At 63.7% G+C, this 57,671-nt stretch carries 44 protein-coding genes and 1 pseudogene (1 of these 45 running past the window's edge); 18 read left to right on the top strand and 27 right to left on the bottom strand.

The features are described from left to right. Positions 1–74: 74 nt before the first annotated feature. Entirely contained in the window at positions 75–893 is an 819-nt protein-coding gene (locus IRI77_RS13030; RefSeq protein ID WP_194452484.1) for a DUF4097 family beta strand repeat-containing protein, read from the bottom strand. Positions 894–960: 67 nt separating this feature from the next. Beyond that, positions 961–1,578, bottom strand: a complete 618-nt coding sequence (locus tag IRI77_RS13035; protein ID WP_194452485.1) for a 3-keto-disaccharide hydrolase — start codon at positions 1,576–1,578, stop codon at positions 961–963. A gap of 67 nt (positions 1,579–1,645) precedes the next feature. Between IRI77_RS13035 and IRI77_RS13040 the strand changes: the two genes are divergently transcribed. Next, on the top strand, positions 1,646–2,032 hold the full coding sequence (locus IRI77_RS13040) for a Fur family transcriptional regulator (protein ID WP_228486719.1): 387 nt from the start codon (positions 1,646–1,648) through the stop codon (positions 2,030–2,032). Here IRI77_RS13040 and lspA read toward each other — a convergent pair. Further along, positions 2,029–2,532 carry a signal peptidase II gene (lspA, locus tag IRI77_RS13045; RefSeq protein WP_194452486.1) on the bottom strand — a complete coding sequence of 168 codons (504 nt, stop codon included), beginning with the start codon at positions 2,530–2,532 and terminating at the stop codon, positions 2,029–2,031. The genes IRI77_RS13040 and lspA overlap by 4 nt on opposite strands. Before the next feature lie 155 nt (positions 2,533–2,687). Here lspA and IRI77_RS13050 point away from each other — a divergent pair, with 155 nt between their 5' ends. Then, on the top strand, positions 2,688–3,671 hold the full coding sequence (locus IRI77_RS13050; RefSeq protein ID WP_194452487.1) for a tetratricopeptide repeat protein: 984 nt from the start codon (positions 2,688–2,690) through the stop codon (positions 3,669–3,671). Here IRI77_RS13050 and IRI77_RS13055 read toward each other — a convergent pair. From IRI77_RS13055 to IRI77_RS13070, 4 genes are read right to left on the bottom strand one after another with little or no spacing between them, the layout of a single operon-like run. Beyond that, entirely contained in the window at positions 3,655–4,461 is an 807-nt protein-coding gene (locus tag IRI77_RS13055) for a ceramidase domain-containing protein (RefSeq protein ID WP_194452488.1), read from the bottom strand. The two genes, IRI77_RS13050 and IRI77_RS13055, sit on opposite strands and share 17 nt — an antisense overlap. Before the next feature lie 10 nt (positions 4,462–4,471). After that, the gene (locus IRI77_RS13060; RefSeq protein WP_194452489.1) at positions 4,472–4,846 is read right to left on the bottom strand and encodes a GDYXXLXY domain-containing protein; all 375 of its coding nucleotides are present in this window, start codon (positions 4,844–4,846) and stop codon (positions 4,472–4,474) included. Continuing rightward, positions 4,843–5,964 carry a DUF2157 domain-containing protein gene (locus tag IRI77_RS13065; RefSeq protein WP_194452490.1) on the bottom strand — a complete coding sequence of 374 codons (1,122 nt, stop codon included), beginning with the start codon at positions 5,962–5,964 and terminating at the stop codon, positions 4,843–4,845. Before IRI77_RS13065 ends, IRI77_RS13060 begins: the two co-directional genes overlap by 4 nt. Positions 5,965–6,008: 44 nt before the next feature. Next, a complete protein-coding gene (locus IRI77_RS13070; protein WP_194452491.1) occupies positions 6,009–7,322 on the bottom strand; it encodes an MFS transporter in 1,314 nt (437 codons plus the stop codon). A gap of 144 nt (positions 7,323–7,466) precedes the next feature. Here IRI77_RS13070 and IRI77_RS13075 point away from each other — a divergent pair, with 144 nt between their 5' ends. Beyond that, complete coding sequence (locus tag IRI77_RS13075) at positions 7,467–8,984, top strand: sigma 54-interacting transcriptional regulator (protein ID WP_194452492.1); 1,518 nt, start codon at positions 7,467–7,469, stop codon at positions 8,982–8,984. On the opposite strand, the gene IRI77_RS13080 is transcribed toward IRI77_RS13075, so the two are convergent. After that, on the bottom strand, positions 8,964–11,558 hold the full coding sequence (locus IRI77_RS13080; protein ID WP_194452493.1) for a family 78 glycoside hydrolase catalytic domain: 2,595 nt from the start codon (positions 11,556–11,558) through the stop codon (positions 8,964–8,966). The two genes, IRI77_RS13075 and IRI77_RS13080, sit on opposite strands and share 21 nt — an antisense overlap. Positions 11,559–11,796: 238 nt before the next feature. Here IRI77_RS13080 and IRI77_RS13085 point away from each other — a divergent pair, with 238 nt between their 5' ends. The 6 genes from IRI77_RS13085 (at position 11,797) to IRI77_RS13110 (ending at position 16,216) form a co-directional block, all read left to right on the top strand. Continuing rightward, complete coding sequence (locus IRI77_RS13085) at positions 11,797–13,185, top strand: serine/threonine-protein kinase (protein WP_194452494.1); 1,389 nt, start codon at positions 11,797–11,799, stop codon at positions 13,183–13,185. A gap of 6 nt (positions 13,186–13,191) precedes the next feature. After that, positions 13,192–14,067 carry a c-type heme family protein gene (locus tag IRI77_RS13090; protein WP_194452495.1) on the top strand — a complete coding sequence of 292 codons (876 nt, stop codon included), beginning with the start codon at positions 13,192–13,194 and terminating at the stop codon, positions 14,065–14,067. A gap of 93 nt (positions 14,068–14,160) precedes the next feature. Continuing rightward, on the top strand, positions 14,161–14,754 hold the full coding sequence (locus tag IRI77_RS13095; protein ID WP_194452496.1) for an RNA polymerase sigma factor: 594 nt from the start codon (positions 14,161–14,163) through the stop codon (positions 14,752–14,754). Beyond that, positions 14,741–15,130, top strand: coding sequence for a hypothetical protein (locus IRI77_RS13100; RefSeq protein ID WP_194452497.1), 390 nt, complete (start codon positions 14,741–14,743; stop codon positions 15,128–15,130). Before IRI77_RS13095 ends, IRI77_RS13100 begins: the two co-directional genes overlap by 14 nt. A gap of 33 nt (positions 15,131–15,163) precedes the next feature. After that, positions 15,164–15,709, top strand: coding sequence for a DUF4252 domain-containing protein (locus IRI77_RS13105; protein WP_194452498.1), 546 nt, complete (start codon positions 15,164–15,166; stop codon positions 15,707–15,709). Between the two features lie 3 nt (positions 15,710–15,712). Further along, positions 15,713–16,216, top strand: a complete 504-nt coding sequence (locus IRI77_RS13110) for a hypothetical protein (protein ID WP_194452499.1) — start codon at positions 15,713–15,715, stop codon at positions 16,214–16,216. 80 nt (positions 16,217–16,296) lie between these two features. On the opposite strand, the gene IRI77_RS13115 is transcribed toward IRI77_RS13110, so the two are convergent. From IRI77_RS13115 to IRI77_RS13140, 6 genes are all read right to left on the bottom strand, one after another. After that, positions 16,297–17,829, bottom strand: coding sequence for a hypothetical protein (locus IRI77_RS13115; RefSeq protein WP_194452500.1), 1,533 nt, complete (start codon positions 17,827–17,829; stop codon positions 16,297–16,299). Further along, positions 17,826–19,268 carry an oligosaccharide flippase family protein gene (locus IRI77_RS13120; protein WP_194452501.1) on the bottom strand — a complete coding sequence of 481 codons (1,443 nt, stop codon included), beginning with the start codon at positions 19,266–19,268 and terminating at the stop codon, positions 17,826–17,828. Before IRI77_RS13120 ends, IRI77_RS13115 begins: the two co-directional genes overlap by 4 nt. Further along, on the bottom strand, positions 19,265–20,413 hold the full coding sequence (locus tag IRI77_RS13125) for a radical SAM protein (protein ID WP_194452502.1): 1,149 nt from the start codon (positions 20,411–20,413) through the stop codon (positions 19,265–19,267). Before IRI77_RS13125 ends, IRI77_RS13120 begins: the two co-directional genes overlap by 4 nt. 168 nt (positions 20,414–20,581) lie before the next feature. Next, on the bottom strand, positions 20,582–21,751 hold the full coding sequence (locus IRI77_RS13130) for a glycosyltransferase family 4 protein (RefSeq protein ID WP_194452503.1): 1,170 nt from the start codon (positions 21,749–21,751) through the stop codon (positions 20,582–20,584). Continuing rightward, complete coding sequence (locus IRI77_RS13135) at positions 21,748–23,346, bottom strand: glycosyltransferase family 39 protein (RefSeq protein ID WP_194452504.1); 1,599 nt, start codon at positions 23,344–23,346, stop codon at positions 21,748–21,750. Before IRI77_RS13135 ends, IRI77_RS13130 begins: the two co-directional genes overlap by 4 nt. Continuing rightward, positions 23,343–24,278, bottom strand: coding sequence for a glycosyltransferase (locus IRI77_RS13140; protein ID WP_323745380.1), 936 nt, complete (start codon positions 24,276–24,278; stop codon positions 23,343–23,345). Before IRI77_RS13140 ends, IRI77_RS13135 begins: the two co-directional genes overlap by 4 nt. Positions 24,279–24,492: 214 nt before the next feature. On the opposite strand from IRI77_RS13140, the gene IRI77_RS13145 reads away from it, so the two are divergent. Beyond that, positions 24,493–27,324 (top strand): peroxidase family protein, encoded by a 2,832-nt coding sequence (locus tag IRI77_RS13145; RefSeq protein WP_228486720.1) that lies wholly within the window; start codon positions 24,493–24,495, stop codon positions 27,322–27,324. Positions 27,325–27,413: 89 nt separating this feature from the next. On the opposite strand, the gene IRI77_RS13150 is transcribed toward IRI77_RS13145, so the two are convergent. Genes IRI77_RS13150 through IRI77_RS13170 form a run of 5 tightly spaced genes read right to left on the bottom strand, consistent with a single transcriptional unit; the run spans position 27,414 to position 37,765 of the window. Further along, the gene (locus IRI77_RS13150; RefSeq protein ID WP_194452506.1) at positions 27,414–30,680 is read right to left on the bottom strand and encodes a glycosyl hydrolase; all 3,267 of its coding nucleotides are present in this window, start codon (positions 30,678–30,680) and stop codon (positions 27,414–27,416) included. Between the two features lie 43 nt (positions 30,681–30,723). Then, positions 30,724–32,169 carry an L-fucose/L-arabinose isomerase family protein gene (locus IRI77_RS13155; protein ID WP_194452507.1) on the bottom strand — a complete coding sequence of 482 codons (1,446 nt, stop codon included), beginning with the start codon at positions 32,167–32,169 and terminating at the stop codon, positions 30,724–30,726. After that, positions 32,166–33,380 carry an MFS transporter gene (locus IRI77_RS13160; protein WP_194452508.1) on the bottom strand — a complete coding sequence of 405 codons (1,215 nt, stop codon included), beginning with the start codon at positions 33,378–33,380 and terminating at the stop codon, positions 32,166–32,168. The genes IRI77_RS13155 and IRI77_RS13160 overlap by 4 nt, the downstream gene beginning before the upstream one ends. Before the next feature lie 5 nt (positions 33,381–33,385). Continuing rightward, complete coding sequence (locus IRI77_RS13165) at positions 33,386–36,841, bottom strand: TonB-dependent receptor (protein ID WP_194452509.1); 3,456 nt, start codon at positions 36,839–36,841, stop codon at positions 33,386–33,388. A 45-nt stretch (positions 36,842–36,886) separates the two neighbouring features. Then, positions 36,887–37,765, bottom strand: a complete 879-nt coding sequence (locus IRI77_RS13170) for an alpha/beta hydrolase (protein ID WP_194452510.1) — start codon at positions 37,763–37,765, stop codon at positions 36,887–36,889. 71 nt (positions 37,766–37,836) lie between these two features. Here IRI77_RS13170 and IRI77_RS13175 point away from each other — a divergent pair, with 71 nt between their 5' ends. Next, positions 37,837–38,952, top strand: coding sequence for a substrate-binding domain-containing protein (locus tag IRI77_RS13175; RefSeq protein ID WP_194452511.1), 1,116 nt, complete (start codon positions 37,837–37,839; stop codon positions 38,950–38,952). A gap of 7 nt (positions 38,953–38,959) precedes the next feature. Here the strand turns inward: IRI77_RS13175 and IRI77_RS13180 are convergent, their stop codons facing one another. Then, a complete protein-coding gene (locus IRI77_RS13180) occupies positions 38,960–41,053 on the bottom strand; it encodes a S46 family peptidase (RefSeq protein WP_228486721.1) in 2,094 nt (697 codons plus the stop codon). A gap of 87 nt (positions 41,054–41,140) precedes the next feature. Between IRI77_RS13180 and IRI77_RS13185 the strand changes: the two genes are divergently transcribed. Further along, complete coding sequence (locus tag IRI77_RS13185; protein ID WP_194452512.1) at positions 41,141–41,629, top strand: hypothetical protein; 489 nt, start codon at positions 41,141–41,143, stop codon at positions 41,627–41,629. A 22-nt stretch (positions 41,630–41,651) separates the two neighbouring features. Here IRI77_RS13185 and IRI77_RS13190 read toward each other — a convergent pair whose 3' ends face one another. After that, the gene (locus IRI77_RS13190; RefSeq protein WP_194452513.1) at positions 41,652–43,640 is read right to left on the bottom strand and encodes a YjhG/YagF family D-xylonate dehydratase; all 1,989 of its coding nucleotides are present in this window, start codon (positions 43,638–43,640) and stop codon (positions 41,652–41,654) included. Between the two features lie 35 nt (positions 43,641–43,675). Between IRI77_RS13190 and IRI77_RS13195 the strand changes: the two genes are divergently transcribed. The 4 genes from IRI77_RS13195 (at position 43,676) to IRI77_RS13210 (ending at position 48,174) form a co-directional block, all read left to right on the top strand. Then, positions 43,676–45,037 (top strand): Gfo/Idh/MocA family protein, encoded by a 1,362-nt coding sequence (locus IRI77_RS13195; RefSeq protein WP_194452514.1) that lies wholly within the window; start codon positions 43,676–43,678, stop codon positions 45,035–45,037. Positions 45,038–45,144: 107 nt separating this feature from the next. Next, the gene (gene coaD / locus IRI77_RS13200) at positions 45,145–45,645 is read left to right on the top strand and encodes a pantetheine-phosphate adenylyltransferase (RefSeq protein WP_194452515.1); all 501 of its coding nucleotides are present in this window, start codon (positions 45,145–45,147) and stop codon (positions 45,643–45,645) included. A gap of 29 nt (positions 45,646–45,674) precedes the next feature. Then, complete coding sequence (locus IRI77_RS13205) at positions 45,675–46,868, top strand: pyridoxal phosphate-dependent aminotransferase (protein WP_194452516.1); 1,194 nt, start codon at positions 45,675–45,677, stop codon at positions 46,866–46,868. 70 nt (positions 46,869–46,938) lie between these two features. Further along, positions 46,939–48,174, top strand: a complete 1,236-nt coding sequence (locus IRI77_RS13210; protein WP_194452517.1) for an SH3 domain-containing protein — start codon at positions 46,939–46,941, stop codon at positions 48,172–48,174. Here IRI77_RS13210 and IRI77_RS13215 read toward each other — a convergent pair. Further along, positions 48,164–48,922, bottom strand: coding sequence for an ABC transporter ATP-binding protein (locus tag IRI77_RS13215; protein WP_194452518.1), 759 nt, complete (start codon positions 48,920–48,922; stop codon positions 48,164–48,166). The genes IRI77_RS13210 and IRI77_RS13215 overlap by 11 nt on opposite strands. Continuing rightward, entirely contained in the window at positions 48,919–49,476 is a 558-nt protein-coding gene (gene mobA, locus IRI77_RS13220; protein ID WP_194452519.1) for a molybdenum cofactor guanylyltransferase, read from the bottom strand. The genes IRI77_RS13215 and mobA overlap by 4 nt, the downstream gene beginning before the upstream one ends. Before the next feature lie 72 nt (positions 49,477–49,548). Here mobA and IRI77_RS13225 point away from each other — a divergent pair, with 72 nt between their 5' ends. Continuing rightward, a complete protein-coding gene (locus IRI77_RS13225) occupies positions 49,549–50,271 on the top strand; it encodes a lytic transglycosylase domain-containing protein (protein ID WP_228486831.1) in 723 nt (240 codons plus the stop codon). A 128-nt stretch (positions 50,272–50,399) separates the two neighbouring features. Further along, a pseudogene (locus IRI77_RS38020) lies at positions 50,400–51,740 on the top strand (N-acetylmuramoyl-L-alanine amidase); the annotation flags it as partial. Positions 51,741–51,830: 90 nt separating this feature from the next. Here the strand turns inward: IRI77_RS38020 and IRI77_RS38025 are convergent. From IRI77_RS38025 to IRI77_RS13245, 4 genes are all read right to left on the bottom strand, one after another. Then, complete coding sequence (locus IRI77_RS38025; RefSeq protein ID WP_228486832.1) at positions 51,831–52,757, bottom strand: GGDEF domain-containing response regulator; 927 nt, start codon at positions 52,755–52,757, stop codon at positions 51,831–51,833. A gap of 121 nt (positions 52,758–52,878) precedes the next feature. Then, positions 52,879–53,457 carry a peroxiredoxin family protein gene (locus tag IRI77_RS13235; protein WP_228486722.1) on the bottom strand — a complete coding sequence of 193 codons (579 nt, stop codon included), beginning with the start codon at positions 53,455–53,457 and terminating at the stop codon, positions 52,879–52,881. Positions 53,458–53,583: 126 nt separating this feature from the next. Continuing rightward, the gene (locus tag IRI77_RS13240) at positions 53,584–56,898 is read right to left on the bottom strand and encodes a S41 family peptidase (protein ID WP_194452521.1); all 3,315 of its coding nucleotides are present in this window, start codon (positions 56,896–56,898) and stop codon (positions 53,584–53,586) included. A gap of 23 nt (positions 56,899–56,921) precedes the next feature. Beyond that, positions 56,922–57,671, bottom strand: partial view of a GNAT family N-acetyltransferase gene (locus IRI77_RS13245; protein ID WP_194452522.1) — the 3' portion only. Its footprint extends 612 nt past the window's final position; the window shows 750 of its 1,362 coding nt (coding positions 613–1,362); its start codon lies off the right edge, out of view; it ends in the stop codon at positions 56,922–56,924.

Here is a 57,671-nt window from a genome sequence, read left to right on the forward strand (position 1 = left end):
TGGCTGCCGAACGGACAAAAAAATAGAGGCCGGCGTCCATGGCCGGCCTCTTTTGCTTCAATTTCGTACTTCTGTCAGGCTTTTTTCTTGATCTGAACGCCACCGTTCACTGTGGTGACGCTCACTCTTGGTCCGCCGCCGCCTACGCGCAGATCCATTTTCTTGGGGCCCCACTTGCCTTCCACGACGGCGCCGTCGAAGTTGGTGGTCATCCCGCCGTTGACGGTTTCGGCGTGGACGTTGGCCGCGAAAGCTGCCGGGACGGTCAGGACGACTCCGCCGTTCACCGTCTCTACCTCCAGCCCCTCACCTTCCCAGCGGTTGCCCGCGATGTCGACGTGCACGCCGCCGTTCACGGTCTCGCCCTTAACGGTGCCGTTCACGCCGGAGAGCGTGATGCCGCCGTTCACGGTTTGGAACCGCAGGTTGCCGCGTACGTCGGAGACATTGATCCCGCCATTGACGGAATCCAGCTTCAGGTCGATCTTGCGGGGGACGAAGGCCTCGTAGCTGACGCTCCACTTCTGGTCGCCTGTCTTGAACCCGAACGTGGTGGATTTAGGACCATCGGATTTGACGGTGGAGCCGCTGGTGAGGACATGGACCTGGTTCAGGCGGTCGCGCGACTCGGACTCGCTGTCACCCCAGGCTTCCACCTTGGCGCGGAGCAGGATCTCGTTCCTGTCCCAGGCCACGATACGGATGCCGCCGTTGGGCGCCGCGTCCACCTCCAGCCGTCCGGAATAGGCGACATTCATCTCGCGCAGGTCGCAGACGCGGTGACGACTGTCGTTCCCGCGGTCTTCACAGGTAAGTTTCTTTTCCTGTGCCGGCGCCAGGGCCGTCGCAAGAAGAAAGGCCGCCCCAAGGGCGGAGATGGTGCGAATGTTCATCGCGTAACCTCCAACCCGTTAAGACGGCCTTCTGGCGAATATGTTCGAGATAAGTGTAACGAACCGGTTATTTCTTGGCGGCGGCGGCCGGCGGGATCTCGCGGAACATCAGGTTCTTGTAGTAAACCGTGCTCTTGGGATCGTGCTGCTGCAGTGCGATGTAGCCCTTCATGAAGGTGTTCTTCTCGTCGACGAAGTCGGTGATGACCTTGTCGTTCACCTTGATGATGATGTGGTTGCCGTCGGCGATGATGTGCTGTACACCCCACTCGCCGGGCTTGGTCGGGCTCTCGAGATTCTTGTGGAAATTGTACAGGCTGCCGGTCTTGACCGGGTCGCGGTGGGTGGCGTTCACCTGGGCTTCGTAACCCTTGGGGAAGCCGGGGCCGAAAGCGGTGCGGAAGTACATGCCGCTGTTCGAGCCTTCCATGATCTTGAATTCAGCCTTGAATTCGCAGTTGGTGCATTCCTTCGTCATCCAGAAGAGGTGGCTGGCGGCATCGTGACCCTTGATGCACATTTTGCCGTCTTCCTTCACCACGGTCCAGCTGTCGGGGTGTTCGTTCGCCTTCCAACCGTCCAGAGTTTTGCCGTTGAACATTTTGATCCATTTGCCGGGCTTGTCCCCGGCGCACAGGGGGAGGGCGAGGACAAGGCCCGCCAACAGAACGGTGCGGAGTTTCATGTTCGCTATTCTATTCGAGTTTCAGGTCCGGACGCACGCCTGAAAGCCTCGCTATCATGAGGTAGGGATGGTGACACGCAACACGCGGCAAAAGGCCGCCATTCGCGAGGCTTTCGAGCACGCTGACCGTCCGCTCTCCACCGACGAAGTGCTGGCGATTGCGCAGACCGCCGTGGATGGCCTGGGCATTGCCACCGTCTACCGCAATATCAAGGCCCTGGTCGACGAGCAGTGGCTGATGGTGGTGGAACTGCCGGGCGAGGCGCCGCGCTACGAGATTTCGGGCAAAGCTCACCACCACCACTTCCGCTGCGACAAGTGCGGCCGGGTGTTCGAGTTGCACGGCTGCGTCCCGGCGATTGAGGCCCTGGCGGCGCCGGGCTTCCTGGTGCGCACGCACGAAGTGGTGCTCTACGGCCTATGCGTGGAATGCGGCCAGCCGCCGGCCGCCTAATTCTCCCGCGATTCGGCCGGCCGCCGCACCATCCACAGATTCAACAGCAGCAGGGCCGCCCCGACGGTGATGGCGCTGTCGGCGAGGTTGAAGATGGGAAAGTGGTGGCCGCTCCAAAAGAAATCCAGGAAGTCGGTCACGCTGCCGAAGATGATGCGGTCGAAGAGGTTGCCGACGGCTCCGCCCAGGACCAGCGCCAGGGCGGCGCGCAGCGTCCAGTGCTCCTTCGAGGCGGGCTTACAGGCAGTCCAGAGCAGACTGGTGACCAGAATCATGACGGCCACGGAGAACAGCACCAGCAGCGGATTGCCGCGGCTGCTGGTGGAGTCGGCAAACATGCTGAAGGCGATGCCGGTATTGCGGGTGTGAATGATCTGGAAGAGCCCGGGGATCACCGCCACGGTATCCCAGGTCTGGACCTTGGTTTCGATCAGGTGCTTGGTGGCCCGGTCGAGTGCCAGGATCAGGAGTGTCAGGCCGAACGGCCACCAGCGCTGCATAAGAATCAGACTCCCACAATCCCGGCGGCGATGTCCGGACAGTGAGGTGTGGGGTGTGCCGGAGCTGTCATTCTGCCTGATCTCATTGTGACTGAAGCCTCTATCGTACAAAATGGGTGCAACGGGCCGCCGTGGCGGCGCGTCTGGAACTGACGATGAAACGGTCTCATTGGCTGAACATTGGGGCGCTCCTCTTTGGAGCGGTGGCCGGCCTGAAGGCTGAGACGGTCCTGCTGACGCACGACTCATCCGGCAACTTCCTGAACCAGGCGCCCGCGGTGCTGCGCAAAGGCGGCTTCGCCTTGGTGTCGAGAACGGCGCTGTTCGGCGCGGCCACGGCGCACGTTCTGGACGACGCGGGCCGCCTGCATCCCGTCCTGTGGATCACCGCGGATGACGCCGACGCCGGCGTCGCCGAGGTCTTTGTCGGCGCCCAGGCGCCCAAGGGACCGGACTCGGCGACCACGATGTCGCGCCACGTCCGCATGCGCCACCACGAGGCGAACATCGAGAACACCAAGGAGGCCGGCGGCTTCGGCTTCGTTTCGCGACTGGATTGCGGCGGCCCCAAGGATCCCGACAGTGAACCGTTGTACGACGAGCACGGCTTGCTGGCCGGCTGGCATGCCACGCGGGTCGTGGATGGCCGGAATACGGCGTTCGCTGTGCCGCTCGCCCGGTTCGACGCCATCTCGCAGACGTCGCGGATGTCTGTCGCGGAGTGGAATCGAAGCCACGACGCGGCCAAGGAAGAGGCCTATCAGCGCGCCATGGGCTATCTCTGGATGGAGGACTTCGACGGAGCGCTGTTCTACTTCCAGAAGGCGGTGGACCAGGATCCGCAAAACGCCCGCGGCTGGTACCACCTTGCCTTTGCCCAGGGCAAGAACGGGCACGGCAAGGCGAAACTGGCCTGCTACAAGAAGGCGGTTGAGTTGGACCCGCAGTTTCCGCCTGCCCACTACTACCTCGGCTTCTCGCTGCTGATCGGCGGAGATCGGGACGGCGCCATCGCCGAATACCGCAAGCTCAAGGATCTCGACGAGGGCTGGGCGTCGCGGCTGAAGCTGTTCCTCGACGCCGCCCATGTGGATGTGATGGAGAAGCCGGACCCCAAGGCCGCTAAGCGGATTGCATAGCAGACTCGTCGAGGCGTCTCCGGGCGATACCGGCGAAGTACGCCAGCAACGCAAGCGCCGCGGCCAGATGCTTCCATGGATGGCCGCCGCCGGGCAGGTAGGCAGCCAAGCCGGCATCGTTTAGTTCCAGTAGTTTGGCGGCGACGTAGAGCGCGATCATCCACCAGGTTCCGCGCTGGCTGGTGTACCGCCCGGGGCACAGTATCAGCAGCAGCGGCAGCGCCAGCATGGGGAAGAACTGGACTGCGCCGTAGAAGCGCAGGTCCCCGGTCAGCCGCCAGTTCAGCACGGACACGACGCCCAGGACGATGAGCGGCAGTAACAGCAGGCCGCCCCACCGCAAGCTGAGGCGCTCGCCCAGCGTAACAGCCAGCAGGGACATGAACATCAGCGTCATCGGGAGTCGGTCCCAGAACAGCGTCGACGAGTCAGGAGCCCAGTGGTAGTAGCCGGAGCCCAACGCCACGGCCGCCGCGCCCACGACGAGGAGCCAGTGGGCCGCGCGTTCCCAGCCGGTCACGAAAGCCGGGCCGCGACGGAGAACCCAGGCTCCGACGGCGGCCACGGCCAGGAACGGAAGGTTGGAGAGCACGTTCCAGAAGTTCGGGATCCCAAACCAGGCGCGCTGGTCCGCGAACGAGTGGTAGGCGGGATCCTGATGGACCGGCGGCATCCACAGCAGGCCGCACAGGGTGACGGCCAGCAACGCCGCCAGCGCGAAGGGTCCAGCTGAATTTTGGGCGCACGGCCGCGGACGCGCCAGCGCGCGGATTCGAACATCGGATGTCATGAGAGCCTCGCTAGTTGATGTCGACAGGCACAATCTGCCCGTTCTGCTTGAAGCCAAGACGAATGGGCCGCGGCGGGCCCTTGTGGGGGATGGTCACTTCCGCCCAGATCTCCGCATTGCGTTTGTACTCGATCGACGTACTGTACTCCGGTACGAAGAACAGCACCTGTTGGTCGTTGGTCTCCACGAAATGCGGATCACCGGGCTGTGAGGTGAGCCGCAAGGCCAGGTACCGCCCCCGCAATGGCAAGGAAGGATCATAGGGTGCGGTCTTCACCCAGACGCGCGGGCAGGTGGCGCGGTCGTAGAGCAGCTTGCCGCCCATGCTCAGGACGATGCCGCACTGCAGCGCGGCCAGAATCAGGCTCTGTCGAGACCAGGTCATTGCGCACCTCCCAGGCTGATGCGGGCTACCAGATTGCGGCGGAGCTTCTCCCCATACCAACCGCCGGCCAGGAAGACGACACCCAGCACGATCAGGCTGAAGGAACGGCCCAGGCGGTCCATCACATTCGAGAAGTAAAAGGAGGTCAGCGTAATGGCGAAGCCGGCCATGCCGAGGTTGATGCGTTCGGGCCGCAGTTCGTGGATGCCCCAGGCGATGAGGCCGGCGCAGCCCAGCGCACACCACAGGTAGAGCACCGGCGAATGGTTGCTCGGCACAATCCAGCTCAAACCGGCCACCCACAGGCCCGCCACAGCGTTCATCCAGGTGTCCGTGCGGCGGTACCAATACGACAGAGCCAGCGGCAGCAGGAACGCGCCCGCCCAGCCCACGAACTCGAATTCAAAAGTGGGCAGGCTGGCATAGCGGTACGGGCGTCCCAGCACCACTATGACGACCGCCGGGATGAGGGCCAAACCGCCAATCCAGCCGAGAGCGCGGACAGAATCATCAGACGGCCCCTTAGGGTGCCGAAGGGTCAGGTAGCAGATAGCGAGGAACAGAACCGCGACCTCCGTCACCTGCGCCGCGGCCACCGCGGGGCGGGCGGCTTCGAACCACTCGCCAATCAGCCAGAACGGCACCAGCAGGGCAGCCAGAGCCATTTGCGGCCAGTCGCGCAACAGCAGCCAGCCGGCCACGGCGCCCAGCGCCCACATGAGGACGCCCGACGGCCAGTGCTCCTCCATATTGAAGATCTGGCCGGCCAGGAAGATCGCGCCGCCCAGCGACACCGTGCCCACCGCATGCAGCGTAGTGGCCAGGGCGGGCTGCCTGTCCGCGAAGAAGGCCGCGGCCAGGTGCAGTCCAGTCACGGTCGTCACCAGCATCGACATGCGGACAAAGGGCGACAGTTCGTCCCAATGGGCGCTGACAAAGAGCAGGATGCCGGTGGCCAGCATCAACCCGCCCAGCGTCAAACCAAGGATGACGGGCAGCCGGCCCTTCCCCTGCGGCGAGCGGGCCGCTTCCCATTCGCGGATCGACGCCGCTTGTTGTTCACTGAGAAGGTTCGCTGTGACCCAGCGAGCCAATGAAGGTTCGAAGTCCATTTTCATGGCGTTTGCCTGCCTTTCCAGACTTCAGAAAGCGCGGCCGGGCCTTACTCGGCCGGCGGCAGCGCGGCAGAACCCGCGGGAATGTTCGCCCGGTTGCGGAACCAGGCGAGCAGACTGTCGAGCGTGGAGGGCGCGAACTTGGCAATGCCGAGGGCGGAAAGGGTAGTCAATACGCCCAGCACACCGAGAATGGAGTTCGGCGTCCAGTGCAAGGTGTCGTGCATGACGTACAGCATCCCGGAGGCCAGAATCACGCCGAGCATGTTCAGGAAATTGTTCGTCGCCAGGACGCGGCCCTTCTGTTCGGGCGCGGCTTGCTCCTGCAGAAAGGCGTTCAGCGGCACGATGAACAGGCCGCCGGAGAAGCCCACCAGCGACAGCCCCACCAGCGTACCCGCGAACGTATGGGTGAACCCGAGAAAAATACCGCACAGGCCCATGAAGAGGGCACCGATGGGCACCAGGCCCAGTTCGATGCGGTCGTGGGACAGCCAGCCGGCGGCAATACTCCCAATGCCGATGCCCAGCGCGAGCGCGGTCACCAGCAGGCCGGTGTGCGTCTCGGAGAGGCGCAGCGACTCGCTGCCGATCAGGATCACCGCCATCTGCAACAGTGCGCCCAGGAACCAGAAGTACGAGATCCCCATTACGCTCCACCACAGGCCGGCGTCGGCGTAGAGGACCTTCGAGCCGGACCAGACTTCGGCGAACGGATTTACGTGGAACTTCTCAGTCGAGCCCGCCGCTGCTACATGCTTGATCATCAGGCTGGTGAGCGAGCCGATCACGGCGATCGCCAGCAGCACGCCGCCCAGCTTCAGCGGCTCAGCCTTCCAGTGCGCAAACAGAAACGAACCGACGCTCGAGCCGAGTACGATGGCGGCGAACGTGGAGAGTTCCAGCAACCCGTTGGCCTTGGTGAGCTGCGACGACGGCAGCATCTCGGGCAGGATGCCGTACTTCGCCGGGCTGAAGAAGTTGGCCTGCGCGGCCAGCAGGAACAGGACAACCAGCAGCAGCGGGATGCTGCCCGCCAGCAGCGCGGCGGCGCCCACGATCATGGCGAGGATCTCGAACGACTTCGTGACCTTCAGCACGTTCGACTTGCTGAAGCGGTCGGCCAGTTGGCCGGCGTAGCCCGCAAAGAGCAGAAACGGCAGAACGAAGACCGCTCCGGAGAGGGCAAGATAGCGCGCGCCCAGCGCCTGGTCGGCGGCCAGTTCCACGGCCCCGACGGAGACAATCATCTTATAGACGTTGTCGTTGAACGCGCCCAGGAACTGAGTCCACAGAAAGGAGTGGAAACTCCGGTCGCGGAGCAGCGGGAGGTAACCGGTCTGGGCTGATTCGGTCTGCATGGTCTGCATGGTAAGAGTAAGGCACGTCCAGAGCCAATCACGGGAAAGGCCAAGGTCCGTAGAAATCAATGACGTAGAGTATGGCGCTAAAACGAGACGAAAACGATCACAAACATTTTCTGCACATAGATGTACATTCTATGTATGGGTGCCTTCCATGAGTCCGACCGCCACTTCCTCCACTCCGTCGCCAACCTAGGTTACTGCAATCCCTTCTTGACGGAGCGGGTCGAGCTCGAACGCGCCGTACTCGGCCGCGAATTCCAGTCCGGCGGACCCGTCTGGAGCGCCTCGGTCTCCGATCCGGCCGCCACCCGCCCGAACGTCCCGCCGATCACCCGGAAAGTGGAAGCAGCCATCGGCCGGCTGCGGCAATGCCTGGCGGATGCCGCTGACGTCCAACCGGAAGAATTGTCCGATTACGCCGAGACCGTCCACTACCTGCTCTACCACCGCTACTACCCGCGCTTCGCCAACCCAGGCAAACAGCCTCTCTACCGCGACTTCCTGGCCGACTGGAACCGGCTTTGCCATGTACCCGGCAAGCGGTTCGAATCCGCGCTGCCGCCCGCCCACCTGTTCGCCTGCTTCCGGCAGATCCAGCGCGCCTTCCACGCGATCTACGACCGCATCATCGGGAACTCGATGCCCGCCGCCCGGCTGCGTGCCAGCATCTGGCAATCGGTCTTCACCCATGACATGCGGCGCTACCACCGGACGCTCTACCGCAAGATGGGCGAGTTTCCGACGCTGATCACCGGCCCTTCCGGCACGGGCAAGGAACTCATCGCGCGGGCCATCGCCGGCTCACGGTATGTGCCCTTCGATCCCGACCGCCTGGAGTTCCTGGAGCCGGTGGCGGAGTCGTTCCTGCCCATCAACCTGGCCGCGCTCTCACCCACCCTGATCGAATCGGAGCTGTTCGGCCACCGGCGCGGGGCGTTCACAGGCGCGATTGGTGACCGCCACGGCTGGCTGGAGGCGTGCCCGGAGGCGGGCTCGGTCTTTCTGGACGAACTCGGAGAGATGGAGCACGCGATCCAGGTGAAGCTGCTGCGCGTGATCGAAACGCGCTGTTTCTCAGCCGTCGGGGATACAGCGGTACGAGAGTTCCATGGCAAGCTGATCGCGGCTACCAACCGCGACCTGCCACGGGAGATCCGGGCCGGACGCTTTCGCGAGGATTTATACTACCGCCTCTGTGCGGACCTGATCCGGACGCCGTCACTGGCCGAGCAACTCGCGGACGCGCCCGAGGTCATGCACGAACTCCTGCTCCATATGACGAAGCGCACCGTGGGCGACGAAGCCGAGCGCTGCCTGCCGGAGGTCGAGACCTGGATCGGCCAGAATCTTCCTGTGGACTATGCCTGGCCGGGGAACTACCGCGAACTGGAGCAGTGCGTGCGCAATGTGGTGATCCGCCGATCGTACCGTCCGCTGGAGGCTTCTGTCACGGCAGAAGACGATCTCGTAACGGCGTTCCGCAATGGCACGCTGACGGCCGAGGAACTGCTGGCGCGCTACGCGGCGCAGGTCTACCAACTGACAGGCAGTTACGAGGAGGCGGCGCGCCGCATGGGCCTCGACCGGCGCACCGTGAAGGCGAAGGTCGAGGCGTTTCTCCAGAGCGGGGCTCCGTCACTTGGCCTGAAAAGCTGACTCCAACGAGTGGTGGCCCGATCCAATCGCCTTGGGCGCACCGGCGGGCATCCTGACTTCCGCCGAGACCCCGGGTGGCAGATCGACCGTATAGCGGAACTTGCCGCCTTCGATCCGCCATTCCACCGCGATGAGCCCGCGAGGGCTATCCCAGGACGCCTTGGCCCAGGTCACGTCCCCAACCGGCTCCGGCTGGAGAATCAGGTGGCTCAAGCCTGGAGCGGCGGGATCCGTGCGCAACCCAGCCAGGCCGGCATAAAACCACTCCTCAATGTGCCCGAGCATGAAGTGATTCTGCGAGCTGTTCGGGTTGGAATCCCAGGCTTCGGTCAAGGCGGTAGACCCAGCGGCCAACTGGGCGGCATAGCTGGGCGCGGTCTTCTCATTCGCCATGTCAAAGATGACGTCGCTACGCCCGGCCTGCAACAGGGCGGCCAGCACGTAGTGGTAGCCAATGTCCCCGGCCGAGGTGTGGTTGCCCTTGGCGCGGATGTCGGCCACCAGCTTCTCCACCAACTTCGGCCGGGCGGCAGCCGGAGCGATGCCCATGGCCAGGGGTACTGCGAGCGAGGTCTGGCTGCCGGTCGCATAGGAGGGCCCGCCGGGCTGGTAGAACTCTTTCTTAAAGGCCGCTAGCAGAGTGTCATAGCGCGCGGCGTAGCGCTGCGCATCCTGCGGTTTGCCCAATAGCGCCGCCGCCTGCCGCACCACACGCAGGTCTTCCAGATAGGTAGCCGAAGCGGTGACGCCCTGCGGCGTCAACTGCGAATAGCCCGGCGCTTTCGGCCCGATGTCGTACCAGTCGCCCAGCCCATAGGACAGCAACCCCTTCTCCTTCTGGCTCTCCAGATAGTCGCTATAGCGCTGCATCATCGGGTAGGCGTCCTCGAGAATGCGCCTGTCTCCGTACCACTGCCACGCCAGCCAGGGCACCAGCACCGCCGCGCTGCCCCACTCCGGCGAATCGCGGAAGCCGCGTCCAAAGGTGACGTACTCCGGCGCGATGTCGGGCACCAGGCCATCCACGGTCTGCGCCTCGTGCATATCGCGGGTCATCTTCGGCAGGAAAGCGCGCAGATCCCAATTGGCAAGGATGGAAGGCCCCATCAGGTAGGTCTGTTCCAGCCAGCCGAGCTTCTCACGGTGCGGGCAGTCCGTCAGCGAGTGCTGGAGGTTGCTGCGGACAGCGGCGTCGATCAGCTTGTGCACCCGGTTGAATGTCTCGTTTGAGCATTCGAACTTACCGGTTCGCGGGGCGTCCAGATGGACGAACTGTCCCTCCACGGCCTCGGGCTTAAGGCCCTCTACCTGGACATAGCGGAAGCCGTAGTAACTGAAGCGCGGCGACCACACTTCCCTGCCCTCGCCCTTCAGGGTGTAGCTGAACGAATTGGGACCGCCGGACGAGCGCTGCGTGACCAGCCCGTCTTTGTCGAGCAGTTCACCGGGGATCATCTTGACGGTTGAGCCGGCGGGACCACTGGCAGTCACCCGCGGCCACCCGGAGAAGTTCTGCCCCAGGTCGTAGACGTAAACGCCCGGCTTCGGCTCGGTCACCTGCACCGCGGGATAAGTCTGCTGGACACGGATAGCGGGGCTCGACTGCGCCCGCAGCACGCCGCCGGGCGCTTCCACTCCGCCCGCACGACGCCAGGTGGAATCGTCGAAGCCGGGCGAATCCCAACCCGGCTGTTCGCGCCGGGCATCGTAGTCCTCGCCGCCGTACAGGCACGAGAACGTGATGGGCCCATCCGCGGTCTTCCACGAGCCATCGGTGGCGATGTCCTGGGTGGAGCCATCCCTGTATTCCAGATGAAGCTGCAGCCAAAGCCGCGGATGCCCGAAGGAGCCGGAGTATTTCACATAGCGGCCGCCGGCTACATTGTAGAAGCCGTTGCCCAGCAGGACGCCCAAGGCATTGCGGCCCGGACGGAGGGCCGTCTTCACGTCGAAGGTCTCGTAGAGCATGGTGGACCGGAAGTTAGTCCAGGCCGGAGCCAGCACATGGTCGCCCACCTTTTGGCCATTGATCCGCAACTCATGGAAACCAGCCCCGGCCACCAGCACGACCGCGCTGCGCAGGGGCTTCTCCAACCGGAACTCCCTGCGAAAAATCGGCAGCGGGCCTGACCGCAGGCTGTGATCGGGATGCGCGATCCAACTGCCGCGCATGTCGGATGACTGAAGCAGCGCTGTGGTCCATTGGGCAGGCTCACTCCAGCCGGACGCCCGGCCCGCGGCATCCCAAACCCGCACGGTCCAGTAGTAGTGCTGGAACGGCTGCAGCGGCTTGCCGGCATACTCGATCCAGCTCTGGTTGGCGGAGGACACGCGGCCCGAGTCCCATAGATCCGCCGACCCCGGCTTGAGCGCCTCCATGCTGCCGGCGACCAGGATCTGGTAGGCGGTCTGGCGTGCTCCATTCCCATCCGATTTCAAGGCCCAGCCCAGGCGCGGCCTGGCGGTATCGATGCCCACGGGATTCACACGGGCTTCGCATTCCAAACGGGCGGGCAGGAGTGCAGCGGAGAGCGAGACGGCGGTCAGAGCCAGGAGGACAGGTAGTTGCTTCATTCGGACATTTCCCTCCCAAATACTATCAACCGGGAAGCAGCAGCGCCCAACGCGGCGAACCTTGGACGGTGAGAATCCACGCCGGAATAGGGAGATGGAGCATACCCGGAGGGGGCGGATTCAGGCACAATACTGGGACGGGTACGGGTGTCTTCCGATGGAGCTACGGAGTGATCCGGAGAGCGCTATACTTGGAACTCATTTCGTACACCCCCGGTCAGATTAAAACTGCAATTCCATGAGCTTCCAGGTCGGCCAGGTCGTTGGGGACTATCAGGTGGAGGGCGTGCTGGGACGCGGCGGCATGGGTGCGCTCTACAAAGTGCGCAACCGCATTTCCCAGCGCCTGGACGCCATGAAAGTGCTGCTGCCCAGTGTGCGGTCTTCCTCCGCCGATATCACCAGCCGGTTTGAACGCGAGATCCGCGTCCACGCCAGCCTGCGCCACCCGAACATCGCGGAGCTGTACACGGCATTCCAACTCGACGACCAGTTGCTGATGGTGATGGAACTGGTGGAGGGCCCCACGCTGGAGTCGCTGCTCGCGCATGCCCCGTTGCCGGTGGAACTCTCGGTCGGCATCGTCTCACAGGTGCTGTCGGCGCTCGGCTACGCCCACCGGCAGGGTGTCATCCACCGCGACATCAAACCGACGAATATCGTCCTGAGCAGGGGCGGCGCGGTGAAGCTCATCGACTTCGGCATCGCCCTGGCGGAGTTCAACCCGCGCATGACGCAGACCGGCATGGTACTGGGGTCTTTGGCGTACATGGCTCCGGAGCAGTTGACGGGCTTGAACGCCGATGCCCGGGCCGATCTTTACTCCGTCGGCATCACTCTGTACCAGGCGGTCACCGGCAGGCGCGCGATTGAGGGCGCCAACGAGTACGAGATGATGAACGCCCACGTGCACCAGCAGCCCATTCCTCCCGTGCAGCACAACCCGGCCATCTCGCAGGAACTGTCCGCCGCCATCGTGAAGTCGCTGGCGAAGAATCCGGCGCACCGGTTCCAGACCGCTGAGGACTTCCGCCAGGCGCTGAGCGGCTACATGCCCACCAGCAGTTCCGCCTGGCCGCAGCTGGCCGCGAGTTCGTCCGAGACGGGCATGCATGAGCGCGTGGCGACCATGCTGCCGGTGGAAAAGCTGCCGTCGTCGTCCCGGTTCCACTCCGCCGCACTGGCCGTGCTCAACCGCAATCTGGCCCAATATGTGGGCCCCATCGCGCGGCACCTGGTGATGAAAGAAAGCCGCGATGCGCCGAACCTGGACGCATTGTGCCAGGCCGTAGCCAGCCAGATCGCCAAAGACTCTGACCGGGCAGCCTTTCTGCAGGCCTGCCGGGCGGAGTTCGGCGCCGAGACGCGGACGGTGATGGCGCCCATCCAGACTTCGGCCCCCACCCCGCCGACACCGACCGCGGTCACACAGGCCTCGATGGACCCGGCCTGGATCGACCGGCTCAAGAAAGATCTGGCTGTGCAGATCGGGCCCATGGCCCGAGTGGTTGTGGACCGGGCCGCCAAGAAGGCGAGCGGTCCGAATGAGCTACTGGCCACAGTGGCCGCCGAAATATCATCTCCCGAGGAGCGCGCGCGGTTCCTGGCCCGGCACCGGACGCATTGATTCGTTATGAAACTACTGCTCAAGTTCAACCTGATGTTTGTCCTGGTCTTCGGATTGGGTCTGATCGCCACGGGTTATGCCGCGCGGCAGTTCCTCAGGAACAATGCGCGCGAGCGGGTGCTGCAGGAAGCCCGGCTAATGATGGAGACCACGGCCTCCACGCGCACCTACACGTCCAAGCAGATCAAACCCCTGCTGACGCCGCGCGAGAAGCAGGAGAACACCTTCTTCCCGCAGACGGTGCCCGCCTACTCCGCCGGCCAGATCTTCGGCTACCTGCACGGTAAGTTCCCCGACTACACCTATAAGGAAGCGACGCTGAACCCGACCAATCTGGCCGACCGCGCCACCGATTGGGAGACCGATGTCGTGGAGACCTTCCGCAACGACCGCCAGCGCCAGGAGCTCATCGGCGAACGCGACACCCCCACCGGCCGTACGCTCTTCCTGGCCAAGCCGATGAAGGCGACCGCGCCCTGCCTGGAATGCCATAGCGTGCCCGAGGCCGCCCCGCCGGCCATGATCCGGACCTACGGCTCGAATAACGGCTTTGGCTGGAAGGTGGACGAGATCATCGCGGCACAGATCGTCACGGTGCCCATGGCCGTGCCCACCAGCATCGCCGACAAGGCCTTCGCTGACCTAATCATGTGGCTGGCCGCCATCTCGATCATCAGCTTGATTCTGTTGAACCTGGCCCTGGTGATCACCGTCATCCAACCGGTGAGCCGCATGGCCGCAGCGGCCGACGCCATCAGCAAAGGCAACCTGGACATCGTCGAAGTGCCGGTGAAGGGCAAGGACGAGATTGCCGTGCTGGCCGACTCGTTCAACCGGCTGACGCGGAGCCTCTCCAAGGCGATAAAGATGCTGGAAGAGTAGCTTTCCGCTTTTTCCACGACAAACTGCACAATCCCCGCCCGCCTGCTCGTATTCGAGTGTGAAGGACAGGGCAGAATGGGAGTCGGGCAGGCTGTGGCACCAATACCCGGGACCGGATGGCGGCAGGAAGCGCGCGGAGATGCGGGCTTCGCGGCCATTGTCCGGACCCACCAGCGTATGGTGTACAGCATCTGCTGGCACTTCTTCCGCAACCGGGCGATCGCCGAGGAGATCGGGCAGGACGTGTTCCTGCAGTTGTACCGTAACCTCGACTCCGTCGACTCCCCGGCGCACCTGGAGAGCTGGCTCCGGAAGACGGCGACCCACCGTTGCATCGACAACTATCGCAAGAAGTCGAACCGCCAGGAGATCCCCATGGAGGGGCTGGCGGAACCGGCGGCGCTGCCCCAGGTGAAAGACACCATGCTGTCGGACAACCTGCAGCGGCTGGTGGCCTCGCTGCCTGAAACGCAGCGCGCCGTGGTGATCCTCCGCTATCAGGAGGACCTGGACGTGAACGAGATCGCGGCCACCCTCCAGATGCCGGAACGGACGGTCTGGAGCCACCTGCGGCGGGCTATCGGGGTGTTGCAGGAGAAGGCGGCGCGGCGGCTGGGCCCCGGCAATTTCGGGCTTGGCCTGCAAGGCCCGGCAATCAAGGAAAGGAGCGGTGATGGAACCCTTTGATCCCATGGAACCGAATGAAGAGCTGGAACGCAGCCTGAGGCAGGCGCTGGAGCGCAAGGACGCGCCCGAGTGGTTTGCCGACGGAGTGATGGCCAGGGTCAAGGCGGAAGGGGTGAAACCGCGGCGGACTTTGTTGGCGGGTTGGCTCGGCTCGGACGGCTGGCTGGGCTCTGGAAAATGGACGCGCTGGGCGGCGGCGGTCGCCATGGTGGCGATCGTGTTTGGCGGGGTGCGCTGGGAACAGGAGCGGAGGCAGCGGCTGCAAGGGGAAGCGGCGAAGGCCCAGCTCATGATGGCCCTGCGGATGACAGGTGAAAAACTACGCATGGCGCAGGTGCGGGTGCAGTCGCTGGAGCGCGAGGAACAGGCGCAATAGGCGGCAAGGGAATCGAATTACGGGAGAATCGCAATGATGTTTCGGTCAGTACTACTCATAGTGTCGGCGGCGGGCCTGTTGTCCGCGCAGCAGATCAAGTTTCCGGCGGCGTTCGAACGGTTGGCTGAGAAGGCGTCCGAGACGGTGAATGTGACCTTGGACTCGCAGACGCTCTCCTTTGCCACCAAATTCCTCTCCGACAAGAAGGACGAGGCGGATGTGAAGCGGATCGCGCAGAAGATCAAGGGCATCTACGTCCGCGGTTACGAGTTCGACAAGGAAGGCGAGTACACGGACAAGGATCTGTCCGACATCCGCTCGCAGCTCAAAGGACCTGAGTGGTCGGTCATCGTCAGTACCCGCAGCAAACGCGATCGTGAGATCTCAGAGATCTATCTGCATCGCGACGGCGGCCTGCTGATCATCGCGGCCGAGCCCAAGGAACTCACCATCGTGAACATCATGGGCAACATCGACCCCAGTGACCTGACCAACCTCAGCGGCCAGTTCGGCATCCCGAAGGTCAGTGGCGTGCCCGGTAAAGGCGCCAGGAAGAACGGCAAGGACGAAGAGGAGTAGGTCATGAACCGCATGCAAGGTCTGGCGATCGCCGCGCTGTGCTGGCTGGCCCTGCCCGCTCCCCAGGCCCAGGCGCAGAGCTTCGACTCGGTGGTGGGCAAAGTGGAATCGCGCCTGGGCATCCGCCGCATGCGCATGCCGGGCATGGGCTTCCTGGTGAACACGGTGATGTTCACGAAGAAGCCGGCTGGAGCGAGTTCGATGAAGATGGCCATCTTCGACGAAGAGAGCGGCCTGCGCGGAGTTGGGTCGGAGGAGTTCCAGAAGGCGGTGCGCAAGGAACTGGGCTCTGACTGGAAGCCGCTGTTGCAGGTGCGATCGCGGCGCGACGGCGAGGCGGTGGCCGCCTATGTCCGCATCTCCAATTCAACCTGTGAAATGCTCATCGCGACCAGCGAGCGCGAGGAGGGCACCATCATCCAGATGAAGCTGGACGGCCGCAAGATGATGGCGTGGATCTCGGACAACACCGGCACGGGCCATCGCAAGAACATCGACATCCAATAACCGAAGCCGCCCTTGCAATAGAGCCGCGAGTGTCAGCGAACGGATACCTTGGAACAGGATCCCGCCCTCACCCTCGCGGCTCATTCGTCTTTTGGGTCACTCGTCCGCCCGGTCATCCACAGGCAATAAATCAAACCTGCCGCGACGGCAAACAGAAACAGCGGCGACGGTCCGTGCGTGAAGTAATCCCCATACTGCCCACCCATGCGGGACAACACGGTCAGCACCGGCAGTTGAAACCCACCCAGCGCCACTCGAACGACCGGCTCCAGCACGCCCAACCCGCGCTCCACATCCCGGTACATGGCCAGGCACCAGGCCTGCGCAATCGCGATCACGGTCACCCCGCCGATCCATGCCCGCGGTGCTCGCGCCAGCACGGTCGCCGCCAGGACAAACACGAACGGGAACACTGGAGCCATATACCGGATACCTGTATTGAACTGCAGCCGCGTATAGTTGATCCCGCTGCAGAACAGCCAGAACGCCAGCACGCTCAGGGCGAGAAACCACAGCTCCAGCCTGGGGAGCACTCCGCGCCCGCTCCGGTTCACCCACAGCGCCCCGAAGGCCAGCAGGAACAGCGGGCAGGTGGTGAAGAGACCGTAGCGATAGTCGAACGCAAGGCTCAGGAACAATTCCAACTGCGGCGGCCCGAATCCCTGGTACCCCCGCTCAATCCACTCCACCGGGGGCATCCAGTTCTGGCCCGGTAGGAACGCATTTCCGAAGCTGGCCCACTGATAGAACCACAGCAGCAGTACCGGCGGCACGGACCCGCCGATATACCAGAGGCCTTCTCGAACCGCGGCTCCCCTGCCCCGCTCCATGTAGCTCTTCGCCAGGCCGTAAGCGAACAGCGTCAGCAGCAGAACGACACCGGAGTAGTCGAATAGCAGCGCGGCGCCGCCCGTGACTCCGCCGAGAAACCAGCGCCGCTGCGTGCTCCAACGCGCACTGCCGGACGGGTTCCACATCGCCAGGAACCCCATGAACGCGAAGCACCCCAGCATCAGGTTGTGGTTCAGGTAGCCGGTACGGAAGAACGCAGGAGTGCCGAACGCATACAGGAGCGCAAAGCCCAGCCCCACGAGGTCGGACAGCAGCAGCCGGCGCATCAGGAAGAACATCGCCACCGCCGTCAATGCGGAAATCGGGGCCATGCAGAAGACCTGCATCACAATCGCCGCCAGCCCGAACTTGATGTCGTAGCCGCGCCGCCAGGATTCGCGATAGAACTCCCGCGCCATCGGCCACGGCGAGTTGTACTCAGGGGGCTGCAGCCCCTGCGCGCGGCGGGCCGAGTTCGTGCGCTCCACAATCTGGTCGATGACGGGCCGGAACAGTGCATAAGGAATCGCACCCAGCATCGACCCACCGGGATTCGCGCCGATGTGCCAGCCATAGCCCGGTTTCTCGAAGAGATCCGGATGCATGCGGGCGTAGTCGTCGACACGGAACGACAGGTGATCGCCGATCGACAGCGCCAGATAGATTTCCCGGACGGTATTCGTCGCCAGGTGCAGCGAGTAGATCAGCCAGCAGGTCAGGAACAGCCGGACGGCGATCCCGCGAGGCGAAAAACGCCAGGGTGTGGGCTGAGCCGTCTTCATCGCGCAGCCGCCTCCCTCACGCCCTGCCAGAGTTCCGTCAAGTTGCGGTACTGAGCCCAAAGGCCCGCCCCGGAGAACAGGCTCAGCGCCAGTGCGATGGCGGGCCAGGGTCCCACGGCCACGACGGCCGTCCAATACACGCTGAAAGCCAGGCCCGCCGCCAGCACCGGCCACAGCAGGGTCCGCCAAACGGGAACCTCCACGAGACGGTGCCGGAACAGCAGGTAAGGCACCAGCAAGTGGATGACGTTGGCGAGCAGCAGGGCCACGGCCACGCCCTGCGCTCCAAACCAGGATCCCAAGACCACCGAGAAGAGAATCGACCCGGCCGCCGCAATCAGCGTGGAGCGGAACAACTGCTTCTCCAACCCGCAGGCCACCAGGCCGTAGCGGAAATGTCCGCTGACCAACGCGACGGGTATCACCCAGACCAGGATTGCCAGGATGCGCCCGCCCTCGGCGAAGCGCGGCCCGTAAAGCAGTGAGAGAAACTGGCCAGCCAGCAGGGCTCCGCCCAATCCGGCCAGGAGCCCGCACCAGGCGGCCACCGACAACGACCGGCTGAGCAATTGTGACAGACCACCGCCGGGAACAGCGGCCCGGGACATCGAGGGGATCAGGTTGAAGAAATACAGGTAGACAAAGGAGTGGATCGCGGTCAGGCAGCGATGCGACGCGCCGAACCAGCCCAGCGACTCGCCCGTCGTCAGAAAGCCCAGGATCACGGTTGGCAGATGCCAGAGCAAGGCCCAGGCAAATTCACTGAATCCGATGGGCGCGGCGGTCCGCAGATGGTGCCTCAGGTGCTCCACGTCGAGCCCGCGGAACGTCAGCCTCAGTCCGAGGCTATGCCGGGCCAGCCACACGCAGAACAGCGCAGTGCAGGCGGCGGCTGCGCACTCGGCGATGGCGGCCCAGATCAACTGCTCACGTGACCGCACCAGCAGCAACGCCACCACGGCAAAGGTGCCCTGCCGCACGGTGACGGCCCAGGCCGCCCAGCTCATCTGATCCAAACCCTGGAACACCCACTGCAGCAGCCCGGGAGCCGCGAACAGGCTCAGTCCCAGCGTGCAAAGCAGGATCTGTGTCTGCGGATCGTCTCGCAACGTGAGGGTAAACAGAAGCAGTGCGAGGTAGCTCAGCACGGCCAGGCCCAGCCGGATCGCCGAGATGCTGGCCGCCAGATTCGCCGCTTCGTGCCGGTTCCGGGCAATCTCGCGAGCGCCGTACAGACCCAGGCCTAGGTCCGCCGGCAGATGGAAGAAGACCAGCGCCGCCATGGCAAACTCCATCCGCCCGTACGACTGCGGACCCAGCGTCCGGCCCAGGTAAGTGAACGCCAGGATGGAAAGGAGTTTGGCCGCGACTTCTCCGGCGCCGAGGGAAAGCAGATTGCCTGCCAGGCGCCGGGCCGGAACGAGCGTGGCCGTGCTCATTCGGTCTTGTGCTCCGGCACTTCGATCTGGACGAGAGCCGGGGTGGCAGCGGGCGGCGCTACCGGCGGAGCCGGCTGCTTCCCGCTCTTCAGCGCCACGCCCAGCATGGTGCTCAGCAGGTGCCACGGCTGGTAGACGATGCTCGGCCAGAGGAACACTTCATTCGTGCAATAACAGTCCTTGCGCGCGATGGAGGCCCGCAACTGCTCAGCCTCAGCCGAATGCCAGATCTCGGGGAAACTCTTATCGCGCAGGTTGCCCAGCGGAGCATGCGTCTCGCAGACGCTCACATCTCCGTTCGAATACACCACCGCGGTCAGGGTCCCGGCGCGGCAGGGAATCACCTGATTGGCCGCTTCGGCCGTCCGCACCTTGGCGCGCTGCAGCATGGGCTCGACAATCGCCCCATAGCGGCCCGTCTCGCGCGGTTTCCACAATTCGCGGACATATTCGTACAGCTTCTGGTACGCCGCCAGTTCGGGACCCTGGAGCGCGGGATTCTTGCGGTCGCCGCGGATCATCGCCAGGTTGTGGTGATCCATCTTCGGGCAGCGCTCGTAGAGATAGGTGGTCAGCCGGTGGATTTCGTCAACATTCGTCCCGGTGGCGGTAGAGATGGCATGGATGCGCAGGCGCGGATCCGACTTCTGCATCTCGGCCAGCGCGTCGTAGGTCTGCATCGCCTTCTCGAACGCGTGCGGCGAGCCGCGGAACTTGTCGTGGAACTCGGCCATGCCGTCCAGCGAGAGCTCCGCCACAAACAGGTCGAGCGAAGGCTCCTTCAAGGTCTCTTTGACCTGCTCCACCGTGCGCGCCGTGAAGTAGCCGTTGGTCGGCACGTAGATCTGGCGCACCCCATTGTGCCGGATGAACTGGCGGCAGATCTCGCCGAACTCGGCCCGTAGGAACGGTTCGCCGCCGGAGAGGTTCAGGTTCTCCACCCGGCCCAGCGACCGCGACAGCGCGAACATTTCGTCACGTGTCAGGTCGTCTTTGCGGTTCAGATTCCGCCAGTAGAAGCAGTGCTCGCACTTCTGGTTGCAGATGGAGTTGATGAAGAGGATCAGGAACGGAGGGCTGGGCCTACGGCTGTAGTTCTGGAGCGTGATGCGTGTATGCCGGTGCAGACGGGAAAGCAGATTCAAAACCGTGCGCCCCCTGCCCGTAGGGTCCGCCGGCCGTCGAGAGACGCGGCACTCTGTGCGATGGCGACCAACTCCTCCTCCAAACTCCCGCCAGGACCTGCAAGCGGCGTGTCCGATTCACGCCAGACAGGACTTGAGTAACACTCATTATAGTCTGGGACCGGCGAATCAGACCCGGTTCTTCCGGGATTGGACAGTTTCGAAGATCGCCAGCATCTGCCGGGCGGCGGCGGCCCAGGTCAGTCGGCCAGCCGCCTCCACCCCGGCGGCGCCCATTCGTTGGCGCATTTCGGCGGAACCAAGTACGGTTGACAGCGCCCGTGTCAGTTCGGCTTCGTTTGGTTCGACGAATAGGCCCGCTCCGGGCAGGAGTTGCGGCAGCGGACTGGCCGTCGTAGCGATGACGGGGCACCCGCAGGCCGCCGCCTCGACCGCGGGCAGGCCGAAGCCCTCCATCAGGGAGGGCAGGACGAGCACGTCCGCCAGGTTCAACAGCACCGCCAAGTCCTCGTCCGGAACGAAGCCGGCGAACGTCACTCGATTCGCAAGCCCTTTGGAATCAACGAGAGTACGCACCGTCGAGTAGTAGCTATGGAAGACTTCCCGTTGATAGTCACCCACCAGGATCAGCCTGACATTCTCGTCCTGAACACGGGCGAACGCCTGTACCAGCGCGTCCAGGTTCTTGTGCGGGCTGAAGCCGCCGACATAGACGACGAAGCGTTGGCCCTTCGACAAGCCCAGGCTGGCCAGCAGTGGCGTCAGCTCCGGCATGTCCAGCCGCCGGAACGCCGCATCGCCCGCTTCACCGGCCAGGAACACGCGGTCTTCGGGCACATGGAACCGGTCCAGAATGCCGCGTTTGGAGTACTCAGACACCGTCACGATCGCATCTGCCTGCCGCCGGGCCCACGCCACCTTCAGGTTCCAGAATAGGCGGGCAGTGGGCGACGGCACGGTGAGTTGCGGGAACGTCTCGGCGATCACGTCGTGGATCATCACCAGCCGGGTTGCCCGTCCGGTCACCGGCACAAAGCTGTAAACCGTTGGAAACAGGATCAAGTCGAACTGCGGATCGGACAGCAAACGGCTTAAACGACACATGTCGCCTAGCGACCGGCGGCCCGACGCCGACGCCGCGATCGCCGCCGGCACCTTGGCGCCGGCCACCCGCACTTCGCAGCCGTCCGGAACGGTGCCGGGTTCCGGTTGGTAATCAAAGCAAAGAGTGTACTGATTGCAGCGATCTTCCTGGAGCAACGCCCGCAGCAGCGACCGCAAATGACGGCCGTACCCGCGGCCATTCAGCCAGCACGCCGCCTCCACCGCGATCTTCACGGCCGGGCTCCGCGCCGGCAAACGTACACCGTGCCGTCGCCCAATGTCCCCGGGAATTCACGGACAACCTGATAGTCCTGGTTTACGATCTGCCAAGTCTGCGGATCCCAGGCTTTCAGATGGACCGGCAAGGTATACACCAGCCACTCCGTTGGCTTCGTTTTGTAGAGGTCGAGGAACGCCTGGTCGGTCAAGGGCCGCTGCCACTGCGGCGCGTACCAGGTGTAGGCATTCGCCGCCAGACCGACCGCCGCCACCGGCTGGTGGAACTGCTCGACGTAGTCCCGGGCTCCGGTAAAGTCCTGTTTTGGATAGCGATAGACACGCGGCACCGTCAGCGCCGACGCGAGGACGATGAGCCCGGCCAGGCCGAGTCCCACTTTGGAAGGCAGCCGCAGCAGTTCGACTGACCGCAGGGCGCCGTGCATCGCGATGAGCAGCGCAAAGCCCATGCAGAAGAAGAAGAACCTGGGCCAGAGGTTGTGGCCCATGGCCAGCATCAGTCCGCCGCTGATCACGCCCGGCAGGACAAACGCCCAGGCGGCGGCCGCGTTCCGGCGATGGATGTCGAACCAGCCCAACGCCATGACCAAGCCGCCGACAACCAGCACGGCTACCGAGGAAAATCCCAGCTTCAGGCTGCGCACGGCCTCGCGGACCACCCATAGCGGGTCTGTCCACTCCGACGGCAGCGATACCTCGCCCAAGCCCGTCCGCAGGAACTCAGGCAACGCCAAGGCGTGGAGCTGGAGCGCGAGCGTACCAGCCAAGAACATGGAAGCAAAGGGGATCCACCAACCAACCTGGCGCCAGCCGCGACGGACCATCAACTGGATCAGGGAGATGATCCCGTGGCTCGCCAAGACGAAAGCCATGGTCAGGTGGGTCCAGAGTCCGAGTGCTCCGCAGATGCTGTAGAACAGCCAAAGCCTTAGGCTGCCGCGCCGTTCCGCTTCCAGCCACAGCCACGTCCCGGCCAGGGTGAAGAACAGTAGCCCGGAGTACCCGCGCGCGTTCTGTGAGAACCAGATATGGTGGTAACTCACTGTCAACAAAGCGGTTGCCAGCAGCGCCTCGCGGTCGCCCGTCACCCGTCGGCCCAGCAGGAACAGAGCCCAAAGGCTCGCCACGCCGAAGAAGACAGCCGGCAGCCGGACGGCCCACTCGTTCAGCCCGAAAACCACCACGCAAACCCGTGCCATGACTGAAAACAACATATGTTGGTTTTGGGAAGCGAAGCTCGTCAGGATGACGTTGAGCGGCGGGCTGATGTTGTCCATCACCGCGAAGATCTCGTCCATCCACAAACAGGTGTTGAGATGGATCAGGCGCAACACCAGCGCCAGCACGGTGAGGATGCCCAGCGGCAGCCACGGCATGGCCTGCCGTTCCTCCGCCTGCGCCAGAAGCACCGGGCGGCGGAGGCTCCACAGAACCAATAGCACGGCATGAAGACCGAGTAGGATCTTGAAGATAGCAGGGCCGGAGGTGAGCGACCCGGGTGCGCGGCCGAACAGGGCCTCCAGCGCGGAGCCGGGCGTCAGAACCGCTGCCAACAGCAGGAGCAGCCCGATGCTGAGTACCCCGCGTTTCACTGTGGTGGCTCGTGTTCATGGGGATGCGACTGGCGCGTCAGCAGTCCCCAGGCTTCGCCCAGGCACCATGGCGTGGCGAACAGCAGCATCGCCGGCATACAACGCAGCCAGGTGAAGAATCCTCGGCCGGTGCGAACGGCACGGATCCCCGGCCGCAGTACGAGCAGAGGCGTAATGAGCGGCACGGCCAGGATGTAAACCCAACGCATCCAGGAGGATACCCAGTGAGCGCGGGCCGCGCCGAAGATCCGGCCCCAGGCGAAGCGCTCAGACATCATGGCCTGCACGTCGATGGGGCCGCGGTCCTGGTAGACCAGGATGCGCGGGGTTTGCCACAGCGTATGCCCCCGGCGCAGGAGTTCCCAGTTGACCGTCACCTCGTTATAACGATCGGTCCAGAGGTGCCGGACTTCCTCGAGCGCCGCACGTTTATAACCGGTGTTGACGTCGGTGAGGTAGTTGGCCGGCCCCTCCGGAAGCGGCAGTTGGTATCGCCCGAAATCCAGCAGAAAGACCGCCCAGTTGAAGACGTTGTGGTGCCTGTTCTCGACAGCCCCGCCGATGGCGGCGTGCGGCAACCGGTGCGCCTCGAGAACCTGGTCGCACCAGTCTGGGGCCGGAGCCCCCCAATCCTGTACTAAGGCAATGACTTCGCCCCGGGCAGCCTTCAGCCCCTGCGAAGCCCTGCGGTCAAACAGTTCATGCCGCGCCGTGACGGTCCCAGGCTTGGATTGTGTGAACGCATGGCCCAGATCCAGAAATTGGATCTCGGGAAAGCGGGCCTGAAACCGGTCCATGCCCTGCATCGAGTCGTCGAACGGCAGGATGACCTCGACCGGCTTACCCAGGGTTTGCGGCACGAGCGCCTCCAGACACCGGGAAAGTGTCTGCTGGTCACCCACCACGGCCACAACGACGGAGAGCCGGATCACTGCCTGCAATCGCTTTCCGATTCCTGAGCGGGCAGCGCGGCGCCGGGACCTGCTGGAGCCTGTGGTGTTCGCATGAAGCTCCCCATTTTCTCACGAGACGGCTGCGTGGCGACGGCCCATGCGGATGGCCTAAATCCAGCTTGAAAACAGAAGATTGAGGCAGCATAATCTCAGCTACTCCATACTGGATCGCTAGCGACAGAAAGACAAATCCATGAAACGATTGCTTTACATCTTCACCTGCCTGGGCCTGCTCAGCATGAGCGTGCCTGTTCAGGCTGCATCGGAGAAGGAAACAAAGGAAGAGAAGGACGCGCTAAAAGCCTGCGCGCAGATGGTGCTCTCCGGTCTGCGGAAGGTCGCCGACGTCCGCGACGCGCGATTCCTCGGCAAAGTCCAGGAAGATACAGCGCTCTGCCGGGGTGGCCAGAAGGCCCTGCAGTTCCGCAACACGCCCTGGGTCGACTGGTCGAACTACTGGGGTACGGGCGACATGTCCACGCGGCTGCCCGGTCTCATCTTTAAGGACGCACCAGGGAAACGCGGAGTCCGAGGCGCGCTGATGGACCTGGAGTTCCAGCGCATCGAACTGATCAAGTTCAACCTGTTTGAAAACAGTGGCACCTACAAGGAGTACGTCCTGGGTCGTGACGGAGTGGGCGGACCCGCGCTCAAACGTTGGGACGCCATGCGTCTACCGGCCTCCAGCCCGTTCTTTGCGGCCGTGGGCGGCGAGGGTCAGCAGGTCTGCAAAGGCGACCTGACCCGGGCGCGGACGCTCACCGGGATCTGCAACGACGTGGTGAATCCGGCGATGGGCTCCGCCGGGCAGCTCTTTGCCCGCAATGTTGAGTTTGAGGCGACATTCCCTGACCTGAGTTCCGACCAACTGGCAAGGAACCGCCATGGCGACCGCCTGGGCCTGCTGAAGCCGGATCCGCAGGTGATCAGCCGCAAGCTGTTCACTCGCCCCCAGAGCAATCCCGACGCCTGCCGCGAGGGCTTTGGCATGCCCGGGATGCCCGTCGATGCCAACTGCGACTACAAGAAGGCTCCGTTCTTCAATGTCCTGGCCGCCTATTGGATCCAGTTCATGACCCACGACTGGTTCTCGCATATGGACGAGGGCCACAACGCACAGGAATACATGAAGGTCGGCTGCGAATCGCAGAAGGTGAACGGCGTGGAGACACCGCTGACCGAGGAGGACGCCAAACGCCTGGGCTGCCGTCCCGACGACCGCGTCGACAAGGGCTTCGTCGCCAACGACGCGGCTCCGGAGAAGTTCACCAGCGGCAGCCGGGAGTACATGACGCGCGCGCCCAAGGTGATGGCCAACAACAACACCGCCTGGTGGGATGCGTCGCAGATCTACGGCTATGACGAACGCTCGCAGAAGCGCGTGAAGCGCGATCCGGCCGACCGCGCCAAGCTCCTGCTGGTTACCAACAGAGGCAAGCCCGGCTACCTGCCCGTCTTCGACGCCAACGATCCCATCAGTCCGCAGTGGACCGGCCAGGAGACGGCGGCCTTCCCCGACAACTGGACCATCGGCCTCAGCTTCCTGCACACGGTCTTCACGCGCGAGCACAACGCGTTCGTCGACGAGTTCCGCAAGCTGGCGGCGAAGAAGCCGAATGACGATTCCGGCCTGCGCAATCCGGCCGACCCGAAGAAGAAGATCGCCTACAAGGACGTCACGCCGGACGAGCTGTTTGAATGCGCCCGGCTGGTGGTGGCAGCGGAAATCGCCAAGATCCACACCACGGAGTGGACGCCACAACTGCTCTACGACGAACCGCTCTATGCCGCGATGAATGCCAACTGGAACGGCCTGCTGGGCAGCGGCGGCGGCGACGTCTCCAAGGTGCTGAACGACATCGTCACGAAGAACTTCGGCAAGTCCGACGACGTGAAGAAGGCGACCTCCTGGTATTCGGTCTTTGCCAGCGGCCCGGGCATCTTCGGACTGGGTAGCAAGGTGAGGGGCTACGACATGACGAAGCCGGAGTTTCTGAACGGTGGCGTGAATCACTTCGGCTCGCCGTTCAATTTCCCCGAGGAGTTTGTCACGGTCTACCGGCTGCACCCGCTGCTGCCGGACCTGATCGAATACCGCGAGCTCGACAAGGATCCCAACAAGATCGCCAGCAAGATCCCGATTATCGAGACGTTTGAAGCCAAAGCAACGCCCATGATGGACGAGCGCGGAGCCGCCAACTGGGGTCTCAGCCTGGGCCGCCAGCGCCTGGGCCTGCTGACACTGCAGAACCATCCGCAATTCCTGCAGAACATCACATTGAGCCGCCTGGACAGTCCAACCAAGAAGCTCGATCTGGCTGCGCTCGACCTCATCCGCGATCGTGAACACGGCGTTCCGCGCTTCAATGAGTTCCGCCGCCAGTACGGCCTGCGTCAACTCACCAGCTTCGACGACTTCGCCGACGCGCATCTGCCGGCCGATTCGCCGGAGAAAGCCGAGCAGCTCAAAATGACCGCGCTGCTGCGGGAAGTCTACGGGCAGCACGTGTGCGATGCCTCGAAGGTGATCACCGATGCGCAGAAGAACGAGGACGGCACGCCGATCAACGACTGCCTGGGCAAGCCGAATGGGACGACTGTCGACAACATCGAGGATGTCGACACGGTGGTGGGCTGGCTGGCGGAATACACGCGGCCGCATGGCTACGCCATCTCGGAAACCCAGTTTGTCGTGTTCATCCTGAACGCCTCGCGGCGTCTCTTCAGCGACCGCTTCTTTACCTCCAGCTTCCGGCCCGAGTTCTATACGACGCTGGGTGTCGAGTGGGTGAATCACAACGGACCCGGCGGCGAGGTCATGGAAAAAGGTGAGCCGAATGGGCACAAACAACCCGTCTCGCCGTTCAAGCGTGTGCTGCTGCGTACGGTGCCGGAATTGGCGCCGGAGCTCAGCAATGTCGTGAATGTGTTCGATCCGTGGAATCGCGATCGCGGCTCCTACTACACCCTGGAGTGGAAGCCGCGTCCCGGAGCCGAGCAGGATCCGGCGTTTAGCAAGCCGTGAACGCGGCTGTTCCCAACCTGCGGTGGACGGCTTCTGCGACCAACCCGAAGCCGTCCACACGGAACTCCCTTTGGGCTGGAGCTACAGGATCAACGATCCTGCGCCAGCAGCCGCACGGGTCCGAATAAGCCGGAGCGTAGCGGCTCGAGCTCCGTCCAGGGCCGCTGGCCGGAGGTAGTAATGTTGGTACTCGTGATGCGCTGGGCGGCCGGCAAATGCGAATCACCCACCAGCCGGTTGTACCAGGTGTTCGTCACCTCGACTACCAGTTCGTTCGCACCGTCCTTCATGGCGGCGGTGCAATCGGCCTGGAAAGGCGCCGTCCACAGGACGCCCAGTGATTTGCCGTTGAGCCACGCTTCGCCGATGGTCCAGAGATCGCCGAGATCGAGCAGGACCTTCCCCGCTTTGCCGGCCGTGCCCGCAGGCACCTGAAAGGCCTGGCGGTAGCGGGCTGAGCCGGAGAAGAACTTCACGCCGGGGTCGGTGCTGGCTGTCCACGAATCCAGGCTGGTCATTTGGACGGACGCGGGTGCTCCGAGCTCCTTCTCGAACTCGACGGTCCAGGGTCCACCCAACCCCATCAACTCGCGCGGCGCGGGTGCAGGTACAGCCGTGACACCGGCCTTGGCGGGCCTCCGGAATATGACGAAGGTGGAGCCATTGCGGTCCAGCGCGAGCGGGACATCGACGGACTGCGAGGCTGCGGTGTAGCTGGGTGCGTCCGAGATCGAGGCAGAGACGGGATCCCACAGTTCCGGCACGCGTTGCGGTACGCGGAACTTCGCGGCCGCTTTGACGGGTGCGGTGGTCGTGTTGCGCACGAAGTAGATATCCGCATCGGCCGTGCGGCGATGTGTGAAGTCGAGGGTCGAAGGCGCGGTGAAGTCGGGGGCGATCTTCATGGCGCTGAGAACATCTTTTACGGGCTTGCCCCAGATCACGCGGCCTTTGCCGTGGACGCGCTCTCCGGCGGCCGGAATCGCTCCGGCGCCCCAAAGTTGGTCAGCCAGCGCACGGACCTTCGAGTCGCTCTGGGGATAGCCTTCCAGCCCCACGGCATGGCTTGGCTTCGGCCCCAGCACGGTGGCGCCTGCCGCTACCAACTGCTCGATCTTCGCGAGCACCGCAGGGTGCGCCTCGACGGAATCCGGCAGCACGAGCAACGCGTAACTGGGTCCGTTCGGCACCGTCAACCGGCCGTCCTTTACGCTGAGCCGGTTGAGGATCACGTCGGAGTTCGTGACGTCGTAGTCGTAGCCCGCCGGATCGAGTTGGCGCGGCGGAATGAACTTATAGCCGCCGTCGCCATAGTAGTAGAGGATGTCGGCCACGAAGTCGCCGCGCTGCAGCAGGTACGACGAGCGGGCGAGATAGTCGACGAAGGGCCGGGCCTTCGGCCACCATGTGACGTTGCGATTGATGTGCGTACCGGCGACATAGGCCCAACCGGGCTTGCCGGCCTGCGGAGCGTTGTGAGCCCACGTGTGCCACACGAAGTGATTGCCGCCCTCGACGAAGACGCGATCGGCGCTCCACTTGATGTCCTGCGGCCCTTCGCGCCACTCTTCAAAAGAGGTGAAGGACTCCAGGTTAACGCGGGGCTTGTTGTAGAGGTGTCCCGCGGAAGCGGTCTCCTTCACCACCCACAAACCGCTCACATCGGGCCACCAGGGCCAGAACTCGCCCTGGATGTCATCCACCGCATTGTTGGCGGCCAGCGCGTCAACCGGCACGTTGTGAATGGGCGGTCCGGGTCCGCCTGCCTCGGATTTGATCGTGAGACCCGCCTTGTGGGCGGACTCGCGCGCGGCCACGTAATAGGCGTCGATCAGGACCTCGCTGAGGGTCTTGCGGTAGTCAAAGAGGAATCGCTCGGTCTGGTCTTCGGTCCCGACGCGCGCTCCCAACACCGCGGGCAGATAGGGCTCCATCGCATAGCCGCGCCGCCGCTGGAATTCCTGGGTAAAGGTGGGGGACCACACCGGACCGCGCACCTCGTAGCTCGCCAGATAGAGATTCCCAATGCCGCTCTTGCTGAGGTCGCCGAAGGTTTCGCGCAACCGGGCGATGACGTAATCCATGTGGGCGCGCGTCGCTTCGGCGCTGAGGTGATCCGTGGCCCAACCGTCGGAGTTCGGACTCGGGACCTTAAGCCGCTCTCCGGTGTTCATGCAGACGAAGCGGAGGATCGTCCAGTGGCCGGGGGGCGCGGTCCACTTCAAGTGCCCCTGGGCGTCGACTTGCGCCGTGACATTCACCAGCTCAGTGGCGGAATTGAACAGGAAAGGCGGCAGACCCGCGGAGGCGAACACTCCGCCCGGCCCAGTGGTGCTGGCGTCGTTGATGTTGTCGACATTCCAGGCGCCGTCGTAGCCCAGCGGCGTGGGTCCACGCAGCACCAGGGCGCCGTTGCTGTACCGATTGGCGGCGCGCGCGGCGGCAACGTTCAGTCCTTCATCGTTGAACAGCGAGAATTCGCCAAGAGTCCATCGCGGCCTGGCCGAGTCGTGCCCACTCAGCAACCGCAACCGGATGTACTGGGCACGCGTCCCAGCAGGCAGGGCGAACTTCTTCGGACCCGGACCAGGCTCTAGCGTCCCGCGCAGAACTTCGTGGAATTCTTCATCGCGCCAGCCCGTAGTGGAGACCGCCAGGCTGAATTCCTTCGTCGGGGTCATGGTGGCAGCCAGGTCCGCCGGAGCCTTGGCGTCACCGTTGTCGAGCACGGCCTCTTTCAGGGTGTGGATGCGGTTCGGCTCCAGCCGCAGCACCAGTTCATGGCCCGGGCTCCGTTTCGCGTCGCGCACAGCCAGCACGGCGACATCCTTCCAGAAGGCGGGCTTTCCGTCGGGGCCCTTGGGCGCGGCCGGGGTCGCCATCGGAAACGGCAGCAACACGTCGACGGCTTTGCCGCCCTCCACTGTGGTCTCCGTCGGATAGAGCCCCATGCTGGCGTGGCGCGGCTCAATCCAATGGCCGCCCAGATCCCAGCTACTGATGACGGAGATGTCGACGGGCAGGCCGAGGGAGCGAGCCTGGTCCACCGACTTCTTCATCTGCCCCATCCACTCCGGGCTCAGGAATGCCGGGCCCGCCGGCGGACGCGCATTCCTGTCTCCGCCCGCGCCCATGTCGAACAGCAGCAGCCCGCCGAAGCCCATGTCCTTCATGGCCTGCAGGTCTTTCTGGGCGGAGGGGGGATCGACGAAGCCGTTCATCCAGAGCCAGTAGACATCGGGCCGGGCCATGGGTGGCGGATTGCGGAAGCCCTGCTCCAGCGAAGGAGCCGGCTGCGTCTGCGCCCACATCGCCGCGGCGGAAAGGGCGCTCAATACAAACAACGGAGATTTCATACGTGGTTCTCCCGGGAACTACGGTCAGCCAGCCGAGACACGGCTACACAATGACGTGTTCAATACCGAGGGCTGTGGCGATGCGCGCCAGGGTCTGCGCTCGATGCCCGATGCCCAATGCAAAGTGATGCGTTGGGCCGGCGGCCACCCAACGCTTGAGAAACGTTCGCACGTCGGGCTCAAAGAACCCGCGCGTATTCGTATTGCCGGTGGCGGGGATGGGACCGTCCACACTTTGGCCTTCCGCCAGCACAAATTTGAAGCGGCCCTGCGCGGTAAGCCCGATGCTCAGCATCGTGATGGGCCCGTCCTTGATGCGGAACTCCACGCTGGCGCCATTGCCGGGCTTGCCATGATACTTGGTCAGGCTGCGCAGCACGGGCTTGCCGTCCGCAATGTTGATGTGGTGCGGGCCGTCGTGGCCCACCAGGACAAAGCCTTCCTTGAAGTCGATGGGATGGAACTCGGCGAAGCTGCCGCCGATGTCGATGCGGTCCATCAGCAGCATGGCCAGGCACGTCTTCAGATCGGACTCGCCGCACATCGGGAAGCCGGCAGCCGTCAGCAGCGAGTTGCCGACGATCAGGTTCGTCACAATCGTGCGTAGTTCGCTGCCGGGCTCACCCTCGTAGTAATAGGCGAGTCCATCGAGTTCGTGGTGCTCGACAAACTTATCCAGGGTGACAGCCACACGCGCGGCCGTGGTCAGGTGCTCGTCCGACAGGCGGCGTGTCAGCGGATCGGAACCCGGATCCGGCGTATCGAACAGCTCCAGGATCTCCTGCCGTTTCTCATCGATCTCTTCCCCTGTGACGTCGCGCGACAACCGCAGCAGATCGTCGGCTTCGGTTTGAACAATGTGGCAGCCGAAGGCCGCGGTGAGCGCGGTCTGGTCGGTCTGCATGTCCAGCATGTGCTCGATGGGATGGCCGAAGTGGCCGATGCGGGCGCGGCGAGCCGAGTTCAGCGCCATGGCAACATCGCACCAGTCGGCGATCTCGGCATCGGCTTGGGGGTCGTTCTCCAGCGTGCCGAGGATCACCTCCGGGGCGGGCTTGCCCATGCGGATAGCCACGCCGGTAAACTCCGGCACTGAGCAGAAATCGTCGTTCACCAGTTGCATGTACGTGGTGGCGTTCGCGTAATCCAGTGCCGCCAGCGGCTGCAGCGCCACCAGCACAATGGGCACGTCCAGACTCCGCACGATAATGCCGAACGTGGCCGAGGTGGCGTAGGTGACCATGTCGCAGAACACCAGGTCGAGGTCGGCGGCCTTTAGCCGGGCGGCCAGTGCGTAGGCGTCCTGCGCCTTATCCACTATGCCGAAATTGACGACCTCCACCCGATTGGCCTGGATCTTGCTGTCCAGAATATTCAGCTTGTTGTGCAGCTCATCCAGCAGGCCGGGAAACTGTTTCCAATAGACATGGTAACCGACTCCGAAGAGGCCGACCCGCGCGGTGCGCGGCTTGCGGCGAGGGACTCTCATGCGATTTCTCCTAATGCGGCATGGGGCCGCGGGCGGTGTCCGGAGGCAAGCACGACCCACGCAATGGGGTACAAAATGGCGGACACCAGAAAAACAGGTGCGAACGAGTAGTGGTCGATGACGGGACCAGTCACCAGGTTGGAGAGCATGGCGGCGATGCCGCCGCACGTGCCGGTCAACCCGACAGCGGTGCCCACCTCGTGAGGCGCCACTGTGTCGCCGATCAAGGTAATGAAGTTGGCGATCCACACGCCGTGCGCCATCATCAGCAGTGACATCAACCCGATGGCGATGGGCGCCGTGGGCGCGGACGAGGCCAGCCAGGAAGCCGGTGTGACCACCGCGGCGATCAGCATCATGGTCATGCGTGCGCGCCGCGGCGCCCACCCGCGCGTCACCATGACGTCGGACACCCGCCCCGCGGCGATGTTGGTGATGCCCAGTGCGAAGAACGGGATCCAGGTGAGCGAGCCGATTGCGTCCAGCGACAGACCGCGCTCGCGGGACAGATACTGCGGAATCCAGAACATATAGAAGTAGAAAACAGGGTCGAAGAAGAACCGCGCCAGCAACAGGCGCCGCACTTCGGGCCGGGCCAGCAGTGAACCGAAGCTGACCTTCTCCGCCGAGCGTCCCACGGGTCTGGGCAGTTCGACTCCGCGGAACGCGAACAGCCAAGCCGCCAGCCAAAGCAGCCCAATCAGCGCGGTACCGAGGAAGGCGCCGCGCCAGCCCAGGGAACCCGCAGCCCAGGCTGTCAGAGGCGGGGCGATGACGGCCCCAAACGCGGATCCACCATTCGCAAAGCCCACGGCCAGGGCGCGCTGCTCCGGTGCGGTCCATTCCACCGCGCCCTTGGTGACGGCGGGGAAGCAGGCTCCCTCGCCGACCCCGAGCAAGAATCGCGATGCGCCCAAGGTCCAGGCTCCAGTGGCCAGTGAGTGGGCCGCGCTGGCCAACGACCAGAGGCCCACCGACAAGGCGAGCCCCAGCTTCGTGCCCACGCGATCCATCAATCGTCCACCCAGCGAGAACATCACCGTGTAGCTGAGCACAAAGGCGAACACCACGCGCGAATACTCCGTATTCGACATGCGGAAATCCGCCATCAGCTTCGGCGCCAGGACGCTGAGCACCTGGCGATCCAGGAAGCTAAGCGCCGTGGCACAGAACAGGAGCCCGCACAGCAGCCAGGCTCGGGCTGGGGTCATGGGTTTCAGAAGTAGAACCTCAGGGCGAACTGCAGGATGCGCGGGCCGCGCGCCGCCGTGAAGGCTCCAAAGTTGGTATTCACCTGGTTGCCGGAAGCGTCGAAACGCGCCGTCGTGTCCAGGCCGCTGAATTGCGTGTGGTTGAACAGGTTGTACGCTTCGGCACGGAACTGCAGCTTCATCGACTCCCGGATGGGGAAGTCCTTGAACAGCGACATGTCGAAGTTGTTCACGCCAGGCCCGCGGATCTGTGTCGTGGCCGAGTTGCCCACCGTGCCGACCGCCGGCCGCGCGAACATCTCCGTCTTGAAGTTCCGGGCAAAGGTCCGCTCGCCCTTGGGCAGCACCGCGTCGCCCAACACCACAACGCGCGCCCCCTGTGTGGCCGAGCCCGTGATGTCCAGCGAGTTCGTGGTGGCGTAGCCGATGCCCAGCGGAGATCCGCTGATGAAACTGGTGATGCCCGAGAGTTGCCAGTCTTGCAGCGCATATCTGGCGACGCGCGATTGCACGGGCACCTTAGGCAGGTTCCAGACCCAATCCAGCTTGAAGATGTGTGTGCGGTCGAAGCTCGCCAGGCCGTAGTTCCAAACCCGGACCGGCACCTGGACGCTGACGCCCGTGGTGTCGAAGTCGGCGTAATCCATCGCCTTCGACCACGTCCACGATAGACCGAACTGCACGCTTTGCGTGAAGCGGCGGCGCGCCGTCACCTGTAGGGAGTGGTAGTTGGACGAACCGGCCGGCTCGCTCAGCAGGACGTCGTTGTAGCCCTTCAATGGCCGCAGGAACGCCGAGGCGAGTGGCGTGGAGGGATTCGAAGGATCCGCGTTCGCCGCCTGGAAGTTGGCGCCGAGCGGGATGGGATTCAGATTGCGGCGCCAGAGCAGATTGCGCCCCAATGACCCGATGTAGCCGACATCGACCACGGTCTTGAAGCCAATGTCCTGCTGCACACTGAAGCTGTAGTTGATCACCTTCGGCAGCTTGTCGGTACGGTCCAACCCGTTCACGCTCTGCGGGAACGTCGCACCTGACGACGAGAGCAGCGACCCGATCGTCGAATAGTACACGGTTGGATTGCTGACGATCGGCAACTGCGATGAGAACAGAGTGTAGTTGTCCGACATGTTGGGCCGATTGTAGAACATGCCGATGCCGCCGCGAACCGCGGTCTTTGCATTGCCAAAGACGTCATAGGCGAAGCCGAGCCGCGGACCCACACGCAGCCCATAGGTATCGATCAGTGAGCGCGGATACCCGCCTTGTCCCGAAACCGCCATCCCGTCCGCCGCGTCGCCGGTGCCGGGAGCAATCGCTCCGATCAGCGCGGCCGGATAGGTGACGCCCGTTACGGGATGAACACCGGCTCGAACTCCGTTCACCCGCGTGGGCTGGATCAACTGGACAGCCTTCGCCGGATCATACAGTTCGGAGGAGAAGGACGACAGCTTATCCGTCGACATATAGATAGGCACCAGGTAGTGGAAACGGACGCCCAGTTCCAGCGTCAGCCGCCGCGTAGCGCGCCACGAATCCTGGGCGAACCACTCCACCGCATGCTGGCGGAAGTGCAGATACACGCGGCTCGACGGCTCTGTATACGTGCTGAACACACCCAGCGCGGCGTTGGAATACGCATACCCCGTATTCAACGGGTTGTTCGTATCGTTCGCGAAGCTGAACGCCCCGGCGAAGTTGCCGTCGCCATTCGCGCCCTGGTAGTTCCGCTCAATCATGATGCCGGCCTTCAGTGTATGCGCACCCAGCGTTTTGGTGAGATTATTCGTCAGGTTGAACGCCTGCAGGTTCTGCTGGAACGGGAAACGGCCTTCCATGAAGAGCGATGCCGCGTTCGTCACGCCCCCAAACGTTGCGTTGGGAATGAAGTTCAGGGGATTGGCCGAAGGGCTGAACTGCGCCGCGGTATACCCGGCCGCCGCGCGCGTATTCCGCTTCACCTCATCGTCCGTGGCGCTGTTGCCTTCCGGCCTCCGCGTGAAGCCCAGGCTCATTTCGTTGATCAGCGAGGGGCTGAGGATCCCCGTATAGCGCAGCACGTAGCCCTGTCCGCGCAACTGGTAGGTCTTCACAATCTGCGACCAGTTCGCGCCCGTGTTCGTCAGCACGCCGTACCCGCCCGTCTGCCGGTCAAGGAACGACGCGAACGTGAACGCCAGCGTATGTTTCGGCGTGAGGTTGTAGTCCATGCGCAGGTTCTCCATGCGCAGCGGCGTGTCATTCACGCTCTGCTCCACATAGTTATACCGGCCGGCCGAGATCCCGCGATCGTTGAAGTTGGGCATCGGAAACACCTTCATCAACGCCAGTCCGCTGGAATCCAGCCGGTTGGCCGGGATCACATTGCCCGGGAACTGCGCCTTGGTGTTCGGATCGATGACGCTGATCAGCTTGTTGTTCAGATCCACCGACTGCGAGAAATCGCCAGTCCGCTCCAACGCCGTCGGCACCGTCAACTGCCGTACCGCCTGGCTCACCTTCAGCGGCCAGAACTCCTGCGACCAGAAGAAGAACAGCTTGTCCTTGTTCTTGTTGAAGCCCCCAGGCAGCACCACCGGGCCGCCGATGTTGTAGTTCCACGTGTTGTAGCGATACCGCTGCTTGGGCGTGCCCAGACGATTGTTGAAGAAGTTGTTCGCGTTGAACTGCTCGTGCCGCTTGAAGTACGAGCCCAAGCCGTGGAAGTCCTTCGCGCCAGACTTCGTCACCAGGTTGATCGTCGCGCCGGAGCTCCGCCCATACTCCGCCGGATAGTTCGTCAACAGCACCTTCACCTCGGCGATGGCATCCTGGCCCAGCGTGACCGACGAGTTGAAGTTGTTCCCCATCGGATTCGTCACCATGCCGTCCATCGTCACCGTATTCGTACTGCGCCGGTTGCCCTGCACGTAGATGTCGAAGTTGCGGTCCATACGCTCGGTGTCGCCGATGCTGCCGCCGTCCACCACGCCCGGCATCAGCGAGAGCAGGCTCATGGCGTTGCGGCTCTTCGTCAGCAGCCCTTCCAGCTGTGAATTGGCGATGACCGACGCACGTTCTGAACTCGCCACCTGCACCGCCACACCCTCCGCGGTCACGGTCACTTTGTCCGCGATCGCGCCAACCTCCAGCGCGATCCGGCCCACCGGCAGCGTCTCCGCCGCCGACAACATGATCTGCTGCTTCACCAGGCTCTTGAAGCCGGCCGCCGTCACGGTGAGCGTATATTGTCCAGGCTGCAGGCTGCCAAACGTGAAGTCGCCGCGTTCGTCTGATTTCAGTTGGCGGGCCACGCCGGTCGCGACGTGCACTACCGATACGTCTGCATCAACGACAGACAAACCACTGGGATCGACTACCGAGCCGACGATGGAGCCAGTGATCGTCTGCGCCATGCACAGGAGGGCGCTTGCGGCCAGCAGCAGGAGCGCGGCTGCCGGCCGTCTGAGTCGAGAATACATTGCAGTTCCTTTCCAGGGGAGGGTTGGTTTCGGTTTGCGCGGCTGTCATTGGCGCGCCGTACCAGTTAACTTGTTCCGGCGCAGAAAGCGCTCAATCGCGCGCTGCACCCGCAGAGTGTCGGCGTCGGTCCACGTGTGCCGTCCGTGTGCTCCGCCATGGACCGTAATCAGCTCGTTGGACACATGGGAACTACTCAGGGCCTTGTGCAGTTCAACGGACTGTTGATAGGAGATCGTCTTATCCGCGTCGCCGTGGATGCTGAGGATCGGCGGCAACCCGGGTTTCACCCATGTCATCGGCGACAACTGCCGCGCCAGCGCGTGGATATCCGCTGCGTCGCGCAGCCACTTGCGGACCGAGGGCAAGCCGCCATCCAGCAGCGTGTTCAGATCGGTGGCGCCGTAATAGTTGATGACCGCCGCCGCACGCGGCTCCGGACCATCTTTCTCCGGACACTCGATCCCACCCGAACCCATGGCCGTCAGTAACGCCAGGTGCCCGCCCGCCGATCCGCCGCTCACCACGACGCGCTCAGGATCCACGCCGAACTTCGCGCCGTTCTTCACCACCCAACGGAACGCGCAGCGGCAGTCCTCGACACCCGCCGGAGCCGCCGCCTCACCCGATAACCGGTATTGCACCGCCACCACCCGCAGCCCCAACTGCAGATACGGCAGGTACCACAGCACATACTGTTCCTTGCTGCCCGTCTCCCAGCCGCCGCCGTGAATGTACAGCACCGTCGGCCCGGGCTTGTGGTCATAAGGAGTGTAGAAGTCCAACTTCAGCTCCCGGCCGCCTACGCGCCGGTACACCACATCGCGCTGGGCCGTGAACCGCTGGCCCGCCAGCGACGCCCAATCGCGATCCGACGCCCCCGCTATGGCTAGGGTGCTTGACCCCGCCAACAAGAAGATGTTCAAATATTGAACACTAACGTGCATCTGAAGCACTGTAGTTTTATGGCAGATTCATGAAGATGTCAAGAGAATTGGTGAGCAAAAAAGCAGTGAAGTCCGCCGGGCCGACCATGCTCGACAAAGGGCTCACCGTTCTTGAGGCTGTCGAGAAGGCCGACCACCCCGTCACCATCCAGGAAATCGCCTCCCTCACTGGCCTGCAGCGCCTGGCCGTCTATCGCCTGCTCACGACCCTCGAAGAGCGCGGCTACATCCATCGCTCGCAGGACAAACGCTACCGCTCCACCACGCGCCGCCGCCGTTTACTGGTGGGCTACCTGGCTCCGCTCGAGGGCAACCAGTTCCGTGTCGATGTGAAGGCTTCCATTGAAGGCGCCGCCGCCCGCGCCGGCAGCTACGTCATGCTGCGCCACAACGACGAGGAAGACAGCGCCACCGCGCTAAGAAACGCCCAGGAGATGGTCGACGCGCGCGTGGATGTCGCGATGCTCTTCCAGCCGGTGGAACGCCTGGGCTACATGGTGGCCGACCTCTTCTTCGGAGCCGGCATCCCCTTCATCACGGTCGAGCGCCCCATCCAGGGCGGCATCTATTTCGGGGCCAACAACTATCAGGCCGGGAAACTCGCCGGCCAGGCCCTGGGCCACTATGCCCGCGAAAAGTGGCGCGGCCGCTTCGACCGCATCGTGCTCGTGGAAGGCCCCAAGACCAAGACCAACGTCCAGGCCCGCCTGGCCGGAGTTTTAGTGGGACTCCAGGACGTGCTCGGCCCCATCGCCGAATCCTCGGTCATCCACCTGGAAGGCGACGCGCATCAGGACTCCAGCAAGCACCTGATGGCCAAACTGCTGCGCCAACTCAAGCCCGGCACCCGCCTGCTGGTCTCCGGCTTCAACGACCTCAGCGCCATCGGAGCCATGGAAGCCGTACGCGAAGCAGCCCGCGACCGCGACGTCGTCATCGTCGGGCATAACGCCGCCCGGGAAGGCCGCGCCGCCATCCGCCGCCGCGGCAACTGCCTGCTGGCTTCCGTTGCTTTCTTTCCCGAACGCTATGGCGACCGCCTGATCCGCCTCGCCTGTTCGATTGTCGACGGCGAGCAGGTGACGCCGGCCGTCTACACTGACCACGTCGTCCTGCACGCCGACAATCTCGAGAACTTCTACCCGGCCAACACCGACCTGGGCTGAGCCCGGTCTATTGCGCCGCCACGCCGAGCTCCTTCAGGATCCCGTCGGCGTGGTCCACGTCCTTCAGCAGCCACAGGAAGAAGCGGATGTCCACATTCACATTCCGCGCCACATCCGGGTTGTAGCCGAAATCGTTCGAGACGTTCTCCCACACGCGGTCGAAGTTCAGGCCTACCAGTTCGCCGCGCCCGTTCACAGTCGGGCTGCCCGAGTTTCCGCCCGTGGTATCGGCATCCGCCAGGAAGTCCAGCGGCACCTTCGATGCATCCACCCTGGCCGCCGCGGCCATCACCTTTGCGGGCAGCTTAAACGGCTCTTCGCCCGTCTCTTTTTCCAGCATGCCGGCCAACGTCGTCTGGGGCGTATAAATCACACCATCGCGCGGCGTATACCCCTTCACGTGCGCGAAGCTCACCCGCAAGGTCGAGTTGGCATCGGGAGCCACAGGCTTGCCCGCATGCGCGATGACGGCCCTGCGCCATTCCGGACGCAGACGGGCCACCGCGCCATCCTGGGCACGAGCCCGCTGCTGCCAGGTCTTCAATTCGGGCTCCAGCGCGAATGCCAGGCCCAACAGCGGATCCTTGCGCGCCTTCAACTGCTCCGTCGACTCTTGGAACATCTTCAGGCGCTCGTTCAGGTCCAGCACCTTCGTGCGGCCATACAGAAACTCCAGCGTCTCGTCGACCTTACCGTCGCCGAAGATCTTGTCAAAGGCCTCGATCCGCTCCTCCGGCCCCAGCTTCATGGCATGCGCCACCAGGGACGCAAACAAAGCCTGATCGGCCGGACGGTAGTAGCTCTTCTGGTCGCGCTCCAGCGTGGCCCGCATCCGCGTCCACTCGCGCTCCATGTAGTCGGCCTCACGCTCCATGTCGGGCTTCTCACGCTCCGCCGCCAGCCGCACCAGACGGGTTGCGAACTTGAGCGCCAGGGGGTTGCCCACCAGCGTGCCCAGCAGGAAATCGTGAGTGCCGGTCTTGCGCTTCTCCGCCGCCAGGCGATCCAGACCCTGTTTCGCCTCCGCGGCTTTGGCGTATTCAGGATGAGTGCCGATCCACGTCATCACGGCCTCTTCCGCCTTTGCCTGCTTCTCGATCGTCCGGCCGCGCTTCAGTCCCGCTAGTTGGCCATCTGCATTTTTCGACACGTTGGCCAGCGTCTTTTGCGTCGCCGCCACGGCAATCGCCCCTTCCGGGCTGCCTTTGGTCGTCTGCTCCAGCAGGTTCAGCCATCCGCCATAAATCTCCGAACGCAGCTTGAACCAGTAGTCCCGCTGCCCCACCATTTCATCCGAAGTCAGCGAACGCACAGTCCGCCCGGGATACCCAAGCACCATCACAAAATCGCCGGTCTTCACTCCCGTCTTCGAGAGCGGAAAGAAGAACTCCGGCTTGTATGGTTTGCCGTCTTTATAGGCCCGCGCCATCGCGAAGTCGCCGGTGTGCCGCGGCCACATCCAGTTGTCGATCTCGCCGCCATACTCGCCAATCGCCCTCGGCGGCGCATACACCAGCCGGATATCCGATAGTTCAAAGCTGTCGATCAGGACATACTGAACGCCACCGTCGAACACCGCCACCTTGCAACGCGCCCCTGGCGTCTTCTCGCACTCGCTCACCAATGCCTTCTCTTTCGCCTCAATGGCCGCGTTGCGCGCCAGATCGTCGGCGCCCGCCGGTACCGTGGCTTCGATCTCCTTCGTGACGTCGGTGAACTTCCGCGGCACGGTCACACGCGTCGTGCGGCCCGGCAGTTCTTCTTCCTGGCTCTTCGCGAGAAAGCCATCGGTGATAAGATCACGCCCGGGCTTCGCATGCTCCTGCAGGATGCCAAAGAGACAGTGATGATTCGTCAGGATCAGACCCGTAGCGGAAACGAAGCCGGCGGAACAGCCGCCGATGTTCACGGCGGCGGCCAGCAGGCCGGTGCCGCGCTTCTGGTCCCACAGCCGCGAAACCGGCAGTTGCAGACCTTGTTTCTTCAACCACAGCGGGTCCAACTGGAGCACTTGCTGCGGAGTCCATTTGCCTTCTTCGGCCATTCCCAGCGCGGCTGTCAGGGTCAGACAGACACTCAATTTCATCCAGGTTCGGTTCACGGTGAAAACTTCCTTCTCAAAGTGCGCCTTCACAAACGCACGACTTCAGCATATATTGAAGGCTCCAATCGAAGGGACGGAGGCGCAATGACACAGGAAATGGGGCGGTGCGCGGAAGAGATCCGGACTTGCTGGCAGGAAAGCGAGGTCGCCCTGCAACGAGGTGACACCGATGGGGCCAACCGCGCCTTTGGCCACGCTTTCGAAGTCGTCGACACTTTCCCCGCCATCGAAGAAGACGACGTCCGCGTGCTTCAATTTCTATGTGTCCTCACCTGGGTGAAGGTCTCGGCTTCGCTGGAGGTCACCGGCCAGGAAGAGGAAGCGCACGAAGCCCGGCTCCAGGTGTTCAGCCTGCTGGACGAAATGTACACCGCGAATCCAACCACTGCCGGCCATATCTGGCCGACTTCCGATTTCATGCGAGGCTTTGAATCGGAAGAGGCCGTGGATCTTGTGGGCCGCCTTTATCTCCTTTGCAGCAAGGCCGGCCGCGCCGACTCCATCCTCTGGGGCCGTCTCTTCATGGACCTGGACTTGCGCATCCACGGAGACAATCCCCCGACAGTGAACTAACGGAGCACTGAAGGTGCCCCTTTTACTCGCCCAACGCCCGCCGCCCCGCCGCCAGTAACTTCACAATTCGCTCCACGTCATACACCGCCCCACCCCACGTCCCACCGCTGGCATCCTGCAAGGCCGCCCACAACTTCGTATCCGCCGGCAGATCCTTATCCGGAGCCAGGTCCGGCCGCGGAGCCCGCTCCGCCAGAACCCGAGTCCCCTGCTCCGCCCCAAACACCGTCCCAGCCTCGCCCACCAGGTTCACGGTACCTTCCAGCCGGTTGCGGTCGACGACGATCTCGATCACGTCCCCTTCCCGCAGCTTCCCGATCGGCCCGCCCGCCAGCGCCTCCGGCGAAATGTGGCCGATGCAGGCGCCCGTCGACACGCCGCTGAACCGAGCATCCGTCAGCAGGGCCACGTGCTTCCCGAATGGCAGAAACTTCAGCGCGCTTGTCAGCTGATACGTCTCCTCCATGCCGGCGCCCATCGGACCCCGGCAGGCCAGCACCAGGATGTCGCCCTCTTTCACTTGTCCGGCCTTGATCGCTTCAATCGCGGCGGGCTCCGTCACGAACACCCGGGCCGGGCCCACCTTCCGGTACACCCCGTCTGCGTCCACGACACTCGCGTCGATCGACGTACTCTTGATCACCGCCCCTTCCGGAGCCAGGTTCCCGATCGGGAAGCACACCGTCGCCGTCAGCCCGCGATGCCGCGCCTCGTCCGGCGACATGATCACGTTGTCCGGATCAATGCCATCGCGCGCCAACAGGGTCTTGCGCAGCACGGCCCGCCGCTCGCTCTGTGCCCACCAGTCCAGCGCGTCGCCCAGCGTCTGGCCCGACGCCACCAGCACGCTGGTGTCCAGCAGCCCCGCCTTCCTTAGGTGCAGCATCACCTCCGGCACGCCGCCCGCCAGAAACACCTGCACCGTCGCGTGATGCTTCGGCCCGTTCGGCAGCGCGTCCACGATGCGCGGCACGCTGCGATTCACGCGAGCCCAGTCGTCCACCGCCGGCCGCTTCAGGCCCGCGTGGTACGCAATCGCCGTCAGATGCAGGATCAGGTTGGTCGACCCGCCGAACGCCGCGTGCACCGCCATCGCGTTCTCCAGCGCCGCCGGAGTCAGGATGTCGCGCATGCCCAACCCGCGCGACTCCATCGACAGCACCGCCCGCGCCGACCGCCGCGCCATGTCCAGCCACACCGGCTGACCCGAAGGCGCCAGCGCAGAATGCGTCAACGACATACCCAGCGCCTCGCCCACCACCTGCGCCGTAGCCGCCGTACCCAGGAACTGACACCCGCCGCCCGGAGACGCGCACGCCCGGCACCCCATCTCAGCCGCGTATTCGCGCGTAATCTTGCCATGCGCGAAACGTGCCCCAATCGTCTGGATCGCCGCCGCGTCCTCACCCTCCTCGGCCAGCAGCGTCACGCCGCCAGGCACCAGGATGCACGGCAGCGTATGCTGCGCCGCCAGCGCCATCATCATCGCCGGCAGCCCCTTGTCGCAGGTGGCGACGCCCAGCACGCCGCTGCGCCGCGGCAGCGACCGGATCAGCCGCCGGAAGATCTGCGCCGCGTCATTGCGGTAAGGCAGCGAATCGAACATGCCCGTCGTCCCCTGCGACCGCCCGTCGCACGGATCCGAGCAGTAGCCCGCGAACGGCACCGCGTCCAGCCCCTTCAACTCGCGCGCCGCCGCCTCCACCAGCAGGTTCACCTCCCAGTGGCCGCTGTGATAGCCCAGGGCGATGGGCGTCCCGTCAGCCGCCCGCAAGCCGCCATGCGTGCTGAGGATCAACACCTCCTTGCCGCCCAGCTTCGACGGATCCCAGCCCATGCCGGCATTCATCGTCCAGCCGAACAGATCGCCGCTGGGGGCGTTGCGTAGCATGTCGTCCGTGAAGGGCAACTGCCCCTGCGGACCGCGCGTCTTCGTGGGCGGCGCAAACATCGTCGGGTCACCGGAGTCGAGAATCGAGGTGAGACTGGGCACTTGCGTGATTGCTGGCATGGCAGTTGGTTCTTCTCAATGATAGAATCGCCCGCATGTCAGAGGCTGGACCAGTTACTCGACGCGCGGCCATCGGCGCACTCACCGCGGCTTCCTACTCCAGGGTCGCGGGCGCCAACAACCGCATCGGCGTCGGCTTCATCGGCTACGGCCTCATCGGCGCCCAGCACGTCTTCGACTTCAAGAGCCAGGACGATGTCGACCTCGTCGGCCTCGCCGAAACCTACGAGCCCCGCCTGCGCGAGGGCATTGCCGCCTGCGAAGCCCGGCCCGGCACCAAGACGCGCGGCTACCGCGATTTCCGCCGTCTGCTCGACGAGAAAGACATCGACGCCGTCGTCGTCTCCACGCCCGATCACTGGCATGCCCTGCTGACCATGATGGCCTGCGCTGCAGGCAAGGACGTCTACGTCGAGAAACCCATGACCCTCTTCGTGCGCGAGGGCCGCTGGATGACCCAGGTCGTCCGGCGTCACAAGCGCGTCGTCCAGGTCGGCACCCAGCAACGCAGCGGAGTCCACTACCAGGCCGCCCGCAAGCTCGTGCAGGAACAGTACTTCGGCAAACTGCTCTCCGTCCGCATGGCCGCCTTCCGCAACATCATGCCCGGCTTCGGCAAGCCCGCCGAACCGCAGCCCGAGAACTTCGATTACGACATGTGGCTCGGCCCGGCGCCAGCCCGCCCCTACCAGCCTCATCGCGGCCTCTATCACTTCCGCTGGTTCTGGGACTTCTCCGGCGGCCAGATGACGAACCTCGCCGCCCACGAACTCGACATCGTGCAGTGGGTCACCGGCCAGAAAGGTCCGCGCGCCGTCTCCTCCTCCGGCGGCCGCTTCGCCCTGGAAGACGACGGCGAAACCGCCGACACCCAGGACGCCCTCTTTGAATACGATAAGTTCACCGCCATCTGGTCCCACCGCGAAGCCTGCCTGGGCCGCCGCCCGCCCGGAGGCAGCGAGTACGCCGGAACTAAGGGAGCCCTGCTCATCAACCGCGCCGGCTTCGAAGTCCTCCCGGATACAAAGATGCCGCCCGGCAACGCGATTCCTGTTTTCAAGGGCCAGCCGCAAGGCGGACCCAAACGCGAAGCCGTCACGCCCGAGCCCTGGATTCAGGCCATGAAGGTCCCCGGTTCCTCCGACGACCAGTTCCGCGCCCACGTCCGCAACTTCCTTGACTGCATCAAATCCCGCGAACGCACCGTCGCCGATGTCGAGGATGGCCACCAGACCGCCGTCGCCTGCCATCTCGCCAACATCAGCCTGCGCACCGGCCGCAAAATCCGCTGGGATCCGGACAAAGAAGAGATCCTGAACGACCCCGAAGCCGCGGCCATGCTCGAACGCCCGTACCGGAAACCCTGGGACCGGGTTCTGAAAGGGCTACTATCGTAGTTTGGCCGGGGCGATGCGAATTGAAGCAAAACTGATAGTATGCCGCGCCTTCAGAAGAAGGCGTTATAATCAAAAAAGGACCTGCCCCGGTTCTGGAGACCCCTGTTTTGCCCAGTCATAACCCCCTCGTCGCGGTTTACCCCGGCAGCTTTGACCCAATTACGAACGGCCACCTGGACCTCATCCAGCGCTGTGCTCCACTCGTGGACAAGCTGGTCGTCTCGGTATTGCGCAACGCCCATAAGCACCCCGTTTTCACTTTGGAGGAGCGGGTGGCCATGCTGCGCGAGGTCGCCAGTCCCTTTCGCAACGTGGAAGTGGACTGCTTCGATGGGTTGTTGGTCGATTACGCCCGCCAGAAGCAGGCCAAGTTGCTTCTGCGCGGCATCCGCGCCATCTCTGACTATGAGTACGAGTTGCAGATGGCCCTGATGAACCGCCGCCTCGCCCCTGAGATCGAAACAATGTTTATGATGGCAGGAGAGGCTTATTCCTTCATCAGCTCCAAGCTGGTGAAAGAGGTCATTGGGCTGGGCGGCAATATCAGCGGTCTCGTTCCACCTTCCGTCGAAGAAAAGCTCAAGCAGCGTTTCCTGGGACGGGCATAATCCACATCCAGTCAGAGCAGCTTACCAGAATGCAACAAGCGTCATCCCACCTCGCAGATCGAATCTCTCTTATTAGCGTCTCGTCCACGGCCCGTGTTTCGGCCGAGGCAGAGAAACTCCGCCGCGCCGGCGTGGATGTTGTCGACTTCGGCGTCGGCGAGCCGGACTTCCCCACCCCGGATAACATCAAACGCGCCGCCATCGCCGCCCTGGACCAGAACTTCACGCGCTATACGGCCATGCCGGGCGTGCAGGAACTGCGCCAGGCCGTCGTCGATCGCCACAAGGCGGATTACGGCACCAGCTACTCGGTCCCCGAGTGCGTTGTCTCCGTCGGCGGTAAGCACGCGATCTTTAATATGACGCAGGCGCTCGTGGGCGATGGCGATGAGGTCATCATCCCCATCCCCTACTGGGTGACCTATTACGACGTCGTGAACTACGCCGGCGGCAAACCCGTGCTCGTCGAAACCAGCGAAGCGGAGGGTTTTGCCCTCACCGCCGCCCAGGTCGAGAAGGCCATCACCCCCAAAACCCGCCTCATGATCGTCAATTCGCCTTGCAACCCGTCGGGCGCGCTGGTCGAGCAGGCCGAGTTCGAGAAGATCGCCCACCTCGCCAAGAAGCGCGGCATCTGGCTGATGACCGACGAGTGCTACTGCCGCTTCCTCTATGACAGCGATCCTTACTCCGTCGCCTCCGTGCCCGGCATGAAGGACACCGTCATCGTAGCCGGCTCGCTCTCCAAGACCTATGCCATGACCGGCTGGCGCATCGGCTTCACCCTCGCTCCGGCCGAAGTCTGCACGGCGATCATCAAGCTGCAATCCCACTCCACGTCCAACCCGACCTCCATTGCCCAGAAAGGCGCCATCGAGGCCCTCAACGGACCCCAGGATTCGGTCGACGTCATGCTCGCCGAGTACCGCAAACGCCGCGACTACGTCATCGGGCGCCTGCGCGCCATCCCCGGCATCACCTGCGCCGAACCCCGCGGCGCCTTCTACGCCTACCCCAACATCAGCGGCGCGCTCAGCCCCAACGGCCTGCGCACCCCCATGGAATTCGCAGAAAAACTCCTGGCCGAGGCCCATGTGGCCGCCGTGCCTGGCGAGGCCTTCGGCACCGAGAAGCACGTCCGCATCTCCTACGCCACCTCCATGGAGAACATTCAGAAGGGGTTGGACCGCCTGGAAAGTTTCGTCAAGAAGTACTCTGCCTAGTTTGCTTCTGCAACATCGTGCTGCTGGCGGTGACGCTGCTATCCTGATAGTTCGTCACCGCTACTGCGGCATGCGTCGCCGACTTCTACTTCCTGCTTTCGCGCTCGCCCTTCTGGCGGGCTGCTCCTCCGGTCCACCACGGGATCCTGTACTCGGAGAGGCCTTCGTTGGCCCGGCCACCCTCCAGATCCGCCAGGAACTCACAGCCCGCGCCGCGCTCGTCGCCACCGCCAAACACGGCGAACGCCTCGCCCTTATCGGCCGCCGCCGCGGCTTCTACCGCGTACGCACCTCCTCCGATGCGGAAGGCTGGGTCGACGGCCGCCAACTCCTCTCGCCGGAGAACATGACCGATCTCAAGAACCTGGCCGAACGGGCGGCCGGCTCTCCATCGCAGGGGCGTGCCTCGGTGTTCGAGGCTCTGAACGTTCACAACCTGCCCAACCGCCAGTCCCCCAGCTTCTTTCAGATCCGCCACGACCAGCAGGTGGAAGTCGTCGCCCATGAGCGGGCCCCGCGCATCCCTTTCACCGCTCCCGACTTCCTCAAGACCGAACCGTTCCTGGTCGCCGCCAAGAAGTCCCGCAAGAAAGCGGCCCCGAAGGACCCGCCCCCGCCCCCCGGCAAGGCGCCCGGCGTACCCGCGAATTGGCTCGAACTCTCCGGCAATCCGGACGGCTTCATTCCGGAACAGGGCGAGAAGGTCGACAAAGACGAGCCCAAACCGCAGCCGCCCGCCGTCCCCATGGACGACTGGACCCTCATCCGCTCCAAAGAGGGCCAGGCCGGCTGGGTACTGGCCCGTATGTTGTTGATGGCGATTCCGGATGAAGTGGCGCAGTATGCCGAGCGGGCCCGCATCACCGCCTACTTCAACATCGGCAAAGTGAACGACCACGGTGTCGACAAGCCCGTCTGGATGTGGGCTTCGCTCGCCCAGCGCGGCGTACCCTTTGAGTTCGACTCCCTACGCATCTTCATCTGGAACGTCCGCCGCCACCGATATGAGACGTCGTTCATCGAGCGCGGGATGAAGGGCTACCTGCCCATCGTCCTGAACGGCTCACCCGCCACCAGCTTCCGCGTCATCGTCGAGGAAAAAGATGGTAAATACGTTGAACGCGAGTACAGTATCAACAACTTCCGTGCCCGGGTGACGGCCCGGCACGAAGCGGAGCTACCCGCACCATGGAATACCGTGACGAAATCCGCCATCAGTTCCACCCCGCCAAAACAGCCCGACAAGTCCTGGCGGGACACCGCGAAAGGGCTCTACGAAGACGTGAAGAAGCGCATCAAGCGCTGAAGTCCACCCGGTCCATCGCCAGAAACTCCCTGACGTGCGGGTGATCGCACTTCTCCATCTCGGAAACCGCTCCAAAATAGATCACTTTGCCTTCGTACAGGAACACCACCCGGTCCGCCACCCGGCGCATCAGGTCGAGATCGTGCGTCACCACGAGTGACGTCAGTCCCAACTGCTTCTTCAGCCGCAGCATCAGCGAAGCCATCTGGTCCGACATGATCGGGTCCACCATCGTGGTCGGCTCGTCGTACAGCACGCACTCCGGTTGGGCCGCCAGTGCCCTCGCAATCGCCACCGCCCGCCGGTAGCCTGTGGACAGGTCCGCCGGATAGGCATCTTCGAACTCCGCCAGATCCACCATCTCCAGCAGGCCGCGCACGACGTCCATCTTGTTCGCCGCGTCGTAGTCGTCCCGCAACTCCAGGGAAAAGAGGATATTTTCGCCGACGGTGAGCGAATCGAACAGGGCGCCACTCTGGAAGACCATGGTCACCTTGCGGCGAATGGTCCGCAGTTCGGCTTCCGACAACTCTGTGATGTCCTGGTGCGCAACAATCACCCGGCCCGAATCCGGCTTCAGGAACCCCATGATGTGGAACAGGCTCACGCTCTTGCCCACGCCGCTGCGGCCGATGATCGCCAGCGTCTCACCTGGATCAATGTAGAAGTTGCAGTCGACTAAAACGGGGTGGTCGAACGTCTTATAGACATGCTGGAACTCGATGTAATGCGGAAACTTGTCGATCATTGGCTCCACCGCGCCCACTCGTCCGACGTATTCAGGTTCGCCACGTATTCCTCATCATCCACAGGAAACCGCGTAAAGTCGATTGTATCCAATAACTTCCGGACCGAGTACCGGCCCTGCTCCAGCGCCGCGGCAAACACCGGCTGGAGCCCCGCGTGGTAAACGGCACACAGCGGTTCCACCCGTCCGCCCCCATGCGCCGCAGCGACAGCGGGCTTCTCCCCCTCAATCGCGCATCGCACCATCCGCTGCAGCCAACCCACGTCCAACCGGGGCATGTCGCAGGCCAGAATCAGGTTCCAGTTGTAGCCCTGCCGCAGCGCCGCCTCAATGCCGCTCAGCGGCCCGCAATCGGGATATCTTTCGGGCAGGCAGGAGAGCCCCAGATGGACATAACGTTCTGGCGCGCCAACAAGATAAACCACCCCGGCGGCATCGCGGGCGACACCCGCCACCCACTCCACCAGGGTCCCATCCCCATATGGCAGCATGGCCTTATCGCGGCCCATCCGGCTGCTGTGGCCCCCCGTCAGCACGAAGCCGGCGACGCTCATGAGACAATCTTAGCAGCGGCTCGTGCCCAATCCGGGCCCGGGCTCAGGCAAAACTCCATTTGTTTGCAGCGCATGGCTCGTTATAATCAGTACAACAAATTGATGGCGTTCTGTTTCAGCCTGGCCTTGGCGGCCACGGCGGCAGCGGCTGAACCCGCGTCGCGCGTGGTGACCACCGTGCGGCCCGATGCCAAAACGGGGCGGCTCGTGCGCAGTACCACTATTGTCTCGCATCCCACTGCAAGTAAAGAAGTTACACCGAAGACGATCAAGGCTTCGGCCACTGGCGCTGAAATCAATGTCGGCGAGATCGTAGAGCGTGCCGCCAAAGCGCACGCGGTCGATCCGCTGCTGGTCCACTCCGTCATCCGCGCCGAAAGCAACTACAACCCCACCGCCGTGTCGCCCAAAGGCGCCGAAGGCCTCATGCAGCTCATCCCGGCAACCGCGCGCCGGTTCGGAGCCCTGAACAGCTTCGATGTTGAGGAAAACATTACTGCCGGGGTCAAGTACCTGAAATATCTTCAGGAAATGTTCAAGGACGACCGTCTCGCCCTGGCCGCTTATAACGCCGGCGAGGGCGCCGTGCAGAAGTACGGTAACGTTCCACCCTATAAAGAGACCGTGCAGTACGTCGATCGCGTCGGCAAATCCTACGGTGAGGCTCGCAAACGCCAGCAACCGGAAACCGCCGCCGTCATCGCCCCGATCCCGCAACAGCCTCAGCCGGAACCCTTGCGCCACCTTGAGGTGACCACGGATTCCGAGGGCCGTATGGTTCTGAGGACTCGCTAGGAGGCTTTCTGGCCAGGACGAAAACTCGAGCATCGCTCTCCCGGCTGGCTCTTTGCGGAGCCCTGGGCTTCGTCTTTTCCAGCAGCGCTGCTTCGGCCGAAACCGCCGAAACGAAGCCGCTCGCGGCCGTGACGTCCGTCCGCTTCTGGTCTCTCAGCCAGGCCACACGGGTCGCCCTCGAGGTCAGCTCCGAGGTCAAATACAAGTTTGAGAAACTGACCAATCCCGACCGTCTGTTCGTCGACCTCAGCGAAACCCGCATGCGGTTGAACGACAAGGCCTTTTACACCGTCAAGGTGGGCGACAAGCTGGTCAAGCAGATCCGCGTGGCGCAGAAGGACCCGCGCGTCATGCGCATCGTACTCGACCTCGAAGGCCCTGTCGAGCAGGAGATTTCGGTCCTCACCAACCCCACCCGCATCATCATTGAAGTCCGCCCCAGCGGTTCAAAGGCTAGTGAGACCACCATCACGCAGAGCCGCACCGGGGTGGAGAAAATTGACGTGCCCGTCAAGGAAGAGCCAAGGCCGGAACCGGTCCGCACCGCCGCCGCCAAGCCGCCAGTTGTGGAACGGCCGGAGCCGGTGAAATCCTCACCCCCGCCGCCGGCGCCGACACAGGCAAGAACCGTCTCCACGCCCACAGGGAAGACCGCCGGAAAGCAGGTGACCATGGCGGCCGCCACACCTGCGGAACCGCCGAAAACCGTCGAACCCGAACCGGCTCCGCCCGAACCCGTCATTCCACCTTCTTCCAACGCACCCGACGAAACGCCCAAGCCGGCCCGCCCGAACTCGACCGGCGGCCGTTCCCTCACCCGCGCCCTTGGCCTGAAAGTGGAACGAGTCGTCATCGATCCCGGCCACGGTGGTCACGATCACGGCACCACCGGCCCCACGGGGCTCACGGAAAAGGACCTGGTCCTCGACGTCTCCCTCCGCCTCGGCGCCTTGATCGAGCAGCGCATGGGCAGCCAGGTGATCTACACCCGCTCCAACGACACCTATGTCGGCCTGGAAGAGCGGGCCGTCCTGGCCAACAAGAACCGCGCCGACCTGTTCCTCTCCATCCACGCCAACGCCACCAGCTACCGCAACATCTCCGGAGCGGAAGTCTACTACCTGAACTTCACGACTTCGAAAGAAGCCACCGAAGTCGCCGCCCGCGAGAATGCCGGCGCCGGCAAGTCGGTCTTCGAACTGCGCGAACTCATCCAGAAGATCGCCCTGAAGGACCGCCTGGAAGAATCGCGGGAGTTTGCCACCCGCGTCCAGGCGTCACTCGCGTCCACATGGTCGAAGATGGACTCCACCGCCCAGAATCGCGGGGTGAAGAAGGCCCCGTTCGTGGTACTGATCGGCGCTTCGATGCCCTCTGTACTGGCGGAGATCGGCTTCATCAGCAACCCGCGGGATGAGGCCCTGTTGCGCAAGCCGGACCAGCGCCAGAGACTGGCTGAGGCGCTATTCAAGGGGATCCAGCAGTACGCTGAAAGCCTGGGTCAAGGCACACAGGGCGGTGGTTTCAGCCGAACCTTCCACGCGATCAGAAGCCAGCCGCTAGGACGAAGCCGACACGACCGGGTGAAACACCACGCTGTTGCGGCCGCGGTGCTTTGCCTCATACAGCGCATTGTCGGCGGATCGGATCAGCAACTCGGCGTCCGAGGGCAGGGTCGGCACCATGGTGCAGGCGCCAAAGCTGGCGGTGATGCTCACGTTCTGACCGCTCAGGCAGAACGGAGAGGCTTCGATGGCCACCCGCAGCCGTTCCGCATGCGAGATCAGCCCGGAATCTTCCGCGCCGGGCACAACCACCAGAAACTCTTCGCCGCCGTACCGGCCAAACGCATCGTAGGCACGAATGCAACTGCCCACACGCCGCGCGGCTTCGCTCAGCGCGGCGTCGCCGGAAAGATGCCCATACTCGTCGTTGATCCGCTTGAAGTGATCGAGATCCAGCATGACGACACCCAGCGGGCGGCGCTCGCGGGAAGCGCGAATCACTTCCCGGTCGAGAATCTCCAGAATCGCGGCGCGATTCCAGGTACGGGTCAGCCCGTCGCGTGTAGCCTGGATGCGCAGCGCTTCCTGTGCCCGCATCAGTTCAGCCTGCAGATCGATGATCCGCCGCCCCGCGCGCAACCGTACTTCCAATTCGTGCTTGTCGAACGGCTTGATCACGTAGTCGTCGGCGCCCGCGCCCAACCCCTCGACAATGTCCTCGCGCAATGCGCGTGAGGTCAGCAGGATGATGTATGTGTAGACCGGCCGCGCCAGCGTGCGCATCAACTTGCACAGCTCAGGCCCGGTATGGACCGGCATCATCCAATCGAGGATCGCCAGTGGCGGAGCGTCTTCCTTCTGGAGACACGCCCACGCTTCGTCTCCACTCGATACGGTAACGACCTCATATCCCCAACCCTGAAGAGTCGATTCGAGGAGCCGGCGCATTAACAAACTGTCATCGGCGACTAAGATTTTCATCGCACTGAAATCACGGCTAATCCCAATGTTATCAGCCCCGGCGGATTTGCGCCTCCCCACCACAAAAGGTACCAGCAGTACGTGGGAAGAGCAATCCTACCGGGGCTGCGTAAGTGGATTTTCAGCGTTTCTGAGTGCGAATCAAGTCCAGAACTTCGGCCGCCGTCGTACGTCCGCCATGAGTCTTGCTGGTCTTCGAGAAATACACCCGACCCTTTCTGTCGATCAGGAAGGTGGAGGGATACGCAGTCTCCCCTTTTGCTGACCAGCGCAGATCATACGCCTGTGTGAACTGATAATCGGGATCGAGCAACAGGTCGAAGTGCGCCGGCAGCTTCTTATCGGAGGCGAACTCACGAGCCCGCTCCTTCACCTCGCCGGCCGGCCCCGGGTAGACCAGCAACACACGCACCCCGGCATCAGCGAAGCCCTGCGAATTGTGTACATAATCCTGAACCTGCCGATTGCAGACCGGACATTGATAACCGGGAAAGCCGCGCAGCACCACCAGCACGACATCGCTGTTCTGCGTCGCGCTCGAAAGCCGCACCGTCTGGCCGGAGAGCGACACCAGGCTGAAGTCAGGAGCGGCCTGGCCCATGGCCGGAGGGTCCGCCCAACAGGATGCGGCTATCGCCAGGACGAGAGACGGCAGCCGGAACAGACGGGCGACGCCCGTGGAAGAGAGGGGAAAGGACAAAGCGGCAGCTCCTTGGGAAGGTAGAAAGTCAGGGCGCGATGCCTCCGCCGGAACTGCACCGGCGCGGTGACAGCCCGCCCACCTATCTATCCATCTATAGGAGCGGATTATTCCGGCAATCCCGCCCTAAGGCTTGTGGTAGTTCGGATACGCCGGCCGCTTTGGCTTCGCCACTGGAGCCTTCTCCAGGTCGGCCAACACCAATTCGACAGCCTTCTCCAGTTGCGGATCCTTGCCTTGCCGGATCAGCTCGGGATCATTCTCCACTTCAGCGTCCGGGGGCACACCGATATTCTCCGTATCCCACTGCGAATTCGGACCCCAGACGCCGGAACTGGGCGCCGAGACAAAGCCGCCGTCCAGCAGCGATGGAGCGCCCGCGCGGCCCACCAGTCCGCCCCACGTCCGCTTGCCCACCAGTTTCCCAGTATTGGCCCGGCGGAAGTAGTTGGGCATCGCATCGCCGCCCGACCCCGCGTATTCGTTGATGATCATCACCTTGGGCCCGAAAATCGCGCCCTGCGGCTGCACCTCGTCCTCGCCGTCGCGCGTCGCCACCGCGCTCATGCGCTTGCGATTCAGCACTTCGATGATGTCCGTGGCCAGCAACCCGCCGCCGTTGAACCGTTCGTCGATGATCGCCGCATCCTTGCCCACCTGCGCGTAGAAATAGCGCGTGAAGTTGGCCAGCCCGCCGTTGGCAGTATCCGGCATGTAGACGTAAGCCACCCGGCCGTTCGTCATCTGATCCACTTTGCGGCGGTTCGACTCCACCCACGCCAGGTTCCGCAGTCTCGACTCGTTCGGGATCGGGGTCACCACCACCTCGCGCGACCCCTCATTGTTGGGATTCGGCCCCACGCGCAGCACCGTCTGCTTGCCCGCCGTGGCTTCGAAGTAGCTGTAGACATCCTCCGCCGCCACGACGTCGCGGCCATTCACCGCCAGCAGATACTCGCCCTCCTGCACGTTCACTCCGGGTTGCGTCAAAGGCGCCTTCACGTCGGGGTTCCAGTTCTCGCCATCCAGAATCCGCTCAAACCGGTAGCGCCCGTTCTCGATCTTGTAGTCGCAGCCCAGCAGGCCCGTCGGCACCGTCTTCACCTCTGGCTGCTCGCCGCCCGCGACAAACAGGTGGCCCACCGTCAGTTCGCCCATCATGTCCGCCAGGACATAGTTGAGATCCCGCCGCGACATCGCCGCCGCCGCATACTTCTCATACTTCTTTGAATAGTCCGCCACGTTCACACCGTGCAGATTCGGGTCGTAGAAGAACTCCCGCTGGATGCGCCACGCATCCCGGTACATCTGCATCCACTCGGCCTTCGGGTCGGACTTCACCTGCAATCCCTCGGTCTTCATTGCCGCCGCCGGCGGTCCGGAAGGGGGCGGCGCTGCCGGAGCACCGTTGGGTGGCATCGGCTTGAACGCCTGGATCGTCCAGTTGTCGCCCGTCGCCGTCAGCATCTTCTCGCCGTTGGCGGAGGCTTCAAAGAACCGCACACCGCTCGCCACCACATCCGACTTGCGCAGCTTCAGGTCATAGCGGTGCACCGCGAACCCGGGCGGTCCGCCGGCCCCACGCGCCACTGAGGCCTGCGCAAACAGGTTCCCCTCTTTCCCAACCTGCAGACGGAAGTACTCCGCCGGCGGCATCGGCACCGCCAGAATCCGCTGCCCGATCTTGTCGAAATCGATCTTGACCACCACCGGCTTGGGCGGCTCGGGTTTGGCCGGCGAGGCCGGTTTGGCTTCCTCTGGCTTCGGCGGGGGCTTCTCGCCCTCAGCTTTCTTCTCCGGCGCCTTTTCCTCATCACTCTCCGGAGCGAACGGCGACGGATCGGCCTTCGACAGCACCGCCAGGTACAGGCTGCGCGTCTGCGACGTGCCGATACTGTGCACATCCGGCTCCAGCGTCGGACCCGAGTCCGTGCTCGCTGAGAAGTACAGATACTTCCCGCCCTTGTCGAACACCGGATTCTGCGCGTCGCTCATCCCATCCGTCAGTTGAGTACTCTTCCCGTCCGCCAGCGAATAGAGGAACACGGCGCCCAGATAGTTGGGCAGCCGCTGCGTGTAGGCCAGCCACTGGCTATCCGGCGACCACGCCGGCGCGCGATCCCCACTGGGAAACTGATAGCGATCCTTGGCCACCTTCACCGGTTGTTTCTGCTCCAGGTCCAGGTACCAGATATTCAGGTGAGCATCCGTATAGGCGATCTTCTTGTTGTCCGGCGACCAGCGCGGCGAACCATAGAATGTCGGCTTCTCTTCCAGCCGGAACTTCCGCGGAGCCTGCGTGCCCAGCGAGTCCTTCACCTGCAGTTCATACTCTCCAGACTCATCGGAGAAGTAAGCAATCCACTGCCCGTCCGGCGACCACGCCGGATCACGGTCCATCACCGCCGGCGACTCCGTCAGGTTCCGGGCATCGCCCTTCTCCGCCGGCACCGTCAGAATCTCGCCCCGCGCCTCGAACAGCGCCCGCGCGCCCGTCGGCGAGATGTGGGCATTCGTCAACCGTTTCCCCACATCCACCAGCTTGGACCGCACTTCCGAAACGTCCCCTTCAATCTGGATCCGGACAGGGCTGAGCTGCCCCGATTTCAGATCGAACAACTGGAGTTGACCAAACTGCTCGATCACGATCCCGCCCGGCCCCGCCGACGCCGACTTGAAGTCCATGCCCGTATTCGGCGCAGCCTGCGCGACCTTCTTCGACTTCGTGTCGTACACCCACAGCGACGCCTTGCCGCCCGGGTTCCGGTCGCTCAGGAAATAGACCTTGTCACCCACCCACATCGGGCAGTAGTCATTGGAGCCATCCCTTGGGACTTTCTCCACCTTGCTGCTGGCCAGGTGCGCAATCCAGACCGGAGTCGCCCGCCCGCCCCGATACCGCTTCCACACCTGAAACGCGCGCGCCAGCGGGACATAAGCAATACTGTCCTGCTTCGGCGAATAGCTGGCTTCGTAGGCGATGGGCAGTGGCAGCTTCGACGCCGGACCGCCGCTCGCAGCCACGGTGAAGAGCTGTTCGGTGAAATTGAAATTGGTGCGCGACGAGGAGAAAAGGACCCGCGTTCCATCCGGCGTCCAGCCCCGGACGATGTCGGCCGCCGGATGATAGGTCAGCCGGCGCGGCACCCCTCCGGTCGCGGCAACAACGAAGACATCCGTGTTCCCGTCATACTGCCCCGTGAAGGCAATCGATTCCCCATCCGGCGAGAAGTGAGGATCCGCTTCCACCCCCGCGTTCGTGGTCAGGCGCGTGGCCGCCCCGCCGGCTCGCGGAACGGTCCACAAGTCCCCCGCGAAGACGAAGGCGATTTGGGTAGCGCTCAATGTAGGCTGTTGGGCCAGCAGGGGCGGATTCGCTTGCCCGTAGGCAGAACAGGAAACTGCGGCGACAAGGAAAAAGAGCCCGGCGAGACGAGGCATCAGGAACCTCCAGATTCCTGATTCTACCTCCTGGCCAGCGCTGTCTCCTGTAAATTACCTTTGGCTTCAGGCAGGTGCAACAGCAGCGGCTCGGCCTCCAGATTTGACACACGAAGGGCGGACGAACTCGTCCACTCCAGCTCGAGTCCCGCATTCCGCTCGAGTGCGAAAACATACTCCACTATGCCGGTGATCGTCTCCAGCGGCAGATCCTGGATCAGCCGGTAGCGCAGTGGCCGGGTTCCCTGCCAGGCAAGCGTGGCAACCGGAGCCGCCTTTGGGGCAACCGGCCAGGCCAGCCGTTCGCGCCAGGCGCCCAGTTTCTGGTTATAGCCCCGCTCCCGGCTCCACGCGACCAGCCGCCGCGACCCCACCAGCATCCGGGCCGCCATCCGTGCCCGCCACGAGCCACCCACCGGAGCAATGCAGTCGTAACTCAGCACCTCCCCATGCGCCCAAACCTGTTTCGCGAACGACCTCCCCCTGGAAAAGTCATAAAGTTCCAATCCCAGGCGCAAACAGGCCTCGTACGATCGCGCCCGGTTCACGTGCCCCAGCCGGTACTTTTCAAAAGCCGGGTGAAACGCAGGGATATACAGCGTAAAAGTACTACCGTGTCGGAACCCCAGGTCGAACGCGACTGGAACCCCATCCACATAGCTGACGAACGCCATCAGGTGCGACGGCAGTTCATCCCGCAGCAGCGACAGCAGAAAGTCTCGATTCGCGTCCTTCTTCCAAGCGTTCCGTTTGGCCGCATGCCGCAGGTCGTG

Origin of the sequence: Paludibaculum fermentans, assembly GCF_015277775.1 — a bacterium.
Classification (GTDB): domain Bacteria; phylum Acidobacteriota; class Terriglobia; order Bryobacterales; family Bryobacteraceae; genus Paludibaculum; species Paludibaculum fermentans.

Coding starts and splice junctions, on each gene's coding strand:
- IRI77_RS13030 (WP_194452484.1), bottom strand. CDS start 893: ATGAACATTCGCACCATCTCCGCCCTTGGGGCGGCCTTTCTTCTTGCG.
- IRI77_RS13035 (WP_194452485.1), bottom strand. CDS start 1,578: ATGAAACTCCGCACCGTTCTGTTGGCGGGCCTTGTCCTCGCCCTCCCC.
- IRI77_RS13040 (WP_228486719.1), top strand. CDS start 1,646: ATGGTGACACGCAACACGCGGCAAAAGGCCGCCATTCGCGAGGCTTTC.
- lspA (WP_194452486.1), bottom strand. CDS start 2,532: ATGCAGCGCTGGTGGCCGTTCGGCCTGACACTCCTGATCCTGGCACTC.
- IRI77_RS13050 (WP_194452487.1), top strand. CDS start 2,688: ATGAAACGGTCTCATTGGCTGAACATTGGGGCGCTCCTCTTTGGAGCG.
- IRI77_RS13055 (WP_194452488.1), bottom strand. CDS start 4,461: ATGACATCCGATGTTCGAATCCGCGCGCTGGCGCGTCCGCGGCCGTGC.
- IRI77_RS13060 (WP_194452489.1), bottom strand. CDS start 4,846: ATGACCTGGTCTCGACAGAGCCTGATTCTGGCCGCGCTGCAGTGCGGC.
- IRI77_RS13065 (WP_194452490.1), bottom strand. CDS start 5,964: ATGAAAATGGACTTCGAACCTTCATTGGCTCGCTGGGTCACAGCGAAC.
- IRI77_RS13070 (WP_194452491.1), bottom strand. CDS start 7,322: ATGCAGACCGAATCAGCCCAGACCGGTTACCTCCCGCTGCTCCGCGAC.
- IRI77_RS13075 (WP_194452492.1), top strand. CDS start 7,467: ATGGGTGCCTTCCATGAGTCCGACCGCCACTTCCTCCACTCCGTCGCC.
- IRI77_RS13080 (WP_194452493.1), bottom strand. CDS start 11,558: ATGAAGCAACTACCTGTCCTCCTGGCTCTGACCGCCGTCTCGCTCTCC.
- IRI77_RS13085 (WP_194452494.1), top strand. CDS start 11,797: ATGAGCTTCCAGGTCGGCCAGGTCGTTGGGGACTATCAGGTGGAGGGC.
- IRI77_RS13090 (WP_194452495.1), top strand. CDS start 13,192: ATGAAACTACTGCTCAAGTTCAACCTGATGTTTGTCCTGGTCTTCGGA.
- IRI77_RS13100 (WP_194452497.1), top strand. CDS start 14,741: ATGGAACCCTTTGATCCCATGGAACCGAATGAAGAGCTGGAACGCAGC.
- IRI77_RS13105 (WP_194452498.1), top strand. CDS start 15,164: ATGATGTTTCGGTCAGTACTACTCATAGTGTCGGCGGCGGGCCTGTTG.
- IRI77_RS13110 (WP_194452499.1), top strand. CDS start 15,713: ATGAACCGCATGCAAGGTCTGGCGATCGCCGCGCTGTGCTGGCTGGCC.
- IRI77_RS13115 (WP_194452500.1), bottom strand. CDS start 17,829: ATGAAGACGGCTCAGCCCACACCCTGGCGTTTTTCGCCTCGCGGGATC.
- IRI77_RS13120 (WP_194452501.1), bottom strand. CDS start 19,268: ATGAGCACGGCCACGCTCGTTCCGGCCCGGCGCCTGGCAGGCAATCTG.
- IRI77_RS13145 (WP_228486720.1), top strand. CDS start 24,493: ATGAAACGATTGCTTTACATCTTCACCTGCCTGGGCCTGCTCAGCATG.
- IRI77_RS13150 (WP_194452506.1), bottom strand. CDS start 30,680: ATGAAATCTCCGTTGTTTGTATTGAGCGCCCTTTCCGCCGCGGCGATG.
- IRI77_RS13155 (WP_194452507.1), bottom strand. CDS start 32,169: ATGAGAGTCCCTCGCCGCAAGCCGCGCACCGCGCGGGTCGGCCTCTTC.
- IRI77_RS13160 (WP_194452508.1), bottom strand. CDS start 33,380: ATGACCCCAGCCCGAGCCTGGCTGCTGTGCGGGCTCCTGTTCTGTGCC.
- IRI77_RS13165 (WP_194452509.1), bottom strand. CDS start 36,841: ATGTATTCTCGACTCAGACGGCCGGCAGCCGCGCTCCTGCTGCTGGCC.
- IRI77_RS13185 (WP_194452512.1), top strand. CDS start 41,141: ATGACACAGGAAATGGGGCGGTGCGCGGAAGAGATCCGGACTTGCTGG.
- IRI77_RS13190 (WP_194452513.1), bottom strand. CDS start 43,640: ATGCCAGCAATCACGCAAGTGCCCAGTCTCACCTCGATTCTCGACTCC.
- IRI77_RS13195 (WP_194452514.1), top strand. CDS start 43,676: ATGTCAGAGGCTGGACCAGTTACTCGACGCGCGGCCATCGGCGCACTC.
- IRI77_RS13205 (WP_194452516.1), top strand. CDS start 45,675: ATGCAACAAGCGTCATCCCACCTCGCAGATCGAATCTCTCTTATTAGC.
- IRI77_RS13210 (WP_194452517.1), top strand. CDS start 46,939: ATGCGTCGCCGACTTCTACTTCCTGCTTTCGCGCTCGCCCTTCTGGCG.
- IRI77_RS13215 (WP_194452518.1), bottom strand. CDS start 48,922: ATGATCGACAAGTTTCCGCATTACATCGAGTTCCAGCATGTCTATAAG.
- mobA (WP_194452519.1), bottom strand. CDS start 49,476: ATGAGCGTCGCCGGCTTCGTGCTGACGGGGGGCCACAGCAGCCGGATG.
- IRI77_RS13225 (WP_228486831.1), top strand. CDS start 49,549: ATGGCTCGTTATAATCAGTACAACAAATTGATGGCGTTCTGTTTCAGC.
- IRI77_RS38025 (WP_228486832.1), bottom strand. CDS start 52,757: ATGAAAATCTTAGTCGCCGATGACAGTTTGTTAATGCGCCGGCTCCTC.
- IRI77_RS13240 (WP_194452521.1), bottom strand. CDS start 56,898: ATGCCTCGTCTCGCCGGGCTCTTTTTCCTTGTCGCCGCAGTTTCCTGT.